Source organism: Streptomyces hamibioticus, assembly GCF_047946815.1.
Classification (GTDB): Bacteria; Actinomycetota; Actinomycetes; order Streptomycetales; family Streptomycetaceae; genus Streptomyces.
The window spans coordinates 514162-569562 of sequence record NZ_JBKKQY010000001.1; the positions used below are offsets into that span (position 1 = coordinate 514162).

Sequence of the window (55401 nt, forward strand, 5' to 3'; positions counted from 1 at the left end):
TGCGTTCGGTGCGCAGCGCCAGGTAGAGCCCCGCCATGATGAGGAACATCACGAAGGAGAAGGGCAGGCCCATGATGATGGTCGCGTCGGTGAGCGCCTGCACTCCGCCCACGATGAGCATGGCGAGGGTGAGCAGTCCCGTCGTCACCGCCCAGAAGATGCGCAGCCACGGTTTCGCGTCGGTCACCGGGCTGGGCAGGTCGGAGCTGAGGTTGCCCATGACCAGCGCCCCGGAGTCGGCGGAGGTGACGTAGAGCAGCAGGCCCACGAACGTCGCCAGTCCGGCGCTGAACAGCGCGCCCGGGTACTGGTCAAGCAGCCCGTAGAAGCCCTGTTCGGGAGAGGTCATCGCGGTCTGCCCGAACGCGGTGTTGCCGTCCCGCACCACGAACAGCGCGCTGTTGCCGAAGACGGCCAGGAACAGGCCGGTGAAGAGGAACGGGATGATGAGCGTCGCCGCGACGAACTGCCGCAGGGTGCGCCCGCGGGAGATCCGGGCCAGGAACAGGCCCACGAACGGTGCCCAGGCGATCCACCACGCCCAGAAGAACAGCGTCCACGCGTCCAGCCACTCGGTCGGCTGGTCGTAGGCGAAGGTGTTCAGCGTCATCGACGGGAAGCTGCTGACGTAGTCCCCGACGTTCTGCACAAGGGAGTTGAGCAGCCGGATCGGTTCACCCACGACCAGGATGAACAGCATCAGCAGGACGGCGAGGAGGACGTTGAGCTGCGACAGCCGGCGGATGCCCCGGTCGACACCGGCGACCGCGGACACCGTCGCCATCACCACGGCCACGCCGATGAGGGCGATCTGCGCCGGCAGTCCCTCCGGCACGTCGAACAGGACCTGCAGGCCGTAGTTCAGCTGCACCACCCCGATGCCGAGCGACACCGAGATGCCGAACACCGTGCCGAGGATGGCCGCGAGGTCGACGGTGTCGCCGATCCGGCCGTGGATCCGCCGGCCGATGATCGGGTACAGCGCGGAACGGATGGCCAGCGGCAGCCGGTAGCGGAAGGCGAAGTACCCGAGCACCATGCCCATCAGCGCGTACATGGCCCAGCCGGTGATGCCGTAGTGGAACAGCGTCCACACCACGGCCTGCCGGGCCGCCTCCACCGTCTCGGGGTCGCCTTCCGGCGGTGCGAGGTAGTGGCTGACCGGCCCGGCCACCGAGAAGAACATCAGGTCGATGCCGATACCGGCCGCGAACAGCATCGCCGCCCAGGCGAACAGCCCGTAGTCGGGCTTGTAGTGCTTCGGCCCGAGTTTGATCGTGCCGTACTTCGACACGCCGATGAACACCACGAAGACCAGATACAGCGTCGCGGCGAGGAAGTAGTACCAGCCGAACCAGGAAGAGATCCTGTCGACGGCCACTCCGATGGCCTCTTCCGCCCCGGACGGCGTGACGATCGCCCAGATGGAGACGGCGAGCACCAGCACCGCCGACCCGACGAACACCACGGGTTTGAGCGTGCCCGTGCCCGGCGCCTCGGCGTCCGCCGCACCTTCCGGTGCCGCCCCGCCGCCTTCGTCTCCGACACTCGACATAGCCGTGTTCCTCCACGTGCGACGCAGCTGACGCGACAGTCTCCTAACAACCCCGCGTCACAGTCCAGCACCGGTGTCACGTGTCCCGTGCATTCGGCGTGCGGCTCTCCGCTGCACGGATCGGCGGTCGCGCCGGCGGGGAACCCGGTGGCGGATCCGAGTGCCGTCGACTGCGGTGCTCAGTCGAGCACGGCCTCCCAGGTGTCCACGGCGTAGTGGACCTTCATGCCGCTGCGCTCGTACAGCCGCGGAGCACCCGTCCCGTTCGCCGTGTCGACGCCGAGCCCCACCGTGTCCCGGCCCCGGGCGGCGAACCCGGCGAAGGCCTGCCGCAGCAGGAGGCCGCCCAGGCCGCGGCCGCGTGCCTCGCGCCGGACGCCGATGCTGTGGATCCAGCCCATGGCCCGGCGGTCGTTCCGGGCCAGCAGGAACCCGGCGTCCCCCAGGTCCTCGGTGGCGGCGATCCACACCAGGGACCAGTCCAGATCCGTGGCGTCGATGTCGTGCAGCCACTGCCGGTAGCCGCGCGGCTGGAAGTCGAAGTGCTCGGCGAAGGCCGACTGGTGCAGCTCGCGCACCCGGACGCGGTCCGCCTCGGTGGTGCAGGACCGGACCCGCACGCCCGCCGGTGCCGTGGGCTCGCGGTCCCGTGCCGGGTCCAGGGGGCGGTGCAGGACGTGGTAGCGGCGTACGGCCTTCCAGCCCCGGCCGGCGAGGAGGGCGGTGTCGGTCGTGGGCCGGGTGTTGAGGTGCAGGTGGACGACGGCTCGGCGGGCTCCGTTGTCGCGTGCCTTGGCCAGGGCCCGGGCCTCCATGTCGGCGAGGAGGCGCAGTCCGGTCTCCTGGTGGTCGGGCAGGACGTAGTGGTCGATGTCGATGCGTTCGCCGCCGGACTCGTCCCACAGCAGTCCGTACGCCACCGGGCGGCCGTCGTCGAAGGCCACCCATGAGTCGCGCCCAAGATCCGTCTCCGGGTGCTTCAGATCGGCCTCGACCGTGTGCTGGTCGGTCTCGGGCTGGCCGATCTCGATCCGGTCGATCTCGTTGAGGAGCGCGGTGATGGCGGGCGCGTCGGCGAGCGTGGCCGGCCGCAGGAGGGCTGGGGGCATGGGGGAAGCGTCGGGGGCGCCGGCGGTTGGCCGCAACGGGTTTTCCGTCCGCGGCCGTCCCGCCGGCGCCCCCGCGGGCGCGCCCGGGCGCCTCAGTCCTGGGCGACCAGGGCCGGTGTCGACGTCGTGAGCACCTCGCCGCGGAAGAAGGCGGGGCTGCGCCGGCGCATCACACTCATGATCACCAGGCCGAGGGCGAGCAGGCCCACGCCGATCACGAAGACCGAGCCGACCCCGAAGACGGAGGAGCCGCTGCCGTAGGCGGGGTCCCACATGTCGACGAGCGTCTTGGCGAAGACGGCCGCGAGCAGCACTCCGCCGACGACCGGGAACACGCCCCTGAACATCAGGTCGCGTCCGGACTTCAGCAGGTCGGAGCGGAAGTACCAGGCGCAGGCGAAGGCGGTCAGCGCGTAGTAGAAGCAGATCATCAGGCCGAGGGCGTAGATCGTGTCGATCAGTACGTGCTCGCTGACCAGGGTCATCACGGTGTAGAAGACACCGGTCGCGATGCCCGCCGTCACCGTGGCCCGCCCGGGGGTGCGGAAGCGCGGGTGGACCTGGGCGTAGGAGGCGGGCAGCGCCTCGTACGTCGACATGGCCAGGACGGTCCGGGCGACGGGGATGAAGGTCGTCTGGAGGCTGGCCGCGGCCGAGGCGACGACGGCGACGAACAGCAGGACGCCGAGCCCCGGGCCCATCACCGGGCCGGCGAGGGCGGCGAAGACGTTGTCGGAGTTCTCGGGGTTGGCGAGGCCGAGGCCCTGCTCACCGGAGCCCACGACCCTCTGCGCGGCGACGCCCGTGGCGAGGTAGGAGCCGATCAGCACGATCATGGCGACGAGCGCGGCACGGCCGGGGGTGCGGTCACTGCCGCTGGTCTCCTCGTTGGCCGTCAGGCAGGCGTCCCAGCCCCAGTACATGAAGATCGACAGTGACAGGCCGGCCGTGAACGCGGCGAACGACTGGACGGCGAACGGATTCAGCCAGGACCAGGAGAAGTCGACGGAGGTCGGGAACTCGGCGCTGCCCGCCTTTCCGAGGGCCATCGTGACGAACGTGGCCAGGACCACCAGCTGCAGCGCCACCAGCGTGTACTGCAGGCCCTTGGTCGCCGTCATGCCGCGGTAGCTGACGACGGTGGCGATCGCGATGAGCGCCAAGGTGGTCAGGATGTGGACCGCCTTGTTGCCGTCGAGCGCCGCCACCGCCTCGCTTCCGGTGAGCTCTCCCGCGAGCAGCCAGAAGTACGAGGTGGCCACGCCGGCCAGGTTCGACAGCACGATGATCGTGGCGATCACCAGGCCCCAGCCGCACATCCAGCCCAGGCGGGGGCCGAACGCCTTGACCGTCCAGGTGAAGGAGGTGCCGCAGTCGGGCATCGCCTTGTTCAGCTCGCGGTAGGCGAAGGCGACGAGCAGCATGGGCAGGAACCCGGCGAGGAACACGGCTGGCAGCTGCAGTCCGACCTCGCCGGCGGTGGCACCGAGCGTCGAGGTCAGGCAGTAGACCGGCGCGACGGTGGAGACACCGATGATCGCGCTGCCCACCAGGCCCACGGAGTTCCCGCTCAGGCCTTTCGCCCGCATACCTTCGGCGGAACCGCCGTCGTGGGTGTCGGTGGCCTGTGGCCGTACGTGGAGCTCAGTCATGAACGAGACGTTAAATCCTGCGGTTTCCGTGGTGGCGGTTCCCTGGGGTAACACCTTCCGACGAGCCAGAGCCCATACTTCAACGGTCAACGAGCGAGCGAGCCTTCGTTCCGAAGGCTCTACCTCGGAAAGCCTCGGGTGTTCCAAAGGGTGAACAAACGGTGTCCGATATTCGGTAATCGCAGCGGTGTCCGGTTTTCGCCGTTTGCAGCTTGCCCAGTGACTTGCGTCACCCCGCGCCGTCGGGCCTCACCGGACGATCCGAGGCCCGAAGGTCAGGGCGAGCGTTCCGGCGGGTTCCAGGGCCACGCGCACGCCCGCGCTGATCCGGTCGAGCGTCGCGCGCAGCCAGGCACGGTCCGCGTCCGGCGCGTGCTCCAGGCGCATCCGGCGGGCGCGCAGGGGCACCATGCGCAGCGCGGCGAGGCGGCCCGTGGCGGCCTCCACCGAGACCAGGTGGGCCAGGCGGAGGTCGTCGCGGTACTCCTCCCACCCGGCGATGCCCTCGTAGTCGTCGATGAAGTCCCCGCAGCCGTAGAGGATCAGCCGGTCGCGGTACACCTCCACGGGGCGGGGGTGGTGCGAGGAGTGGCCGTGGACCACGTCGACACCCCCGTCGACCAGGGCGTGCGCGAAGCGGACCTGGTCACGGGGCACGCGGTAGCCCCAGTTGGAGCCCCAGTGGACGGACACCACCGCGATGTCCCCCGGCCGCGCGGCCTGCCGCACACGCCGGGCCAGGGCCCGGGCGGCGTCGGTCGTCGGCTCGGCGACGTAGGCGAGGCCCGACCGCGCCGTGGTCGCAGCCCAGCCCGGCGGGATGCCGCTGGAGGCCGCACCGACGGCGAACACCAGGACACGGGCGGTGCGGCCGACGGAAACCACGGCCGGCGCGTGCGCCGCCGCGGCGTCGCGCCCGGCACCGGCGGTCCGCAGCCCCGCCCCCGCCAACGCGTCCAGCGTCTCGGCCAGGCCGCGGCGCCCGAAGTCCAGGACGTGGTTGTTGGCCAGCACGCAGACGTCCGGCCGGGCCACCGTCAGGGCGGGCAGGTTGGCCGGGTGCATCCGGTAGTGGACCGCCTTGCCGTGCGCGAACTCGCCGTCGGCGGTGACCGCCGTCTCCAGGTTCAGGATCCGGACGTCCGGGGCGGCCCGCTCCAGTACGTCCAGCGCCTCGCCCCACGGCCACTCGGGGCCGACCGGCGCGGGCACCGGGCCACCGGCCCGCTCCGCCAGTTCCACGTAGGAGCGCGCGTCCCGCACCCACTCCTCCCGCAGCTCCGGGGCGCCGGGATGCGGCAGGATCTGGTCGATGCCGCGTCCGAGCATGACGTCACCGCACAGGAACAGCGTCACGACGTCGGGGTGCCTGCCTCCATGTTCCCGGTGCGCGGCCATCTCTCGGCACCTCCCACGACACGTGCGGACGGACGGGTGACCGGGGCTTCTCCCGGACCGTGTGCCCGCTCCCGGACCGCCCTCTTCTTGAACACGTTCAAATTTTACCGCTACGCTGGGCCCACCGAAGCCGAGGAGGCGCACGATGAAGGTGGTGCTGGCCGGCGGAACCGGACAGGTGGGCACGGTTCTGAACCGTGCGCTGACGGCGGCCGGGCACGAGGTCACCGTGTTGACCAGGCGCCCGAGGGCAGAGCGGGAGACCGGCTGGGACGGGGTCACGCTCGGCCGCTGGGCGGAGGCGGTCGACGGCTGCGACGTGGTGATCAACCTGGCCGGGCGGAGCGTCTCGTGCCGCTACACCGCGGAGAACCTGCGGGCCATGATGGACTCCCGGGTGGACTCGGCGCGGGTGATCGGCGAGGCGATCGCGGCCGCCGCACGGCCACCGCGGCTGTGGCTCCAGATGAGTACCGCGACGATCTACGCCCACCGCTTCGACGCGGCGAACGACGAGGCGACGGGGGTGATCGGCGGCTCGGAGGCCGGGGTTCCGGACTACTGGGCCTACAGCGTGCGGATCGCGAGGAACTGGGAGCGGGCGCAGGCCGAGGCGCGCACCCCGGCGACCCGGAAGGTGGCGCTGCGGTCGGCGATGGTCATGAGTCCCGACCGGGGCGGCGTCTTCGACGTGCTGCTGCGGCTGGCGCGGCTGGGACTGGGCGGGCCGGTCGCCGGTGGCGCGCAGTACGTCTCGTGGATCCACGACGAGGACTTCGTGCGGGCGGTGGAGTTCCTGATCGACCGGGACGACCTCGAAGGGCCGGTGAACCTGGCAGCGCCCGGCCCGCTGCCGCAGCGGGAGTTCATGCGGGTGCTGCGGGCGGCCCGGGGCGTCCCGATGGGGTTGCCGGCGACGCGCTGGATGGCGGAACTGGGGGCCTTCGCGCTGCGCTCGGACACGGAGCTGCTGCTCAAGAGCCGCCGGGTGGTGCCGGGGCGGCTGCGCGCGGCCGGGTTCGCGTTCACGTACCCCGAGTGGGAGGGGGCCGCCGCGGATCTGGTGCGACGGGCCGGGTCCTCGCGCGGGGGCGCTCGTCCGGTCCGCTCCCGGCGGCCGGGGCGCGGTGGGCGGTCAGTGGCCGTGGACGCCCACCTCGTGGAGTGAGTAGCCCCAACCGGTGCCGCGCTCCAGGAACTGGAGGCGGACGTACCGGGCGGCCGTGGCCGGGAAGCGGGCGGTGTCCAGGCCGCCGTCGCCCGCGGTCGTGGACCAGGCGGTGCGCCACCGCTCGCCGTCGGTGGACAGGTCGATGCGGTACGACGTGCCGTACGCGCGTTCCCAGTCGAGGGTGACGCGGCCCACCTGGTGAGTGGCCCCCAGGTCGATGCGCAGCCACTGTCCGTCGCTCCGGTCACTGGCCCAGCGGGTCTTCCGGTCCCCGTCCACGGCGCGGCCCGCCGCGTAGCTGGTGAACGGGTTCCACTCCGTCGAACTGGCCGTGGCTGGCGCCTTCCCGGCCAGGTTCACGGCGGGCCGGTGCCGCTCGGACGCGCCCCAGGTGTCGAGGTAGGACTCGGCGCCCCGGAAGAGGTCGTCCACCACGTCCTGGCCGCCGACGAGCCGGATGTCCTCGATCCAGTCGGGGACGAGACCGTAGTGCGCGGCTCCGTCGGTGTTCAGGTCCCAGGTGCGCTCGCCGGTGGTCTGCCGGTCGAGGACGGAACCGCCGTCGACGCTGCGGAAGGGGTACCTGACGGGGTTGTCGGTGTCCGCGCCGCGGGGCCCGGGCCAGCCGCCGACCCCGTTCATGTCCGTGCCGTAGCCGTAGCCCACGCCGTACTCGTCGCGCAGCGCGTCCGTGCGCTCGGCCTCCGCGCTGAACGCCTGGGAGCCGTGCATGTACTGGGCGATGAAACCGCCGAGCCGGTAGACGCGTTCGGTCCAGTTCAGGTCCATCCAGCTGTGCGAGGACAGCACCCCCGGGTAGGACTCGGCCTCGAGGATGTCGAGCACCCGGCCGGTGGCCTTGACGCTCATGTGGTCGATCTCCAGCATCATCCCGCGTTGCATCATGCCGCGCACGGCGTACTCACCGAGGCCGGTCAGCCCACGGACGTTGCACTGCGCGTCGGCGTCGTACGAGGGGACCCGCACGCCGGCGGGCAGCTTCTTCTCCGCCTCGGGTGCGGCGGCTTGGCCGATGGGGTTGTCGCGCTGCGGACCGGTGCACTTCTCCGTCCTCCAGAAGGTCCCGGTCGACAGGAACTGGCCGACGTTGATCGCCGTGCCGAGCGCCCCGGAGTCGAAGCGGACCCCGCACAGCGCGTTGTCGAACTTGTGGCACAGGAACATGCTGCGCACGCCCAGCGCGTGCAGCTCGTCCAGCCCCTTGTCGATGTCCTCCTTGCCGCACTGCGGGACGTCCAGGATCTGCTTGCAGCCGAACGGCTCCGACGTCTCCACGCCCAGGATCACCGCCAGCTTGCCCTGCTCGATCACGTCGCGGGCCTGCTCGCTGTCGGTGACGATGCGGAACCAGCCCTTGCCGGGGCCGCCGTACATCCTGTCGATGTAGGCCTGGAGGTCGTAGGTCAGCTTCGCCTGGAGACGGATCGAGGTCATCTCGTCGCAGCCGCGGTCCTTGAAGAAGTAGACCGAGCAGATCACGCCGTTGGTGACGAGGTCGTTGACCATCACTCGCTGGCCGCCGCGCCAGGCCCGCTCCACCCAGGCGTAGTAGTTCTGCTGGTGGGTCAGGGAGTCGTGCGCCGGCCAGTCCTCGAAGGTGGGCCAGCCGACCGGATCGTGCCGGCCGTCGCCGCCGTTGGTGATGAAGTCGAAGATCGCCAGCGAGCCGTCGGGGTAGTGCTCCGGACAGTCCTTGAGCGCGTCGGCGATGCCGGCCTCGGAGAACGTCCGGCCGCAGATGAGCCGCCCGCCGAAGGCCTCGTTGGACATCAGGTGGTTGTGCGCGTCGACGAAGCCGCGCACCTCGCCCCGGGAGTCGGTGCCCCGGAACGGCTCGCCGGTGACGTTGATCGCGGAGTCCGGCGCCGGCCGTGCGCCGGGCGTCCACCAGTCGCCGTCCGCCGCGGAACTCGGCGTGGGGACGAGGGCGGTGGCCAGCAGCAGGAGCAGCGAGACGACGGTGACACCGGTGCGTCGGCGGTACGGGCGTCGGGCGTTGGTCACGGGCCACGTCCCTCGGTCGGCGGGATGACACGGTCGACGGGCCGAGCCGCCCGGGCGGGTGGCCGCTCCCCCGGCGGGCAAGGTTGTCATGACCGGTGCAATGCCTGCTGGGGCAGCATCGCCACTCCGGCGGGGCGAGTCAAGAGTCACGGCCGCCGGCGTCACCCCTTCATGACGCCCGCCGCCCCGTGCGCACCGCCCCCGCGCTCGCTGCGACCACCAGGGCGACGGCCAGGCACTGCACCGGCGAGAGTGTCTGGCCGAGCACGAGGAAACCGGCCAGTGCCGCGATCGCCGGGGCCACGCTCATCAGCACCGCGAACGTCGACGCCGGCAGCCGGCGCAGGGCCAGCAGCTCCAGGGTGTAGGGCAGGCCCGAGGAGAGCAGGGCCACCGCGAGGCCGAGCGCCAGCACCCCCGGCTCCAGCAGGGTGCCGCCGGCGGAGGCGATGCCCAGGGGCAGGCTCATCGACGCGGCCACGGCCATCGCCACGGCGAGCCCGTCCAGGCGCGGGAAGCGGGCTCCGGCACGGGAGTTGAAGACGATGTACGCCGCCCACATCGCCCCCGCCCCGAGCGCGTACCCGGCACCCACCGGGTCGAGCGCGCCGAAGCCGCCCCGTCCGAGTCCGAGCAGGAAGACGCCCGCGAGGGCCAGCCCCGCCCAGACCAGGCTCACGGCCCGGCGTGCGACGGCGACGGAGAGCAGGAGCGGACCGAGGACCTCCAGGGTCACCGCCGGGCCCAGCGGGATCCGGTCGATCGCCTGGTAGAAGAGGATGTTCATGCCGCCGAGGGCGAGTCCGAAGCAGGCGGCGACCGCCCAGTCGCCGCGGTCGTGGCCGCGCAGCCGGGGGCGGCAGACCGCCAGCAGCAGTACGGCCGCGAGCGTGATCCGCAGTGCCACCACGCCGAGGGCCCCCGCGCGCGGGAACAGCAGCGCCGCGACCGCGGAGCCGAACTGGACGGAGAGGGCGCCGGCCAGCACCAGCCCGATGCCGCCGAGGCTGCCGGCACCGGTGCCGCCGCCGACCCGGACGCGGCCGCTCGCCGGCAGGCGCCGGGCCGTCGGGGGCCCGGCGTGCGACCGGGACGTCGAGGGAGTCATGCCTGCACGCTACGAAGCCGTGCGGCCCACGTGAAATGCCCGTTGGCGCGCCGTTATGCTTCCCAGGCATGACCATGGAGCTGCGGCATCTGCGGGCCTTCCTCGCCATCGCCGAGGAGGGCACCATCACGCGTGCCGCGGCCCGGCTGCACACCGGCCAGCCCGCCCTGTCCCGGACGCTGCGCCAGTTGGAGGACCATCTCGGCGTACGCCTGGTGGACCGCTCCACGCACCACCTGGAGCTGACCGCGGCGGGCCGGACCTTCCGCGACCGCGCCGAGACCGCGCTGGCCGCCGTGGACGCGGCCCTCGACCCGCGCACGCTGGCCGCTCCGCCGCTGCGGCTCGGACACCCCTGGGCCGCGCTCGGCGACCTGACCGTTCCGCTGCTGCGCCGCTGGGACGAGGCGCATCCCGACGTACCGCTGGAGCTCCGCCGCATCGACGACCGCACGGCCGGGCTCACCCAGGGCAGGGTCGACGTCGCGCTGCTGCGGGGCGCGGTCGCGGCGCCGGAGCTGACCGGCGAGCTGCTGCTGGAGGAGGAACGGGTGGCGGTGGTGCCCGCGGACAGCGACCTCGCCGGACGCGCCTCCCTGCGGCTGGCGGACCTGGCCGCGTGGCCGATCGCCCTGAACACGGTGGCGGGCACCACCACGCTGGAGCTGTGGCCCGCCGAGATCCGTCCCACCGCGACCGTCGAGGTCACCAACACCGACGAGTGGCTGACGGCGATCGCCGTGGGCCGGGCGGTGGGCATCTCGACCTCGGCCACGCCCCGCGTCCACACGCACCCCTCGATCGCCTACCGGCCGCTGGAGGACGCCCCGCCGGTGCCGCTGCTGCTGGTCTGGCGCCGTGGCGTGCCGGCGCACCCGGCGCTGCCGGCGCTGGTCCGGCTGGCCCGCAGCGTGGTGGCGGGAGACTGACGGCCGGACGGACGGGTGGCGTGCCCGCCCGTGCGCGAAATGCCGGCCGGGCTGCAACTGCCGCGCCCCGGGTTCCGTCTTGATCAGGGGAATCGAACGGATGGAGGCAATGGTGGCGGCGGACAGCGGTGTGGCTCCGGCGGCGAAGGCGCGCGTGCCCCGGTGGCTGCCGCGCCGGACGGGGCGGCGGGCCGGGGGCGAGGGCCGGCGCGGCGGACGGGACCGGGCCCGGGGCCGGGTGCTCGCCGCGCTCGCCGTGCTCACGGCCGCGCTGCTGGTGTTCCACGGCGCGGTGCCGAACTCCGTGGGCCGCCTGGGCAGTCTGCTGGAGACCTTTCTTCCCTGGCTCGGGGTGGTCGTCGGGTTGCTGTTCGGCCTGGCCCTGCTGCGCCGTTCCGTCCTGGCGCTGGCCGCCCTGGTGCTGCCGGTGACCGCGTGGGCGTGCCTCTTCGGCGGCCTGCTGCTGCCCGCGGCCGCACCGGACCGGCCGGCCCTGACGGTGGTGCAGCACAACGTCAGTGACGAGAACGCCGATCCGGCGGGCACGGCCCGCGCGCTGGCCGGCGCCGGCCCCGATCTGATCGCGCTCCAGGAACTGGTGCCGTCGGCGCTGCCGGTCTACGACAAGGTCCTCGCCGACCGGTTCCCGCACCGCTCGGTCCGGGGCACGGTCGGTCTGTGGTCCAGGTATCCGCTGAGTGACCCCCGGCCGCTGGACATCAGGCCCGCCGGTGTCGACGAGAGCTGGCGCCGCGCGCTGCGGGCAACGGTCCACACGCCGCACGGTGAGATCGCCGCCTACGTCGCCCACCTGCCGTCGGTCCGCGTGGGGGCGAGCGGTCTGGCGTCCTCCCGGCGCGACGAGAGCGCCGCCCTGCTGGGCGAGGCGGTCGCCGCCGAGGAACTGCGCACGGTGCTCGTGCTGGGCGACCTCAACGGCACCGTCGACGACCGCGGCCTGGCCCCGCTGACCTCGCGCCTGGACGCGGCGGACCGGGGCTTCGCGTTCAGCTTCCCCGCCGGGTTCCCGGTGGCCCGGATCGACCAGGTGCTGGCCCGCTCGGCGACCGTCGGCCGCATCCGCGCCCTGCCCGCCACGGGCAGCGACCATCTCCCCGTGGCCGCCCGCGTCTTCCTGGACTGACACACCCGTGCGCCCGTGCGCCCGCACGCCTCAACGATCGTTGCCGGGCGCTCAACGCCCGTTGAGGAACGGGCTGACGGCCCGTAGGCTGTGCCACCGTAGCCCGTGACCACCTCTCTGGGAGCGCACTCGTGGAACCGCCCCCGCAACTCCCCGACACGTTACGGCGCCTGGAGGCGATCATCGAAGAGCGGGGCCTGAACCGCTCGCGGCTTCTCGACCCGCAGCAACTGGCCACGCGGACGGCCCTGCCCGTGGCCACCGTCCGTACGCTGCTCGCGGGCGGGACCGCGCCGCCCGAGACCGTCAACGACCGGGTCTGCGCCCGCATCAAGGCGGTCGCCGCCGAACACCGGGCCCGTACCGGCCGGCGGATGTCGGACCTCGCGGCGGAGATCCGCACACGCCTCGGAGTCTCCGACTACTGGGCGCGCCAGGTGTGCGACGGCAAGAAGGTGCCCAGCGTCGAGTTCCTCCACGGCCTCGTGGAGTTCTTCGGGGTGGAGGCGGGCGAGGCGTTCTTCACCGCGGACGCCCCCCAGGCCCTCAACCGGGCCCTGCTGCCGCTGCTGCGGGAGCTGCAGGGTGCGGGCACGGGCTCCGCGCAGGTGCCGGCCGCCGGCGCGACGCAGACGCTGGACGAGGTTCTGCAGCGGTTCCGGGGCCTGGACGAGCAGGAGCAACTGCAGGCGCTGATGCGGCAGTTCGGCGTGGACCCCCAGGCGCTGGCGTTCCGTGGCACCGGGCAGCCCTCGGCCGGTCGGCTGGCGGCCCTGCTGATCCTCGCGCTGAAGGACGACGAGTGATCGCCAGAAGAGGACGCAAGGGGTTACCGCCGCCCAGGCAGTTCCTGCCCCGGCTCGTCCGGGAAACGACCCGGCGGGTGACGGTTCCCCTCCCGCCCGAGGGGTTCCTGGGTGCCGTGTGCGAGACGCTCGGTCCGCGGCTGGACCGGCCGATCAGGCTCAAGTTCCTGCGGTTCCCGCCCGGGATGGAGGTCTCCGGGGTCACCTTCGCCACGGACGACGCCTATGTGGTCGTGGTCGAGGACGCCGTGCCCGACGCGCACAAGTTCGTCATCACCGGGCACGAGATCGGGCACTGCTACTACGGCACCCTGGACGTGCACTACCCGTCGGCGCCGCCCGCCGCCGCCCGCCGACTGCTGTCCCGGCCCGACGAGGACATCCCCTGGGACCAGGTCGTCGCCCTCGCCACCCGGTCCTCCGCCGCGAGCGACCCGGCCGCCGAGTGGCAGGCCGAGGAGTGCGGCCTCCGGCTGGCCGCCACGTTCCACAAGGTGGTCGGCCCGCAGGCGGCGCCCGGCCGGCCCACCCAGGACACGCTGACGGGGCGCCTGTCGTCGTCCCTGACCAACCTCGGCGCGCTGTGATGCCCTGGGACATCGCCGGCCATCACGTGGTCTACGCCGTGCCCGCGGCCCTGGGGACGACGGCCCTGGTGATGAAGCTGCCGCTGCTGCGGCGGGCCTGGCACGACCCGATCCTGCGGGCCACGGCACTACTCCTGGTGATCGGCGTGGTCAACTTCCTTTCCCTGCCACCGCCGAGCCTGCACCTGATCAACCGGATCACCGGAGTGCCCAACTTCGCGGCGCCCTGGGCCTATTCACTGCTCACCGCGTACTGCGGCGCCTGTCTGTGGCTGGTGCTCCTGTGGAAGAACCCGCCCTCGGCGACCCGCCGGCGCCAGATCCGCGCCGTCGCCGTCTGCTACGCCGCCGTGATCGTCGGCCTGTGGACGACCTTCCTGCTCGCCGACGCACGCGTCGAGCGACTGCGCGACCTGGACACGTACTACGCCAACACCCCGTGGATGCGCGAGCACATCGTGCTCTACCTCCTCGCGCACCTGGTCTCCGCCGTCGTCACCGCCGGCATCCTGTGGGCGTGGTTCAAGGAGATCGACCAGGTGTGGCTGCGCCGCGCCGTGGTGCTCCTGCAACTCGCCTACGCGCTCGGGTTCCTCTACGACATCGCCAAGCTCACCGCGGTGGCCGCCCGGTGGACCGGCCGGAACTGGGACTGGCTGTCCACCTACGCGGCGCCGCCCTTCGCGTTCGTGGAGGCCGTGCTCGTGGCGGTGGGCTTCATCGCCGGACAGGCCGGCCCCCCGGCGCAGGACCGCCTGTCGGCCTGGCGCACCCACCGCCGGCTGGCACCCCTGTGGGAACTCGTCCGCACCGTCAGCGTCCCGCCCGCGCCCGCGACGGGCCGGGTCAGCGGCATCGCCCTGCAACTGGAGATGCGCCGGGCCGCCATCAACGACGGCCTGCTCGCCCTCGCACCGCACCTGAGCCGCTCCCGGCGCGACCTGGCCTACCGCCGGGCCCGGGCAGCCGGTCATCCCGAGCCGGCCGCGCGTGGCATCGCGGACGCGGTGGACCTCACCGTCGCCGTCGACGCCGTCCGCTCCGGCCGGGCCGCGCCCGCGTCCGCCGGCCATCCACCGCCCACCGGGGCCGCGCCCGGCCGGCTCGGCCCGGACAGTGAACTGGAGTCCATCGCCCACGCGCTGCGCTGCCACGCAGCCGACGTCGAATCGATCCGCCGGCAGGCGGCCGCAACAGAAGGTCTCTCCTTTCATGCCTGACACCACCGGCCGCCGCACGGCGGTCGTCCTCGGCGGCAGCATCGCCGGCCTCTTCGCCGCTGCCGCGCTCACCGAGTTCGCCGACGTCACCATCGTCGAGCGGGACATTCTGCCCTCGGGCCCCGAGCCGCGCCGCGGCGTTCCCCAGGCACGGCACGCCCACGTCGTGTGGACCGGCGGCGTGCGGGCCTTCGACTCGCTGCTGCCCGGGCTGGTCGACGACATCGTCGCCCACGGCGCCCGCCTGCACCGCGTCATGGCCGACATGGTCTCCCGGGCCCCCAACGAGATATGGTTCCGGCGTTTCTCGGGCCCCGAGCACCACGTCCTGGTGTGCTCCCGGGACCTGCTCGACTCCGTGGTCCGCGACCGGGTCCTGGAGGATCCGCGCGTCACGGTGCTGCAGGACACCACCGCGCTCGGCCTGGCCGGTGACGCCCGCCGGGTCACGGGCGTGACCGTCCGGACCGGCGACCGCACCCGCACGGTGAGCGCCGACCTCGTCGTCGACGCGTCCGGGCGGGGTTCCCGCACCCCTCACTGGCTGCGGGAACTCGGTCTGCCCCGGGTCACGGAGCGGGAGATCAACGCGGGCATCACGTACGCCACTCGGCTGTACCGGGCTCCCGGCACCGCCGCGGACATCGACTTCCCGATCGTCAACGTCCAGGCCAATCCGGCCATGGCCCCGGGCCGGGGCGGCATCGTACTCCCCGTCGAAGGGGGCCGCTGGATCGTCACCCTGGCCGGCACCCGCGGCGCGGAGCCCACCAACGACCCGGCGGCCTACACCGACTTCGCGCTCGGCCTGGCCGACCCCGTCATCGGTGAACTGATCAAGGACGCCGAGCCGCTCACCGGCGTCATCACCACCCGCAGCACCGCCAACCAGCGCCGCTACTACGAGAAGATGCCGCACTGGCCCGACGGTTTCGGTGTCCTGGGCGACGCCGTCGCCGGTTACAACCCCGTCTACGGTCACGGCATCACCGTCGCCGCGCAGTGCGCGCTCGCCGTCCGCGACACCCTGCGGGCCACCGAACTGACGGCGCCCGGCACGGCGCGGCGGCTCCAGCGCGCGACGGCGCGTCCCGTCGGCGCGGCGTGGGGTCTCGCCGTCGGGCAGGACGCCTTCTATCCCGGCGCGACGACCACGCCCCCCACCCTTGTCGAACGGTTCCTCGCCCGCTTCGTCGACCGGGCCGTCGCCACCGGCGCCCGCAACCCCCGGGCCATGCAGGCCCTGCTCGACGTGATGAGCCTCGACAAGCCGGCCAGCCGCCTCTTCTCGCCCGACATGCTCGTGCCCATGCTGCTGGGCCCGAAGAGGCCCCATCTGCCGGGCCCTCCGCTCACCGAGACGGAACGCAAGACGGCGATCTCCTGACCGCTGCGTCCTCACCTCTGCGCCCTGACAGCCGTCTGCCGTCAGCGTCTGCCGGCAGTTGTCTCCTGGCGCGATGTCCCAGCAGTTCCTCAGCGGACTTTGGCGGCTTTCTTAAGGCTTCTTGAAGATGACCTTCGAAGCGCTTCTCGGCGTTGGCGCCGTCCTAGGCTCTGGGCAACCCCCCACAGTCCCGGTGGGCGCGATCGCGTCCACCGGGTCTTGACCACCGACCGACAGCCGAGGTGTCGTACGCATGGGTTCCCGCCGAGCCGACCGACCGTCCCGCAGTCACGCACGCCCCAGGAGGGGGCTGCGGGCGCGCAGCACCGCGCTGGTACTCGGTGCCGTCACCGTCACGGCGGGTGTCGGGATCACGGTGGCCGTCGCCGGCGGTGACGGGAAGAGGTCCTCGGACCACGTGGCCGCCGCTACCGCCCATGGGACGACGCCGGATTCCGGGGCCACGGCGGGCGGTGCAGAGACGCCCGCCTCCCCGTCGGCGAGTCCGAGCGCCTCGGCGAGTGACGCCGGCCCGACCGCGAAGCCCGAGACGAAGCCGCGGCGGACGGCGAGCCCGACGAAGAAGGCCGCGCCCGCCTCCGAGCCCTCCGTGACACGGGCACCGAAGAGGGCGAGCGAGCAGCCCGCCGGTGGTGGCGGTGGCTCGGCGGCGGGGTCGGGTTCCGGCTCCGTATCCGGTTCGGGCTCCGGCTCCATATCCGGTTCGGGCTCCGGCCCCGGCTCCGGCACGGCGGGCGGCGGGCCCGAGGCGCGGGTGCTCGCGCTCGTGAACGAGGAGCGGGCCGCGGCCGGCTGCTCGCCGGTCACGGCGAACGCCCGGCTGGCCCGGGCCGCGGACGACTACAGCGACGTGATGGCCGCGAGCGGTGTGATGTCCCACACGGGCCCCGACGGCTCCACCATGACCAGCCGCGTCGAGGCGGCCGGCTACCAGTGGTCGACGCTGGGCGAGAACATAGCCCGCGGGCAGGCCGACGCCGCCTCGGTGATGGAGTCCTGGATGAACAGCCCCGGCCACCGGGCGAACATACTCAACTGCTCCTTCAAGGAGCTGGGCGTCGGCGTCCACTTCGGCGACGGCGGCCCCTGGTGGACCCAGAACTTCGGCACCAGCCGCTGACCCGGCCCGGCGCCCCGGCCGGCGCCCGGTCGAGCGCCCCGGTCACCGCCGTGCCCCGGCCAGGGCGAAGGACACCCGCACCCGGGCGCCGCCCATGGACGCGCGGGTGATCGTCAGTTCGCCGTCGGCGGCGCGGGCGGCCCGGGCCACGATGTCCAGGCCGAGGCCCGTGGAGCCGCCGACGCTGACCCCGCGGGTGAGGGCCGCCTCGGGGTCCGCGACGCCCGGGCCGGCGTCGTCGACCGTGAGCAGCACCTGCCGGTCGGCCCGCTCCACGCGGACGGCGAAGGCGGTGCCCTGCGGGGTGTGCCGGAAGACATTGCCGATCAGCGCGTCCACGACCGCCGCGAGATCGTCCTCGGGGAAGGGGACCGGTGTCGGGCGCGGGCTGAGGTACCGCTCGTACGGCCGGTTCTGCTGGGTCGCGAGCACCGACCAGAAGTCCAGGCGCATGGCGACCACCTCGGCCACGTCGCTCGGCTTCGCCGTGGTCGAGGTCACACCGCCGGGCTGCGTCGCGGCCAGTGGCGTACGGGCCGCGGTGATGATCGAGTCGAGTTCGCTCTCCAGCTGGGCGGCGGCTTCGGTGACCCGCCGGGCGCTCGGGGTCGCGCCCATCCGGTCCGCCTCCAGATAGAGCGCGGTCAGCGGCGTACGCAGCCGGTGGGAGAGGTCGGCGACCAGTTCGCGTTCGACGGCGAGCAGGTCGACGACCCGGTCGGCCATGGTGTTGAACGCCGCCCCGGCCTCCTGCAGCTCGGGCGGTCCGTCCGGCTCCACGCGCACGCCGAGGTCGCCGGAGCCGAGGGCCAGCGAGGCCCGTTTCAGGCTGCGCGAGGAGCGCACGACGCGGGCGCCGAGCCGGTCGGCGACCAGTACCGACCCGCCGACCAGGCCCACCGCCAGCAGAGCCATCACGCCCCAGGACGCGGCCACGCCGCGGCTCAGGTCGGCGGCCGGCACATACGCCTCGACCACGGCGACGCGGTCGCGCGGGAGGACGACGGGCTGGAGGTAGACCCAGCCGTCGGCGGTGTCCATGGCGAGCGTCTCCCGGGCCCGTACCGCCCGGTCCAGGGCGTCCCGGGGCGCGTGCGGGGTGCCGACGAGGCCGCCGTCGGGCAGCCGTACCGCGAGCTGGTCGGTGGACCCCAGTTCGGCGACGGCCTGCTGGACGTCGGCGCGCTCGGTGGTGAGCGCCAGCACGGGCGACAGCGCGGAGGCGCGCTGCTCGGCGACGGTGGTCGCCTGGTCGCGGGCCTGTTCACGGACGAGGAGGGCGAGCGGGACGAGGAACGACAGGGCCACCATCGAGGTGACCGCCAGTGCGATACCGGCGAGAGCCCGTCTCACGGTGATCCGACCAGCTTGATGCCGATTCCGCGCACGGTGTGGAGGTACCGGGGCTGCCGCGCCTTCTCGCCCATTTTCCTGCGGAGTGCGGAGAGGTGGACGTCCACCGTCTGGTCCTCCAGGTAGGACTGCTGCCACACCTCGGCGAGGATGCGGCGCCTGGATATGACCTGGTCGGCGTTGGCGGCGAGATAGGCGAGCAGATCGAACTCGCGACGGGTGAGGGACAGCTCCCGGCCGGCCAGATGCGCGGTGCGGGCGGTCGGGTCGATGCGCAGGTCGGCGACCTGGAGGACCTGCTGCCGCGCGGCCCGCACCTCGGCGGGCGCGGACCGGCGCAGCACGGCCGCGAGCCGCGCGGCGAGCTGGCCGCCGGAGAACGGCTTGACCATGTAGTCGTCGGCGCCGGCGTTGAGCAGCCGGATGATCTCGCTGTCCTCGTCGCGGGCGGTGGCGACCAGCACCGGCACGCGCGAGATGCCCCGGACCATGCGCAGCACGTCCAGCCCGTCGAGGTCGGGCAGGCCGAGGTCGAGCACGACGATGTCCGGCGGGCTCTCGGTGATCTCGCGCAGCGCCTCGAAGCCCTGGTGCGCGGTCCTCACCGCGTAGCCGTGTCCGGTCAGGACATCGATCAGCGCGGCCCGGATCACCGGGTCGTCCTCGACGACAAGTACGGAGGCCATGGGCAGGCACGTTAGCCGGTCCGTCACTATGGTGTCGTGTCCCGCCTGCTGCGCTACCTGATCATCTGGCTGTCGTGCACGACGGCCAGCGTCACGGCCGTCGTCCTCACGATCCACTTCGTCGTGGGTTCGACCCGGCCGACCGCGCCGGTGGCGCAGTCGGCGCCGAGGGAGCTGCCGTCGTCTTCGCGGCCGGCGGCCACCGAGAGCGCCCGCCCCTCCCCCAGCCCGACGCCCACCAGGAAGAAGGCCCCGCCGCCCGGCCCGACGCCGTCCCGTACGTCGCAGCAGCCGCGCGAGACGCCGTCGCCCCCGCCTCCCCGCCCGTCGCCGACGGTCCGGCCGCCGGAGCCGAGCGCGGGCGGGCCGCGGTGCGACGGGGGCGGGTCCGGCGTGTACACGGTGGCGTCCCAGGGCGGCAAGGTGACCGTGCGCTTCGGCAGCGACAGCGTGTGCCTGGTCTCGGCGGTGCCGAACCAGGGGTTCACCGTGGCCACGAGCCAGAAGGTGCCGGAGACCCTGACGGTGACCTTCTCGGCCGCCCGCCACCGCTCCGAGATCACCGCGACGACCGAGCCGCGGGACCAGGCGAGCGTCCGCGAGGTCTCGTTCTGACCCGGGGGCGGCGGCTGGCGGCCCCCGGTGCGTCACGGGGCGGGCCGCGAGGCCCGGACGCCGGCCCTCCACGCCGGTGATGCGCCCGCCCTCGGCCTCGAAGAGGCGCCCGGCCGTCCCGGCGCAGCAGTTGACCTGACCGACGCTGCCCGGCGGACCCGCTCCGCAAGACGATTTCCGCGCGCCCTTTCCGCCTGCCCTCTCCGCCTGCCCCGCGACGCCGCACTCCAGCACGGTCACCTCCTCCCCCTCCGCTTTCTTTGTCTCTCCGAAGGAAGAAGTGTCGAGATCTTGTGCGAAAGGGGTTACGCCACCCGACCAAGCCCACTAACTTCCTTGCCGTGAGCCGGACATGACACCGTGACCGGCCGTTCATGGCGCGACGGCGCGCGCCTGTACTCCCTCGCACTCCCCCGGCAGGAGCGGATCCTGCCGACACCCCACCCCCCGGGAGACACCTGTGCGCACAAGACCGTATCGACGCAGACTCGCTCGATGGCTGGTACCCGTGGTGGTCTGCGCCGTCGGCGTGGTCCTGCCCGCGGCACCCGCGGCGACGGCCGGACCGGACGGACCGGACGGCACCCGCGAGGCCGCCGCGGCCCCGGAGTTCCAGCAGGTCACCCTAGCCAAGGGCGTCGCCGAGACGGGCGAGCCGATGACCCTGGCGGTGCTGCCCGACCGTTCCGTGCTGCACACCTCGCGCGACGGCACGGTCCGCCTCACCGACGCCGCCGGCACCACCAAGGTGGCCGGCAGGCTCGACGTCTACAACCACGACGAGGAGGGCCTCCAGGGCGTCGCGGCGGACCCGGGCTTCTCCGCCAACCGGTACGTGTACCTGTACTACGCGCCCAAGCTGGACACCCCGGCCGGTGACGCCCCGGCGAACGGCACGGCCTCCGACTTCGCCCCGTTCGACGGCGTCAACCGGCTCTCGCGGTTCGTGCTGAGGACCGACGGCACGCTCGACCTCGCCAGCGAGAAGAAGGTCCTCGACGTCCCGGCCTCGCGGGGCACCTGCTGCCACGTCGGCGGCGACATCGACTTCGACGCCCAGGGCAACCTGTACCTGTCCACCGGCGACGACACCAACCCATTCGCCTCGGACGGGTTCACGCCCATCGACGAACGCTCCTCGCGCAACCCCGCCTACGACGCCCAGCGTTCCTCCGGCAACACCAACGACCTGCGCGGCAAGGTGCTGCGCATCAAGGTGAACGCCGACGGCTCCTACTCGATCCCGGACGGCAACCTCTTCCCGCCGGGGACGGCCAGAACCCGGCCCGAGATCTACGCCATGGGCTTCCGCAACCCCTTCCGGATGAGCGTCGACAAGGCCACCGGCACCGTCTACCTGGGCGACTACGGCCCCGACTCGGGCGTCGCCAGTCCCGGCCGCGGCCCTGAGGGCCAGGTCGAGTTCAACCGCATCACCAAGGCCGGCAACTTCGGCTGGCCGTACTGCACCGGCGGCAACGACGCCTACGTGGACTACGACTTCGCCACCGGAACATCGGGCGCGGCCTTCGACTGCTCGGCACCGAAGAACACCTCCCCACGCAACACCGGCCTCACCGACCTCCCGCCGGCCCAGCCCGCCTGGATCCCGTACAACGGCGGCTCGGTCCCGGAGTTCGGCGGCGGCTCGGAGTCGCCGATGGGCGGCCCGGTCTACCGGTACGACGCGGCGTCGGACTCGGAGGTGAAGTTCCCGCAGGAGTTCGACGGGGACTTCTTCGCCGGGGAGTTCGGCCGGCGCTGGATCAAGCGCATCGAGTCCGCCGGCGACGGCACGGTGCAGTCCGTCAACCCCTTCCCCTGGTCCGGCACCCAGGTGATGGACATGGCCTTCGGCCCCGACGGCGCCCTCTACGTCCTGGACTACGGCACCGGCTACTTCAACGGTGACGAGAACTCCGCGCTGTACCGGATCGAGCACGTCACCGGCGGCCGTGCACCCGTGGCGCAGGCCAAGGCGAACGTGACGTCCGGTCAGGCGCCGCTCAGCGTGTCCTTCTCCTCCGCGGGCAGTTCCGACCCGGACGGCGACGGGCTCAGCCACTCCTGGAACTTCGGCGACGGCGGAACGTCGACGGCGGCGAACCCCAGCCACACCTACACCGCCAACGGCCAGTACACGGCGACCCTGAAGGTGACCGACACCACCGGCAGGTCCGCGACCGCGTCGGTACGGATCACCGTGGGCAACACCGCGCCGGCGGTGAGGCTGGACCTTCCGGCCGACGGCAGCATCTACGACTTCGGCGCGGCGATCCCCTACAAGGTCACGGTCACCGACCCGGAGGACGGGACCATCGACTGCTCGAAGGTCAAGGTCAGCTTCATCGTCGGCCATGACAGCCACGGCCACCCGCAGACCTCCACGACCGGCTGCTCAGGCACCCTGCAGACGCTGGCGGACGGCGAGCACGACCCGAACGCCAACATCTTCGGCGTGCTCGACGCCGAGTACACCGACCGGGGCGCGAACGGTCAGCCGGCGCTCACCACGCACGACCAGCACATCACCCAGCCGTCCCACCGCCAGGCCGAGCACCACGGCGACGCGTCGGGCGTCCAGGTCGTCAGCCACGCCCCGGCGCACGGCGGCAAGACCGTCGGCCACATCGACAACGGCGACTGGATCTCGTTCACGCCGTACGCGCTCGGCAACGCCTCCCGGTTCACCGCCCGGGTCTCCTCGGCGGGCTCGGGCGGCACCATCGAGGTGCGCGCCGGATCGGCCACCGGCACGCTGCTGGGCACGGCGACGGTTCCGGTGACCGGCGGCTGGGAGACCTTCCAGGACGTCACCGCGGACCTCGGTGACCGGCCGGGCGGCTCGACCACGCTGTTCCTGGTGTTCAAGGGCGGCGCCGGGTCCCTGTTCGACGTCGACGAGTTCTCCTTCACCACCTCGGGCGCCGGGCCTCGTTCGGGCCGGGTGACCGGCGTGAACGGCAAGTGCCTGGACGTCGACGGCGCCCGCAACACCGACGGCACCAAGGTCCAGCTGTGGACCTGCAACGGCACCGACGCCCAGAAATGGACCCTCCCCGGCGACGGCACCCTGCGCGCCCTCGGCAAGTGCCTCGACATCTCCGGCGGCGCCACCGCCGACGGCACCAAGACCCAGCTGTGGACCTGCAACGGCACCGACGCCCAGAAATGGACACCCCAGCCCGACGGCACCGTCCGCAACCCCCAGTCCGCCAAATGCCTCGACGCATCCGGCGGCACCTGGAACGACGGCACCCCCGTCCACCTCTGGACCTGCCACACCGGCCCCAACCAGAAATGGACCCTGCCCTAGTACCGCTCCACCGAAGAAGGAGGTGACACGCACATGCGCACCCGTATCAGAGCGGCCCTGGCCCTGATCACCGGCGCCCTGCTGGCCACGGCCGGGCACGCGTCGGCGCTGCCCGGGACCGCGGACCGCTCGCCCGCCGCGCACGCACCCGCGGCGCAGCGCGAGGCCCGCGAGACCGCGACGGCGGATCCGGCCTACGAGGTCCTGGTGTTCTCCAAGACGGCCGGCTTCCGGCACTCGTCCATCGACGACGGCATCGCCGCGCTGCGCGCTCTCGGCACGGCGAACAACTTCACGGTGACCGCCACCGAGGACGCGGCCGCCTTCACCGGCGGCAACCTCGCCCAGTACGAGGCCGTGGTGTTCCTGTCCACGACCGGAGACGTGCTGAACGGCGCCCAGCAGACGGCGTTCGAGCAGTACATCCAGGCCGGCGGCGGCTACGTCGGCATCCACGCCGCGGCCGACACCGAGTACGACTGGCCGTTCTACGAGGGGCTCGCCGGTGCCCTGTTCCACTCGCATCCGGCGATCCAGTCCGCCACCGTCAAGGTCGAGGACCGCGCGCACGACGCCACGGCCCATCTGGGCGGCACCTGGCAGCGGACCGACGAGTGGTACAACTACCGCACCAATCCGCGGACCACCGCCCATGTCCTGGCTTCGCTCGACGAGTCCAGCTACAGCGGCGGCTCCATGTCCGGGGACCACCCGATCAGCTGGTGCAAGGACTACCGGGGCGGTCGCGCCTTCTACACGGGCGGCGGCCACACCGACGAGTCCTACACCGAGCCCGCCTTCCGCCGCCATCTGCTGGGCGGCATCCGCTGGGCCGCCGGGATGACCGAGGCCGACTGCCGCCCCGAGACCGGCTACCGGCCGCTGTTCGACGGCTCCGGGACGACCGGCTGGCAGCAGGCGGGCCCGGGCGGCTTCACCCTGGCCGACGGCACGCTCACCTCGGACGGCGGGCTGGGCATGCTCTGGTACGCGGCCGAGGAGTTCACCGGCGACTACTCCCTCAAGGCCGACTGGAAGACGGCCGGCGACGACAACTCGGGCATCTTCGTGGGCTTCCCGGCCTCCGACGACCCGTGGTCGGCCGTGAACAACGGCTACGAGATCCAGATCGACGCCACCGACGAGCCCGAGCGCACCACGGGCGCCGTCTACGGCTTCCGCTCCGCCGACCTCGCCGCCCGGGACGCCGCGCTCAACCCGCCCGGCGAGTGGAACACGTACGAGATCCGGGTCACGGGCGAGCGCCTGGAACTGTTCCTCAACGGCCGCAAGATCAACGACTTCACCAACACCGATCCGGCACGCAGCCTCGCGCAGGGGCACATCGGCATCCAGAACCACGGTGACGGTGACGAGGTGTCCTTCCGCAACATCCGGGTCAAGACGTCGGACCCTGCCCCCGGGCCGCGTTCGGGCCGGGTGACCGGCGTGAACGGCAAGTGCCTGGACGTCGACGGCGCCCGCAACACCGACGGCACCAAGGTCCAGCTGTGGACCTGCAACGGCACCGACGCCCAGAAATGGACCCTCCCCGGCGACGGCACCCTGCGCGCCCTCGGCAAGTGCCTCGACATCTCCGGCGGCGCCACCGCCGACGGCACCAAGACCCAGCTGTGGACCTGCAACGGCACCGACGCCCAGAAATGGACACCCCAGCCCGACGGCACCGTCCGCAACCCCCAGTCCGCCAAATGCCTCGACGCATCCGGCGGCACCTGGAACGACGGCACCCCCGTCCACCTCTGGACCTGCCACACCGGCCCCAACCAGAAATGGACCCTGCCCTAGCGGCGGGAGCAGCGTGCGAGAGGGCCGGGACACGTTCCCGGCCCTTTCCGCACGCCCGACCCGGCGCACCGCGCACAGCCCACAGCCCACAGCCCACAGCCCACAGCCCACCGACACGGTCCGGCCGGCGTGGGACGAAAGCCCGCTTTTCGGCCGGCCGCATGCGGGAACCCGGTCGTTCGTCCCGGTCCGCTAGATCGAACAGGAGGCCGCCGTGACGGACGACCAGCGTGCACAGCAGGACCCGACCGACCAGCACGCCCGCCCCGAATTCCCCGCCCAGGACCAGCCGCACCCGGGCTGGACCGGGCCGATGGACCCGCCGCCCGACCACGGGGAACGCTCCTACCGCGGGTCGGGTCGCCTGGAGGGCCGCAGGACCGTCATCACCGGCGGCGACTCCGGCATCGGGCGGGCCGTTGCCCTGGCCTTCGCCCGCGAGGGTGCCGATGTGCTGTTCACCTACCTCCAGGAGGAGGAGAACGAGGCGCGGGAGACGTCCCGCCTGGTCGAGGACGCGGGCCGCAAAGCGGTGGCCGTCTCCTGCGACATCCGGGAGGAGGCCGAGTGCCGGGCGCTGATCGACCGGGCCGTCGCGGAGTTCGGCGGCATCGACGTCCTGGTGAACAACGCGGCGTACCAGATGGCGCAGCCGGACGGCATCGAGGCGATCCCGACCGAGCAGTTCGACCGGGTCATGCGGACCAACCTCTACGGCATGTTCTGGCTGACCAAGTTCGCCCTGCCGCACATGCCTGAGGGCGGCAGCGTCATCAATTCCACGTCGGTGCAGGCGTACAAGCCGAGTCCGCATCTGCTGGACTACGCGATGACGAAGGGCGCGATCGTCACCTTCACGCAGGGGCTGGCGCAGATGGTCGCGGACCGCGGGATCCGGGTGAACGCGGTCGCTCCGGGACCGGTGTGGACCCCGCTGATCCCCGCGACGCTGCCGGACACGGTGGAGTTCGGCAAGCAGAGCCCGCTGGGCCGCCCGGCCCAGCCCGCGGAACTGGCCCCCGCCTACGTCTACCTCGCCTCCCAGGAGGCGAGCTACATCACGGCGGAGATCCTCAACGCGACCGGCGGGACGCCGCTGCCCTAGCGTCCGCCGGCCGGTCGCAGGCCGCCTCCAGGGGCGGCGCCGACACCCCGCAGTGCAGGTGGCACTCGGGGCCGGCGGCGGGCTCCTCCGCCGGAGCGGCAGCCGGGGTGCGGACCGCCGTCCAGGCGATCAGGGCACCCAGCACCAGCGCCCCCGCGCACATCGGCATGGCCTGCCGGAAGGTGTCCTGGAACTGTTCGGGCGACCGGTACGCCTCCGGGCCCATGCCCGTCAGCAGCGGCAGGGCCGCCACCGCCAGCAGTCCCGCGGCGCGCGCGGCCGCGTTGTTGATGCCGCTGGCCAGACCGGCCCGGCCGGCCTCCACCGAGGCGAGCACCGTGGCGGTCAGCGGGGCGACGAGGGTGACCATGCCGAGGCCGAGCACGGCGACGGCCGGCAGCACGTCCCGCGCGTAGGAGGCGTCCTCGCCCACCCGGGTCATCAGCAGCATCCCCCCGGCGCACAGCAGCGGCCCGACGGTGAGCGGGATGCGCGGCCCGATCCGCCGGCCGAGGGCGCCGGCACGGCCGGAGAGCAGCAGCATCAGGACCGTGGTGGGCAGCAGTGCGGTGCCGGCGCCGAGCGCGGAGTACCCGGCGACGGTCTGGAGCTGGACCGCGGCCAGGAAGAAGAAGCCCCCGAAGGCCGCGTACACGCACAGCGTGACGAGGTTGGTCGCGGTGAACAGCCGGGACCGGAAGACGGCGGGCGGCAGCATCGGGGCGCGCCGCCGCCGTTCGACGAGCACGAAGACGACGCCGGCCGCGAGGCCCGCCACTCCGGCGGCGGGCACGCCGTCGATCAGGGCGTAGGTGACGAGGGCGAGAACCGCCGCGCCGAGGAGGGCGCCCAGTACGTCGAACCGCCCGCTCTGCCGGGTGTCGCGCGACTCGGGCACCTGCCGGAGCGCGACCGGCAGACACAGCAGCGCCAGCGGCACGTTCAGCAGGAAGACCCAGCGCCAGCCGGGCCCGTCCACCAGCCAGCCGCCCACGAAGGGGCCGATCGCGGCACCGACACCGCCGAGCCCGGACCAGACGCCGACCGCCTTCGCGCGGTCGTCCGGATGGAAGGTCGCCTGGATGAGCGCCAGGGACCCCGGGGTGAGCAGCGCTCCGCCGACGCCCTGGAGGGCGCGGGCGGCGATGAGCACCCACGGGTCGGGGGCGATCCCGCACAGCAGCGAGGCGAGCGCGAACCAGACGACCCCGATGACGAAGACCTTCCGGCGGCCGTACCGGTCCCCCAGGGCACCGCCGAGCAGGATCAGCGCGGCCAGGGTGAGCATGTACCCGTTGACGGTCCACTGCAGCGCCGCCAGGTCGGTGCCCAGGTCCCGCCCGATGTGGGGCAGCGCCACGTTCACGACGGTGGAGTCGAGCATGACCATGGTCGAGCCGAGGACGGTCGTCAGCAGCACCCAGCGGCCCACGGCCGTCCCCGTCCGTACGGTCCCGGCAGCGTGCTCCATACGAGGATCCTCCCCGTCGAGCGGCCCCTCTGCCAGCCCGCGACCGGCCACGGCGATCGCTTGACCTTGCCCCAGGGGGAGGCCCGACGGTGTCTTCCGGGACCGCCGGGGCCAACCGGCCGACCGGCCGACAAGCGGACGAGAGGACAAGCGCGCGTGCAGAGGACCTGCGTCATTCTCGACATCGGTGGGGTGCTGGAGATCACGCCCGGGACCGGCTGGGCCCGACGGTGGGAGGAGCGGCTGGAGCTGCCGCCGGGCACCGTGCGTGAGCGGATGGGCGACGTCTGGCGTGCGGGGAGCGTCGGCAGCATCACCGAACGCGAGGTGCACGAGCAGGTGGCGGCGCGCCTGCGTCTCACCGCACCGCAGGTCGAGGCCTTCATGGAGGATCTGTGGGCGGAGTACCTGGGAACGCCGAACGAGGAGCTCATCGCCTGCGTGCGCGGGCTGCGCGGACGGTGCGGGCTGGGCATCCTCAGCAACAGCTTCGTCGGTGCCCGGGAGCGGGAGACGGCGCTGTACCGCTTCGACGAACTCGTGGACCGGATCGTCTACTCGCACGAGATCGGTGTGTGCAAGCCCGACCCCCGGGCCTTCGAGACGGCCTGCGCCGACCTGGAAGTCGCCCCGGAGAGCTGTCTGTTCATCGATGACGTGGCGGCCAACGTCGAGGCCGCCCGGGCGGCGGGCATGCAGGCACACCTGTTCGAGGACAACGCCCAGGCCATCGGGCGCATCGCGGCCCACCTGGACGCGCGTCCCGACATTCCACGACCTCCGTCGCTCACCTGACGGGCGGGTCGGCGGTGACGCGGGCCTGTTCGCCCAGCGGGCCCGGCCGTGCGGTCCCGGTTCAGCGCACCGGCACCGCCAGGTACTGGTACTCCAGGAACTCCTCGATCCCGGCCCGGCCGCCCTCCCGGCCGAGCCCGGACTGCTTGACACCGCCGAACGGCGCCGCCGGGTTGGACACGAGCCCGGTGTTGAGGCCGACCATGCCCACCTCCAGCCGCTCACCGACGCGCAGGGCGCGGTCCAGGCCCTCGGTGAACACATAGCCGACGAGGCCCCAGGGGGTGTCGTTGGCGCGGCGTACCACCTCGTCCTCGTCGTCGAAGGCGAGGATCGCCGCGACCGGGCCGAAGATCTCCGTGTCCATCAGGCGGCTGCCGGGGTCCACGTCGGTGAGCACGGTCGGCGGGTAGAAGCAGCCCGGCCCCTCGGGCGTACGGCCGCCGACGAGCACCCGGGCGCCGCGCTCCACCGCGTCGGCGACCAGTTCCTCGACCTTGGACCGGCCGGCGGCGTCGATCAGCGGGCCGACGTCGACGCCGTCCCGGGTGCCGGGTCCCACGACCAGCGCGCCCATCCGGGCGGCGAGCCGTTCGGCGAACTCCCCGGCCACCGGCCGGTGGACGAGGAAGCGGTTGGCGGCGGTGCACGCCTCCCCCATGTTCCGCATCTTGGCGACCACGGCCCCGTCCACGGCCACGTCCAGGTCGGCGTCGTCGAAGACGATGAAGGGCGCGTTGCCGCCGAGTTCCATGGAGGTGCGGACGACGGTGCCGGCGCACTGGGCGAGCAGCAGCCGCCCGACGGCCGTGGACCCGGTGAAGGACAGCTTGCGGATCCTGCCGCCGCGCAGCAGCGGTTCGCACACCTCGCCCGCGCGGGAGGTGGTGACGACGTTCAGCACGCCGTCGGGCAGCCCGGCCTCCTGGAGGATCGCGGCGAGCGCCAGGCTGGACAGCGGGGTCTGCGGGGCCGGTTTGAGCACCATGGTGCAGCCGGCCGCGACCGCCGGGCCGATCTTGCGGGCGCCCATGGCCAGCGGGAAGTTCCAGGGGGTGATCAGCAGGCACGGCCCGACCGGGCGGCGGCCGAGCAGCATGCGGGTGCGCCCGTCGGGCAGGGTGCCGTAGCCGCCGTCGACGCGCACCGCCTCCTCGGAGAACCAGCGCAGGAACTCGGCCGCGTACGCCACCTCTCCCCTGGCCTCGGCCAGCGGTTTGCCCATCTCCGCGGTCATCAGGCGGGCGAGGTCGTCGGTGCGGGCGAGCACCGTCTCGTGGGCGCGGCGCAGGATGTCGCTGCGCTCCCGGGGTGCCGTGCGCGCCCAGCGCGCCTGCGCCTCGACGGCCGCGTCCTCCGCCGCGCGGGCGTCCTTGGGGCCGGCGTCGGCGACCCGGCACAGGATCTCGCCGGTCGCCGGGTCGTCGACGGGCATGGTGGCCCCGTCCGCGGCGTCCACCCAGGCACCGCCCACGCACAGGCGCTTGGGTACGCCGGTCAGGAAGTCCGTCATCGCCCCTCCGTCCCCGCCGTGCCGGCCTCGACCGCCCGCGCCCACGCCGTCAGCCCTTCGTCCACCGCCGTCTCGTCGATCACCAGGGCCGGGATCATCCGTACCACCTGGTTCCAGGCACCGCACAGCAGCAGCAGGAGGCCCTCGTCGACGGCGGCGCGCTGGACCCGGGCCGCGGTCTCCGGGTCGGGGCCGCCGTCCGCGGTCACGAACTCGGTGCCGAGCATGAGCCCGAGGCCCCGTACGTCGCCGATGGCCGCGGTCCGTTCGGCCACCGCCTCCAGGCCGTGCCGCAGCCGGGCGCCCATCGCCTCGGCGTTCTCCACCAGTTTCTCGTCGCGCACGACGTCGAGGGTGGCGCAGGCCGCGGCGCAGGCGACGGCGTTGGCGCCGTAGGTGCCGCCCTGCGACCCCGGCCACACCTTGCGCATCAGCTCCTCGGGGGCGGCGATGCCCGACAGCGGGAAGCCGCTGGCCAGGCCTTTGGCGGTGACGAGGATGTCGGGGGTGACGCCGAAGTGGTCGTGGCCCCAGAAGCGGCCGGTGCGGCCCACGCCGGTCTGCACCTCGTCGAGGATCAGCAGGAAGCCGTTCCGGTCCGCGCGCTCGCGCAGCCCTTGGAGGAACCCGGCGGTGGCGGGCACGTATCCGCCCTCGCCGAGGACCGGCTCGACGACGACCGCGGCCGTGTCGGCGGGCGAGGAGATCGTCTGGAGCGTGTAGTCGAGTTCCCGGAGGGCGAAGCGGGTGGCGGTCTCCTCGTCCCAGCCGTAGCGGAAGGCGGTCGGGAACGGCGTGACCACCACGCCGCTCATCAGCGGCGAGAAGCCGGAGCGGAAGCGGGTGCCGGAGGTGGTCATGGAGGCCGCGGCCACCGTGCGGCCGTGGAAACCGCCGTGGCAGACCAGGACGTTGGGGCGTCCGGTGGCCTGCCGGGCCAGGCGCAGCGCGGCCTCCACCGCCTCGCTGCCGGAGTTGGTGAAGAACAGGCTGTCCAGTCCGGCCGGCAGTACCTCGCCGAGTTTGCCGACGAGCCGGCGCAGCGGCTGGTGCATCACCGTCGTGTACTGGCCGTGGATCAGCGTGCCCGCCTGTTCCTGCGCCGCCGCCACGACCCTGGGGTGGCAGTGCCCGGTGCTGGTGACGCCGATGCCGGCGGTGAAGTCGAGGTAGCGGCGGCCGTCCTCGCCGTACAGGTGGACGCCCTCGCCCCGGACCGCCACCACCGGGGTGGCCTGACGGAGGTGCGGCGACAGTGCGGTCATATCGTCTCCCGGCCGTAGCTCGTGCTCTGGTGCCTCGAGCGTCCCGGCCGCTTCCGGCCCGGGGCAAGGGGTGAACTGTCCGTTCCGCGGGCCGGGTTCGGACGATCTGTCCAGCCGGGCCGCTTGTCACCGTGGCCGGGCGGGCAGTCAGGCACCGTGAGCGAGAACCACCGAACCACCGGGTCCGGCGGCGGGGACGGCGAGGCCGCGTACGACACCGGCCCGGGCGCCCCCGGGTCTGCCCTGACCGTGGCCGACGTGCTGTCCCTGCCGGTCGTGGCCGCGGGCCGGCCGCGGGTCGTCACCGGCGCCGCGGGACTGGACCGGCCGGTCCGCTGGGTGCACATCACCGAACTGACCGACCCCGCCTCGTTCCTCAAGGGCGGCGAGCTGGTCCTCACCACCGGCATGCCGCTGCCGGAGGAGGCGGCGGATGTGCGCCGGTACGTGGGGGAGCTCGCCGAGGTGGGTGCGGCCGCCCTCGTCCTGGAGCTGGTCCGGCGCTACCACCGGCCGCCCGACGCCCTGGTGCGGGCCTGCCGGGCGCGCGGCCTGCCGCTGATCGGCCTGACGAAGGACGTCAATTTCCTGGAGGTCACCCAGGTCGTGCACGCCCTCGTCCTGGGCAGCCAGGCGGAGGCGATGCGCCGCACGCAGCGGGTCCACGAGGCCTTCACGGCGCTGACGCTGCGCGGGGCGGGCGCCGAGGAGGTGGTGCGTGCCGCGGCGGAGATGAGCGGGCGCACGGTCGTGCTGGAGAACCTGGTGCACCAGGCGCTGATCTGCGGGCCGTCCGGCAGCACCCTGGAGACGGCCGTCGGCGGCTGGGAGCGGCGCTCCCGCGCGGCCCCGTCCGGGGACCGCCCGGGAGTGTGCGGCCCCGAGGGCTGGCTCGTGGCGCCGGTGGAGTACCAGGGCGAGCGGTGGGGCCGCGTGGTGATGCTGCCCGCCGCGCCGGTGTCCGACGGAGCCCGGGCGTACGGCGCCGAGGACGCCGTCGTGCTGGAGCGCACGGCGATGGCCCTGACCATCGCCCGCCTCATCCGGCCCGCTCCCTGGGAACGGACGGCGCACCGCGGCGCCCTGCGCGATCTCGCCGAGCAGCGGCACCGCTCCGCCGGGGACGCCCGGGCCCGCTGCGCCGGGCTCGGGCTGCCCACCGACGGCTGCCGCTATCTCGCCGTCCTCGCCCGGACCGGCCCGGCTGGTGGCGCCGCCGAGCCGGAAGGCCGCCTGGCCGCCGAACTGGAATCGGCGGGGGTGCCGGCTCTCGTCGGCGAACTCGCGCCCGGCCGGCTCGCCGTCCTGCTGGCGCTGCGCCCCGAGCGGGACCGGCACGCCGTCGCGGAACGCCTCGCCCGCGCCCTGCGCACACTCGATCCCGAGGCGGTGGTGAGCGTCGGCGCGGAGGTCGCGGACCTGGCCCACGCCACGCGCTCGTTCCGCGAAGCCGCACGCGTGGCCGAGGCGACCCCGCCGGGACAGCCCCCGCCCGCGGGCCGGACCTACCACGAGCCGTCCGACATCGGACTGCGCCGTCTGCTCTACGCGCTGCGCGAGGACACCCGGGTGCAGGAGTACACGGAACGGCAGCTCGGCCGGCTCGTCGACCACGACGCCCGGCACGGCACCGACCTGGTGACGACCTTGCGCCACTACCTGGAGGCGGCCGGCAACAAGACGACGACCGCGCGGCTGGGCAATCTCTCCCGGGAGACGGTCTACCAGCGGCTGCGCACCATCGAGCGGCTCCTCGACCGCGACCTCGCATCGGGCACGCAGCGCACGGAGCTGCACGTGGCACTCGCGGCGCTGGAGGTCCTGCGCGCCCGGTGACGGACCGGGTGCGGCCGTCCTTCTCCGGCCACGAACGGCCGAAGGTGCCGCAGCGGTGCGGGCGTGGAGCCGGTAGACCGGAGGGAGGCAGGGCCGCGCCGTGGGGCTGCGGCCCGGTGGCCGGGGCGCCCGCCCCGGCGCGGAACGCGCACACCAGTACCCGGCACGGGACGGAGGCGGTTCGATGGCCGGCACCACGGGAGGGACCAGGGCCGGTGCGGCACCGGCCGACCTGCGGCTACCGGGGATCGTGCTCGGCGTGGGCCTGGGCGGGTTCCTCGACGGCATCGCGCTGCACCAGCTCCTGCAGTGGCACCACATGCTCACGAGCACCAACCAGGACCGCATCGGAGTCAAGTACTACGATCCGGACACCGTCTCCGGTCTGCAGATGAACACCGTGTGGGACGGCATCTTCCACACGGTGTGCTGGCTGGCCGTCCTGACCGGCCTGGCGATCCTGTACGCCCGGGTCACCCACGACCGGCGGCGGGTGTGGGCCTCCCGGGTGCTGTGGGGCTGGGTGCTCGCGGGCTGGGGGCTGTTCAACCTCGTGGAAGGCGTCCTGGACCACCACGTCCTGGGCATCCACCACGTCTACGCCGGGGACGGCCAGGTCTGGTGGGACATCGGCTTCCTGGCCCTGGGCGCCCTGCTGCTGGCCGGCGGCTGGCTGCTCCAGCGCGGCGGGCGGCCCCTCGGCCCGGCGGCCGCCGAGGCGGGTGCCCCACGGCCCGGCCGGGACGTGTGATGGGCCATGACGGCCATGTCCCCCACCCCGGGCGGCACGGCGCGGGCGGCGGCCTGCTGGACACGCTCGGCCCCGCGGTCGGCCTCGCGGTCGTCCTCCTGGTGTGCGCCGGCGGCTACCTGCACCTCGTCCACCGGGCCCGCCGCCGCAACCCGGCCCAGGGCTGGAGCGGTTGGCGGACCGCCGGATTTCTGACCGGCCTGGTCCTGCTCGCGGTGGCGCTGCTGCCGCCCGTCGCGCCCTTCGCCCACGCCGACTTCCGGGGCCACATGGTCCAGCACCTGCTCATCGGCATGTACGCCCCGCTCGCCCTGGTGCTCGGCGCGCCCGTGACGCTGCTGCTGCGCGTCCTGCCCGCCGCCCGCGCCAGGGTGCTGACCGGCGCCCTGCACAGCCGTCCGGCCCGGGTCCTGTGCCACCCCGCCGTCGCCCTGCTGCTGTCCAACGGCAGCCTCGCGGTGCTGTACTTCACCCCGCTGTACGGGACGCTGACGGCTCGCCCGGCCGGTCACTGGGTGCTGCACGTCCACTTCCTGCTGGCGGGCTGCCTGTTCGCCCACGTCATCGCCGGACCCGACCCCTCCCCCGCCCGGCCCGGCGTCCGTACCCGCCTGGTGGTTCTGGGCTGCGCCATCGCCGTGCACGCCGTCGTCTCCCAGCTGATGTACGGCGGCTTCCGGGTCGACATCCCCGCACCCGTCACCGAGGTACAGGGCGGCGCGGAGATCATGTACTACGGCGGTGACATCGCCGAACTGCTGCTGGCCGGCGCCCTCGTCGCCACGTGGCGGCCCGAGCGGCGGCACCGCCCCGCTCCCGGGGGCCGGCCGGCCCTGAAAAGCGGCTGACAGAAGGGAACGGCAGCGGTACGCTCACCGGCGATGACGACTCACTCTGCTGACAGATTGGGGGTCCCGTCCGCGCAAGGTGAGTGCTGATGGCCACTCACATCGCGAACGGGGACACCCGGGATTCCTTCTGGCCGCGCGTGCGGGAATACGCCGTGCCGCCCTCCATGATCGAGACCGCGACCGCCCGTCGCCGCGCCGGGGACTGGGCGGGTGCGTGCGCCGCCGCGGGCATCGACGTCGACCTCGACCTGCGCGGCGTGGCGCGAGCCCACGGCCGCGACCTCGCGGCCCGCGTCCGGGCCGACCTCCGTCGACTGGCGCCCGACCTGCTGCGCTGGCACATGCCGAGAATCGCCCCGGACGGTCTGCTGCGTCCGGGCCTGACCGTCGCCCTGGCCCGGTACGGCACCGGACCACGCAAGCGGGGCGGCCCGCCGTTCCTCGTCGTGCGTACGGCACCGGCCTGGGCGGACGCCGGCCAGCGGATGAGCCTCGCCCTGTGGGGCGGGTCCCGCTCCACGGGCGGGGCGTTCCGCCACCCGCATCCCCGGCCCAGCCGCCGGTTCCGGCTCGACCTGCACCGTCACCTGTGGGACGCGACCCGCGCCCATGAGCTGCGGACCCGGTCCGGGGCCGCCGGCCGACCACCCGCCGGCGGCTCCGCGGCGGGCCCCGGACTGCCGGGGGCGCTGCCGCCCGGCCACCGCTGTGCCGTCGACCGCTGGGCGGCGGAGGCGGGGATCGTGCTGCGCGCCGAGGGGCGGTCCGCCGGCCCCGTCGTCGTACGGCTCGGCTCCCGGCACCGGCTGCTCCTGCATCTGGATCTGCTCGCGGGCGGCGGCGGGGACGGGGACGGCGAGACGCCTCCGGCCCTGCGGATCACCGCGGCGGGCGACGGCGGCTCCGGCTCCGGGGCTCCGGTGCTGCCCGATGCGGCCACCTGGACCTTGCCGGACCTGGAACTGCTGCGCGCCGGGTCGATCGAGCCGGACCGGCTGCACCCGCTGGTCGCCTCCGCACTCGTACCTGGTCACAGGCCGGCCGCTCGGTCCGCGCCGGCGGACCGGGCGGGAGAAGCGCGTCTCGTGGAGTGCCGGGGCGCCCGGCACCGCATCGGCCTGGTCGACGGCGTCCTGACCGCGCTGGACCACGACCCGGCCGAGGTCCGGCGGGAGGAACTGCTCGCCGCGCTGACCGGCACCCCGCTCCCCTGTCTCCAGGCGATCGACCGGGCGCACCGTCGCCCCGACTGTCTCGCCGGGGTCCGCGAACGCCTCGACCACGGTGACCACGCCGGTGCGCTGGCCGTCGTCGAGGAACTGCTGGACCCCGACGCGGTGCTGCGCGGCGGCGCGCTGCGGGACGAGCTGGAGGCGGCGGCCCAGCGGCGGATCGTCCACGGGCTGTACCGGGCGGGGCTGGCGGAGCCCGGCCCCGCCCGGGTCCGTCCCGCCGACCGCAGCCGTCCCCGCGACCACCGTCCGCGCCCGCGCCACGCCACCCTCCGCTGATCTCCGCCGATCTTGCCGGTTTCCTCTGGCCTCCGCCGATCTCCGCCGATCTCCGCTGGTCTCCGCCGATCTCCGAAACCTGCGTCCCGCCGTCCACTCACTCGACACATCCACAGGTGATCACACATGCCCTCATGCATCCCGTCCGCCGCTTCCGCCGCCCCGTCCGGTGCCTCACAGCTCGACGTCGCCGGTGAGTTGCTGATCTGCCCGCCCGCCGGCCACTGCCCGGTCCGGCGCACGCCACCCCCGCCCCGGCGGACGCCCACCACCCCGTGGACGCCGGCCCGGCTCCGGCGCGCGGTGCCGTGGCTCTCGGGCAGGCGGGCCCCGGTCCCGCCTGCCCCGCGGTGAGCCGGGCGGCCGGCCACGCCCTCGGCGACGAGCGGCGCCGGCTCGGCGGTCACTCCGTCGGGGTGCCGATTCTGAGGCGGTTGCCGTCGGGATCGCGCAGCTCCGTCTCACGGGCCCAGGGCGCCTCCTCGACGGGCACCCCGAACTCGGCGGCCACCGCGTCGACGTCGGCCACCCGCAGGTAGACCAGCGTGTCCGGGCGGGCGTCTCCGGTGTGCTCCGACATGAACAGCCGTACCCGGCCGCGCGCCACCTCGACGAAGGCCGGCAGGCCGGGCTCGAAGCGGTGTTCCCACTGGACGGCGAACCCCAGACGCGCATACCAGCGGGCGGCCGCCGCCGCGTCGGCCACCCGCAGGATCGGGATGACTTCCTCGTTCATCGTCGACATGCCGTCATGCTGCCAGGTGCCACCGACACGGAGCGGTCCACGGCGACGGGCCGCTCAGGGCGACGGGCCGCCGTCGCCGGTGCGCCGGCCGGGCGGCGCCTCGCCCGCCGTCAGGTGCCCCAGCACCTCGACCAGCTCCTGACAGGCCCGTTCCACCGAGCGTCGGGTGTTGAGCTGCTCGGTGATCACGGCCGACAGCAGCAGCGCGGTCAGGGCCATGGTCCCGTTGAAGGCCTGGAGCTTGATCATCACCTCCACATCGGTCAGCCGGTCGAAGCCGCCGAAGCCTTCCGTGGCCGCGACGGTGGTCATCACGGAGGCGGCCAGTGCGGTCAGCAGACTGCCCGCGAGCTGGAACCGCAGGGCGGCCCAGATCAGCAGCGGATAAACCAGGAACAGCACGCTCACGGTGCTGAGCGCGGCCAGGGGGATCACCACGCAGGCCACGACGGCCATCCCCGCGGCCTCCGCCCATTTCCAGCGCGAGCCCCGCGGAGGCCAGCGCGCGCGGTACAGCAGGAGCAGCAGCGGGGTGACGATCACGACGCCCATCGCGTCGCCCACCCACCACGCCAGCCAGACCGGCCAGAAGCTGTCCCAGGTGAGCTTCTGCGTCCCGAGGAGCAGCCCGGCACCGATGCTCGCGCTGATCAGCATGCTGGCCAGGGCCCCGATGAACACCAGTGCGACACCGTCCCGCAGGCGGCTGAGGTCGGTGCGGAACCCCACCCGGCGCAGCAGGAGGTAGGCGCAGACGGGGCCGGCGGTGTTCCCGAACAGGGTGCCCAGGACACTCGGCCGCAGCGGGGCCAGGTACATGACCACGAACAGCACGCCGAGGGCGATCCCCGGCACGGCGCGCAGGCCGAAGATGAACAGAAAGGCGACCGCCACGCCGGCGGGCGGCCACAGGGGCGTGACCACCGCGCCCTCCACGACGAGCCCGCGCAGCAGGCCCAGCCGCCCGGCCGCGTAGTAGCACGCCGCGACGACCAGCGTCTCCAGGGCGAGGACGACCGGTCGGGGCCAAGCACGGATACCCACCACGCAGTCATCAGACACCGACGCGCCCGCGTCTGCGAGGCGGGAGAGCCGGGTGGCCGCCCTACGGCTGAAACTTCCGCCTGTCGTGACCGACCACCAGGACCGCCGCGTCGTCCTCGTGCCCGACGTGCTCGGCGTTCTTGATCACGGCGGCGGCCAGCGAGGCGGCGTCCATACCGGCGACGGCGGCGATGCCCGCAAGGCGTACGACCTGGTCGAGGCCCTCGTCCAGGCTCAGTATCGGTCCCTCCACCACGCCGTCGGTGAGCAGGACGAAGACCCCGCCCGTGGTGAGCCGGTACCGGGTGACCGGGTACTCCATCCCCTCCTGGACCCCGAGCGGCGGGCCTCCCTCGTCCTCGGAGACGCCCGACTTCCCGTCCGCCGTGGCCCACACGCACGGGACGTGCCCGGCCCGGGCGCTCTCCAGTACCCCGGTGGTCGGGTCGAGCCGCATGAACGTGCAGGTGGCGAAGAGGTCGGTGCCGAGTGTGAGCAGCAGGTCGTTGGTGCGCGCGAGGAGGTCGCCCGGCTCGCTGGTGACCGAGGCGAGCGCCCGCAGCCCGACCCGTACCTGCCCCATGAACGCGGCGGCCTCCGTGGTGTGTCCCTGCACGTCGCCGACGGACAGCCCGATACGGCCGTCGGGCAGCGCGAAGGCGTCGTACCAGTCGCCCCCCACATTGAGCCCGGAGTAGGCGGGCGAGTACCGCACGGCCAGGTGGATGCCGGGGACGACGGGCATGTCCCGGGGCAGCATGCCGCGCTGCAGGGCGAGGGCCAGCTCGACCTGCGACCGCTGCAGTTCCGCCAGCTCGCGCGCCTTGGCGGTCAGCAGTCCGAGTCTGGCCAGCAGCTCGTCGCCGTCGTCCGGTGAGCGCTTGCGGAACATGGATCACTCCGGAATGCCGAGAGCCCGCTCGGGGCACTTATTCCTACATTGCCCCGTTTGTCGCGCAGCGGCGACAGTCGCCGGGTCGCGGTGTGGCACCCGGTCGGCGGCGGCCACCGGCCATGATCACCGGCTGGCCGTTCGGTGTCCGCCGAATCGATCCACGCCTAGCGTTCACGGCATGACGACCGGCACCCACCGAGTGATCCAGCCCAGCGTCCTGTACTTCGGCACGCCCGTGGTCCTGCTGACCACCGTGAACGAGAACGGCACCGCCAACCTCGCCCCCGCCTCGTCGGCGTGGGCGCTGGGACGGCACGTCGTCCTCGGCCTGGGCAGCGACAGCCAGACCGTGCGCAACCTGTCGGCCCGGCCGGAGGTGGTCGTCGACGTCGCGTCGCCGGAGCTGTGGGAGCAGGTGGAGCGGCTCGCCCCGCTCACGGGAGCCGATCCGGTACCGGAGAGGAAGCGGCCGATGTTCCGCTACGAGGGTGACAAGTTCGCGGCCGCGGGGCTCACACCGGCGGATTCCGGTCTCGTACGGCCGCCCCGGGTCGCGGAATGCGCCCTCCAGCTGGAGGCGAGGGTGAGCGCGCTGACACCGGGTGGCGCGGGTGAGTTCTTCAGCGTCGAGTGCGAGGTGCTGCGGGTCCACGCCGACGAACGCATCGTCGTACCCGGCACGCACCACATCGACCCGGCCGCGTGGAGCCCGCTCATCTACAACTTCCGCCACTACCACGGTCTGGCTCCCGAACTCGGCCGCAGCTTCCGTTCGCAGACGGCCGGGCGTACACCGGCGGCCCGCTGACCCGTCCTGCGGGGCGGGTGGGCCGCCTCGCAGGACAGCGGGACACCCGGTCAGCTGGTGGCGCAGAGGGTGCCGTCGAGCCGGAACTCCGCCGGGGCGGTGTTCCCGGTGCCCCGGTCGGCGAGGAAGCCGACGGTGACCGTGGAGCCGGCGGGGATCGTGGAGGTGTACGAGGCCGGGGCGAGGCTGACCGCGGCGCCGTTCTGGGTGGGCGTCGCGCCCCACATGCCGGTGACGGTCTGGCCGTCGGCGAAGGAGAAGCCGAGCCTCCAGTCGGCGAGGGCGGCGGTGCCGGTGTTGCGGAGGGTGATCTCGCCCTGGAAGCCGCCCGGCCATTCGTTGACGACGCGGTACCCGACGGAGCAGGAGACGCCCGGAGTGCCGCCGCCGTTCCCCGTGGTGACGGTCACGGTGGCCGAGCGCGCCGAACGGTTCCCCGCCGCGTCACGGGCGTAGACGGCGAAGGTGTAACGGGTGTCGGCGGTGAGGCCGGACAGGGTGACGCCGGTGCCGGTGGTGGCGGCGAGCGTCGTCTCCGAGTCGCCGTCGACGCGGACGACGTCGTAGCCGGTGACGCCGGTGTCGTCGGTGGCGGCGGCCCAGCGGAGGGTGACCGAGGTGGCCGTCACGGCCGAGGCGGCCGGGGTGCCGGGAGCGGTCGGCGCCCGGGTGTCGCCGGGGGCGGTGCCGCCGTAGACGGTGGCTTCCTCGGCGGTACGGGCGATGCCGTCGGCCCCGTTGAAGATGCGCTCGCCCCAGGAGCTGAGCCGGCCGGGGTCGAAGTCGACGGCCAGGTCGAGGACGGGGTCGGTGTTGCCGCTCCAGGACCAGGCCAGGTATCCGAGCCCGAGCTGTTCGGCGGCGGCCATCATGGTGTCCTCGTCCGGGTCGCCCCACTGGTCGGGGGGACCGCCGAACTCGCCGATGACGAGGGGCAGACCGGCGGTGACGTAGGCGTTGAGGTAGTCGGTGATCTTCTGGGCGGTGTCGTAGACGCTGTACATGTGGATGGAGAAGATCAGGTTGCCGGTGGGGTCGGCGTCACGGACGGTCCGCGCCTCTGCCCGCATGACGCCCTGCCAGTCCTGGCCCCAGTTGGGGGCGTCCACCATGAGGGTGTGCCGGAACCCGGCGGCGCGCAGCTTCTTCACGGCCGCGATCGTGGGCGCGGTCCAGCCCGCGGGGTCGGTGTTCCCCCAGGGTTCGTTGCCGATGTTGACGATGACGTAGTCCTCTTCGCCGGCGAGGACGTCCTTGAGCCCGATCCAGTAGTCGGCGGCCTGGTCGAGCGTTCCGGCCGCGGCCTCCTCGCCGTAGCCGGTGGTGTCGTGCACCTCCAGGACGCAGATGAGCCGGTTGCCCTTGCAGTCGTCGACGACTGCGGCCACGTCCTCAGGCGTGTTCTCCGTCCAGCGATGGCCGTTGGACAGGACGACGCGGACGGTGTTGGCGCCCAGCGCCTTGATGTCGGCCAGCGACTGGGTCTCGCCCGGGTACCAGGTGTGGGCGTGGTTGACGCCCCGCATGACGAAGTCGTTGCCGTTGCCCTCCACCAGGCGGCCGTCGCTGATGTGCAGGCCGGTGGCGGGGTCGGCCGGGCGGGCCTGGGCGGTGGCCGGGGCGAGGGCGCCGAGGAGGACGAGACCGAGGAAGGCGGCCAGTCCGGCCAGCGATCCCGTTCGGATGCGGTGCCGAGAGGTGCGCGTCGGGGTTCTCATTGCGGCTCCAGAGTGTGGGGCGGGGGCCGGGTGACTCCTGGAAGGGAACGGTGGGAGCGCTCCCATGAAACGCACCTCCATGAAACTCATTGCGCCACGTACACGTCAAGACAGCCGTCGCCCGTGGTCCTCTCCGCCACAGCGCCTGCCCGGAACGCATGGCGCGCGAGGGACGTGCGAGGACCGGCGCCGACGGCCGTCGCGCGGGCCCTCCGCAAGGAGTCGGACGCCGGTGCCGTCGGGTTCCCGTGCCGACGGGTGGAACCGGGGCACCGAAGGCGCCGGCAGGAGCATCGGGGCGCAGGCGCGGGCTCCGTGCCCCCGCCGGCCCGGGCTCGCGCGGCGGCGTCGCGCGTCGCGCCCCTCGCCGCCGGGTATCCCCTGGGCAGCCCGGCGACCGCCGGTTTCCGCACCCCGGACACCGACGCGCGCCATCCGCACCCATGGAGAGGTGGAACGCCATGTCCGAGACCCATGGCCTGGAGCCGGTGGCGACGTTCTGCGGGAACTGCGACTGCGGCTGCCCGCAGTTGTTCGTCGACCGGGACGCCCCGGCGGACCGACGGATCGTGCTCACCGACGACTTCGGCCGGCGGGTGCAGATGAGCGCCGACCAGTTCGCCTCGCTCGTCGCCGACGCCAAGGCCGGCAAGCTGGACGGCATCGCCCCGGCCTGACCCGGTCCCGGAAGAGAACTCCGGGCCCCGTCCGCACTCTTGCCCCTGCGTCTTCTGCGCTCTCTTTGCCGTCGGGGAACCCCTGCGCCCCCGGGCGCGTTCACCTGGCGGGCCGTGCGCGAGCGCGGCGCGGACCAGGACCGACAGGCAGCACCAGAAGCCGAGGTGGCACCAGTGGCGATGTGGGACCGGATCAAGGACCAGGCCAAGAACTTGCAGCAGCCCCAGGGCGCTCGGGGCGCGGGCGGGCACGGGCAGTCCGGGGGCGGCCGCGGGCCGGGCTCGGGCTCGTCCTCCGGCGGGTCCAAGGCCCAGCTGATCGGCCTGTTCAAGTCCCAGCTCGCGTCCGTCAAGACCGAGCTCAAGAGCGGCGCCTACCGCGACGCCAGCATGGCGATGTGCGCCCTGGTGGCCGCGGCCGACGGGCAGGTGGAGCCCGCGGAGCGGCAGCGGGTGGAAGAGCTGATCGTCTCCAACGAGGTCCTGCAGAACTTCCCGGCGGACCAGCTCCGCCAGCGGTTCAACCAGCACGTGGACCGGCTCCTCGCCAACTTCGAGCTGGGGAGGTCCGAGGCGCTCCAGGTCATCGCCAAGGCCGCCAAGAAGCCCCAGGAGGCCCGCGCGGTCGTCCAGACCGGCATCGTCGTCGCCGGCGCCGACGGCTCCTTCGAACCGTCCGAGCAGCAGGTGATCCGCGAGGCCTGCACCGCTCTCGGCGTGCCGCCCACGGAGTTCGGCATCTGAGCGACCCCCCGCCCGCCGCCCGCCCCGACACCCACCCCGCCGGGGCGGTGCTCGGGTCCGCCCTGAGAGGATCACCCGGACCGTGCACGGGTGAAGGTGGGGGACATGGCCGTTGTGGTGCTGCTCGTCGTTCTGGCGCTCGTCGTCGGCGGGTGCGTCTGCGTGGTGTGGGCCGAGCGCGGCGGGCCCCGCTGGGTCCGCGTGGTGGCGGCCGTGACGGTCGGCGCGGGAGAGCTGGTGCGTGCCGGGAAGAACCGGCGCGGGACGGCCAACTCCACCACCGGGGACGACGGTTAGGCGCGGGCCCCGCTCCGGCGCCCGGCGGGTGCCGGCCGTCCGGGCCCTATCCCGGCGAGACGTGACCGTCCGGCTGCGGGCGGGCGGCGCGTGCGGCGTTGTTGTAGGCGCGTCTCAGATGCTTGGCCACCGGGCACGGGACCCCGTCCGCACCGCACTGCCGGCAGCTCTGCCGGTGTGTCTCGTACTCCTCGCGCGCCTGGTGAAGGCGTGCCAGAGGATCGAAGGGTTCGTGCAAGGGGTGCATGCGGACTCCCTGATTGATCGAATGGGTCGGCCCCAGTTGGTTGCCTGAGGCGCACGCATTAGATCGTGATCTTGTTACTGGGAGTACGGCAAGCTCGACCGGATCACATACCGGCTGGTCACACCGGAGACGGGCGACGGCCCGGTTCGGCGAGCAGCGGAACCAGGCCGTCGATGGAGCGCGGGACGTCAGTGGCCGGATTCGAGCTCGAAACCGGCACCGCTGTGCCGCTCGAAGTCTGCGGCATAGGTGATGCCGTTCTTGCCGCCGACGTTCATGAACTTCTGGCCGGCCTTGTGGTCGAAGGAGCCGCTCTCGACCTCGACGGGCTTCGGACCGTCCGCGGCACTCGCGGTACCTGCCCCCATCACCGCAGCCGCCACCGACAGAAGCCCGGCCGCCAGGAACGTGCGCATACGCATGCAAACCTCTGGGTTCGCCATGAGTTGGACGCCGTGATGCCTTCCCTTGTTGCCCCGGCGGCCCGGCGTTCCCTGAGGCCTCCTCAGCCGCCCTTGCCGGCGTGGCCCGCACCGCCGGTATCGTCGGCGACGCCCGCATCGCCGCCCTCCCCCGCATCGCCGCTCTCGCCCTCGTCGTCGGCGACGCCGGACGGCCGGAAGCAGGCGATGACGGTCTTGCCGTCCGGGCACGGCCGCGCCTCCCAGCTGTCGGCGAGGGCGTCGACCAGCAGCATGCCGCGCCCGCCGAGCCCCTCGGTACCCGGCTTGCGGGGTGCCGGCAGCTCCCTCGAGCCGTCGTGCACCGCGACGTGCAGGCAGCGGTTGTCCCAGCTCATCACCAGTTGCGCGGTGCTGTGCGCGTGAATGTGGGCGTTGGTGGTCAGCTCCGAGACGGTCAGCAGCACGGCGTCCACGGTGGCCGGGTCGCTGGTCGTCCAGCCCAGGGTCTCCAGATGCCGCCGCGCCCAGTCCCGCGCGGCCTTCACTCCGCTGCTCACCGGCAAGGAGCGTGCCCACCCCACTGCCCGTACCGACGATTCGCCCATCGCGGGTGCCTCCCAGGTCCGCTGCCTGCTCTGCCACGACTGCCCGCGACGGGCGTCCTTACGCGGCCCGAGCCGGGCCGGGACTCACGGAGTGCGGATGTCCGCCGGCCGGGCCGGGCGCCCCAGGCGGACGGGAACGCCCGGGAAGTACAGCACGCTCACCGGTTTCCCGCGGGGCGCGGGCAGCCCCGCGGCCGCCACCGGGTCTCCTCCCACGCCGGCAGTTCGGCACGGTGGAGTGGCCAACGGGGGTGCTGGTTGGGCAGGTACGCCGCCCCGCCGAAGAAGGCGTTGTGCATGCCCCAGCGGGCGATGACGAAGGATTCCAGATCCGTCGGTGCCTCGATGCGTTCGCCGGCTCGTACGGTGATGCGGCTGTATGCGCCGCGCGGGCCCGGCCAGCGGCGCGAACCGGTGCAGGTGACGGTGTCGCCGACGGCACGGACCGGCATGCGGGACCACAGGTACGGCAGCCGGAAACCGGCACGGCCCATCACCACCGGGATCAGCCGGACGGCGTCCGTCGACCGGAACACGACACCGCGCCGGCCGTGCGCGTCGACCGAGTACAGCCGCACGTTCGTCTCCGGGAACGAGCCCGGATACGGCACTCCGGGCACCCCGGCCGGCCGACCCGGTGCATGCGGAAGGCGACGAGCCCGATGTAGGTGAACCCGTCGTGCGTGTCGGGCGAGGTGCCGCGCGGCATCAGCCCCGCCAGCGCCTCGGGGGTCACGGCCCAGTGGTTGAAGCAGAGGTCGAGCCACCGCCGGGTCAGGAGCGGCACCCGGACGGCGTCGGGCGCGTCGGGGGTAACGGAGGCGGGCCTGTCCACCGGTCCAGGACGGCAGAGCCCACCCGGCCGCCGGCGCCCGCCTCAGCGCAGGGCGGAGGCGGTGACGGCGGGCGTGTCCTCGTTGCGCAGCCAGATGGTGCGCTGCGGGAAGGGGATGCCGATGCCCGCCGCGTCCAGGGCCTCCTTGACCCGGCGCCGCAGCTCCCTGGTGACGCCCCACTGCTGGAGCGGCGCCGTCCTGACCGCCAGGCGCACCAGGACGCCGTCCGCGTCCAGGGACTGCACGCCCCAGACGGAGGGGGCCTCCAGCAGGACATCGGCGAAGTCCGGGTCCTGGCGCATGGCCTTGCCGGTCTCCTCCGGCACCGGCAGACGTCGTCGAGGTTGGCGTCGTAGGCCACGGACACGTCCAGCACGGCACGCGCCCACTCCTGGCTGTCGTTGCGGACCCGGAGGATCTCGCCGTTGCGGATGTGCCACAGACCGCCGTTGAGATCGCGGGCCTGGGTGAGGCGCAGACCGACGTGCTCCACCTCTCCGACCGCCTCGCCGAGGTCGACGCAGTCGCCGACGCCGTACTGGTCCTCGATCATGATGAGCATGCCGGAGAGGTAGTCGGCGACCAGGCTCTGGGCGCCGAAGCCGATCGCGAGACCGACCACGCCGGCGCTGGCGATCAGCGGCCCCAGGGCGATGCCGATCTGGTCGAGCACCGTGGCGACACCGACCGTGAACAGCACGACGGACACGATGCTGCTCAGGACGGAGCCGATCGTCCGCGCCCGCTGCTCGCGCCGCTCCCGGGCGCGGGACCGGTCGCGGTGCAGCACCACCGGGCCGCGGCCCGGCCGGCGGCCGGTCTCCCCTCCGCCCCCGGCGGGCTCCAGGATGCGCTTGACCACGCGGGTGACGGCCCGGCCGGCCGGCATCCGGATCAACGCGACGACGATCACGATGAGGGCGATGCGCAACGGGACCCCGGTCAGCTCGGCGGTGTGGTCACGCGCCCGGTCCGGCATCGTGAGCGCCAGCTCCACGGCTGGCTCCGTCATCGGGCGGTCGGGTACGTACACCATGGACGGTCGTGCCTCCGTTCCTCGGCAGGGGTGTCAGGACTCCGGGCGTCCCTGCCCCGGACCCGGCCGGCCATGACGGCCCCGTTCTCCGCGCGACCGCGCGAGCGGCGCGGTGCCCTGCCGTCACCGTCCCTCGTTCGTGTGGCGGCCCCGGAGTCCGTCACCTGCTCGGGTGAGAGCGGCCCGGGCGCGTACCGGCGCGTCGACAGGGTTCCGCGGTGACTTCCACTTCATCCGAAACGTCCGCTGTGACCACCGCCGGTCCGGGCACGCTCTCCGTCCTGTCCTGGAGTCGTGAGACCCCCGAGGGCGACATCCCCTACCTTCTCGTCTGTCCGCTGGGCGACGGCCCGGGCGGCCCGGAAGCCGCGTCGGCCGCCGTCGAGCAGCTGCTGCGCAAGGCCGGTCTGTCGCCGGAGGACGGGTTGGTCAACGCCGCCGCCCGGCCCCGGCTGCCGATCAGCCTGCTCATCGTGCCCAACGCGGCCGTCCTCACCATGCTCCAGGCCAACAGCCAGTTCGTGCCGTCGCCGGCCTGGCCGGCCGCCGTCGAGAAGCGCGGGGTCGCCTACCTCATCCTCGCCACGCGCGTGTGGCCGAAGGACGCCGAGCTGGGCGATCCCCAGGCGCCGGCGGCGTTCGTCAACGACGAGGAGACGCTCTCGTCCGCGGCCCACGTCCTGCTGCCCGCCCGGAAGCTGCGCACCTGAGGCAGGTCGCCGCCGCCCGGCCGAGCGGTTCCCCCTGCGCACGGGAATCGCTCAGTCGTGCCGCATCCACACGTTCGGCTCCCGGTAGACGCCCTGGTCGGCGATCCGGTCGACACGGAGGGTGCTCAGGCCGTCGGGGATGACGTAGTCGCCCGACTCGGGCAGGGCCATTCCGGTCCAGCGCTCCCACTCGGCCACCGTCCCGGTCATGGTCTGCGACGCGGGAGCCGGCGCCAGAAGGGTGGCACCGAGCCGCTGGTGGGTCCGGATCCAGGGGTCCAGGGCCAGCCCGTCGTCTCGTCGCCATCGCATGAAGGTCTCGATCGGGGTCAGCGGGTATCGGGCCTTCAGCGTCGGGCGGACCGGCGCGACGACCCGGGACAGCCCGGCTTCCCGTGCCGTGGCCCGCAGGGCCTTGAGGACCTCCCCCGCCAGGCCGCGGCCTTTGTGGGACGGGGTGACGATCGCCCCGCAGATCACCAGGGTGTCGGCGGCCACCTGCCGCTCGCGGCCCTCCACGGCCCGGGCCAGGGCGTCGGTGTACCCGGTCGGGAGGGTGTCGGTGCGCCCGTCCCAGCGGACGGGCACGCCCCACCCTCCGGCGACCGGCACCTCGTGCTCGTCCACCAGCATGAGGTCGAAGGCCGCGAACCAGTCCCGGACTCGGCCCAGGTACCGCTTCGCCGCCCGGTCGGCCAGGACAAACTCCGGGAACCCCTCGCTGAACAGTTCCTTCAGGTGCTCGTCGGGCCAGGTGCGCGCGTCGCTTCGTACGGTTCTCAGGGGAACGCCGCTCTCTTCGGAAGGGGGCATGGGTGAGCCGCTCACCGGCCGTGACACCGGAAGAGCGCTTCGAGATAGCTCTCCAGGCGTGCGGCGATCACCGGCGCGGTCAGGTCGGTGCGGCCCAGCTCCCGCCAGGGCACGGCGACCTTCTCGGCGTCGGGTGCGAAGGCCAGGGCGTCCAGGAGCCGCCAGTACAGATGGTCGTCCGGCGTCGCGGCGAGCCGTCCGCCGGCGGCGGTGTAACGGTCCGCGAACCGCAGGCCGGCGTCGGGGCCGTGCAGCAGCGCGAGCGCGGTGGAACAGTGGGCGACGTCCAGGTCGGCCGGTCCCCAGGAGGTCTCCACCCAGTCGACGACGCCGGTGATCCGCAGGTCGTCGCCGTGCCCGGTGAAGAGGACGTTGCCGGGGTGGAAGTCCCGGTGCAGGAAGCACCCGGCGTACTCGGGCGGGTCCCGCCGGATGACGTCCACGGCGCGCGCCCACAGCCCGGGCCGGTCCGTGGCCCGCGGAACGCGTACGCGCTCGGGCGAGGTCCACGCCTGGTACGGACGGGGGCGGGACCGTTCCGTGACCCGCACCCGGTGGATCCGTACCAGATGGCGGGCCAGCAACTCGGCGCGCCGCTCGGCCTCCTCCTCGTCGAGGCGCACGCCACCGGGCAGCAGGGACATCAGCAGGGAGGGATGGTCGCCGTGCTCGCCCGTCGGGTCGACGGCCAGGCAGCGGGCCGCCGGGACGTCGGTGCTCCGCAGCAGCGACAGGACCTGTGCCTCGCGCGTGAGGAGACCCTCGGCGTGCTGCCGGAAGAAGGGCTCGACGAAGGAGCGCAGGACCAGCCGGCGGCCGGCGCCGGGCCCCGACACACGCAGCAGGCGCATCTCGGAGGTCCACCCGCCGCGCAGCCGCTCGGCGCCCTCGACCCACTCGCCCTCACCGAGGTGCTTCTCGACCCAGGCGCGGGTGGCCGACCAGTCGTCCCGGCTTGCCGCGTCCGTCACTGGTGGGCCTCCCGCAGGCCGACGGCGTCGTGCTGCCAGAACGTCTCCGAGTAGACCAACGTCCCCGTCATCCACGGCTCGTACGCGGGCAGGGGGAGCGCCTGGAAGGCGGCGTCGGGGATTCTCAGGGACGGCTTGCGGAAACCGGACTCCGCGCCGGGCGCGAACCCGAAGCGGCGGTAGTAGCCGGGATCCCCTTCCAGGAAGACCAGGGGGACCGCGCGTTCGGCGAGGATCTCCACTCCGCGCCGGACCAGGGCCGAGCCCACGCCCCGGCGCTGGTGGGCGGGCGACACCCCGAGCGGGCTGAGCACCTGCACGTCGACCAGGCGCCGGGGAGCGTCGAGCAGGCTCCGGGTGAACATGACGTGCCCGACCACCTGCCCGGCCTCCTCGGCGACCAGCGACAGCCCGCCACTCGGGGTGAGGGCGGCGCGCAGCGCGTCCGTCAACTCGGCCACGACCGCGCCGTGGTCACCGAACGCCTCCTGGTGGAGAGCACGGACGGCCGCTCTGTCACCGGGCAGTTCCTCGCGAAGATCCATGGGCCCGAGCGTAGGCGCCGGTCACCCGCGCGGACCAGCCAATTAAAGCCCGCGGGCACCCGTGCCGCCGCGGTGCCGACCACCTGCCAGGCCCGGCTCCGTTCCGGCACGGGCTCACGCCGCGGCGGCCCCGCGGACCCGGGCAACTCCGAATGGGCGCCTGTGAGATGCGGGGCGGCACGGCACCGGGTCGGATGGGGCCATGCGCTCAGCCATAGCCGGGGCCTTCGGCCGCTCACGCGTGCTCGCCACGAGCCTTGTGCTCGCCGCCCCCACTCTCCTGCTTCCCCTGCACGCCGCCACCGCCTCCACGGCCGACGAGGGCCCGGTCCGCGGTTCCGCCCGAATGGGCATGGGCGTTCTGGCCCACGAGGGCGAGCACGGACCGCCGCTCACGACCAGGGCCGCCCAGACCGAGGGCGTGGACGTCTCCAGCCACCAGGGCAACGTCGCCTGGCCGTCCCTGTGGAGCAGCGGGGTCAAGTGGGCCTACGTCAAGGCCACCGAGGGGACCTACTACAAGAACCCCTACTACACGCAGCAGTACAACGGCTCGTACGACGTCGGCATGATCCGCGGCGCGTACCACTTCGCGACGCCCGACACCGCGAGCGGCGCCGCCCAGGCCGGCTACTTCGTCGACCACGGAGGAGGCTGGTCGAAGGACGGCAGGACCCTGCCGGGTGTCCTGGACATCGAGTGGAACCCGTACGGGGCGGCCTGCTACGGCAAGTCGCAGAGCCAGATGGTGTCCTGGATCCGCGACTTTTTGAACACCTACAGGGACCGCACCGGACGCCACCCGGTGATCTACACCTCCACCAACTGGTGGAAGCAGTGCACCGGCAACTACACGGGCTTCGCGGCGAACAACCCGCTGTGGGTCGCCCGGTACGCCTCGACCGTGGGCGAGCTGCCCGCCGGCTGGTCCGCGTACACGATGTGGCAGTACACCTCGTCGGGGCCGATCGTCGGCGACCACAACAGGTTCAACGGGGCCCTCGACCGGGTCCGCGCGCTCGCCAACGGCTGACCCGGGCGGGGCGTGCGCCGGCCGGAGGCGGGCGTCGAGGTCGCCGCGGTCGGGCTCCGGCGCGCCGTGGAGCGCCGCGAGGCGCGGGTCGTCGAAGCACTCGCCGGCCATGCGGCCGACGCTCTGCGCCGGGGCACCGGCACAGCCACTCGGTTCCGCCCCCCGGCCGGGCCGCCGGGGCGGGCGGGCGGTGTGCCCCACCGGGCTCCGTCAGGCGGAGGGGTGACGGGAGCGGTCCGCGTTGCCGGGCCCTCGGGTGGCGGCGGCGCGCAGCCTGCGTCCGCGGCGGGTGAGTCCCCACGGTTTGAGGACGGAGACGACCGTCATGAAGACGTGGGCGGACAGCGAGACGACCGGTCCGAACAGGACGTCGCCGGCGTCGGGCAGCGGCGCGCCCGCGGCGACGGCCGCGACCGCGGCGTTCGCTCCGGTGCGCAGGGCGAAGGCCGTGGCGGTGGTGGCCAGGGTGAGCCAGAACTTGGTCCAAACCCAGCGGTGCCGGGCCAGTCCCCACGGGGTGCCGAGGGACAGCAGCAGGCCGCTGAGGAGGGTGAGCACGGCGACCGGGAGCAGGAGCCGGTCGGCGAAGAGCTTCATGGCACGGAGGGAGGCCTCCACGGTCACCGCGGTACCGGTGGTGGTGGCGGTGGTCCCGAGGGCGAGCAGGCCGAGGCTGAGCCCCAGCCAGCTCGCGGAGGCGGCCACATGGACGACGAGACAGGCCCGGCGTGCGGGTCGGCTGAGTTTCACGTGCACCACACTGCCGGGCGGGCGCCGCCGGGGCCGTCTCACGCGGGGAGTCAACCCGGGTACTCGGCTCGGCGTACGTCACGGCCGTCGAGCGGCCGGGGCCGTGGGTGCTGCCCGGTGGGGGCGGGCCGTGCCTGCGGGCGGGCGGCCGGCAGTGGAACGGGATCAGGCCCGTCCCCCGCCCGTGCAGGCGCGGGCGAAGTCGACGGTGCGGGTGAAGCAGTCGGCGACGCCCTCGTCCGGCAGGCCGGTCCACAGGTGGTTCCCGCCCGGCACCAGGCGCAGTTCGGGCCGGTGTCCGGCCGCGCGCAGCGCCTCGGCGAGCCGGACGGCCTGCAGGGCGGGCACCAGCACGTCGTCGGTGCCGTGCAGGATGAGGAACGGTGGCGCCTCGGGGCCGGCCAGGGCGGCCGGTGAGGCGTCGCGCGCGGCGTCGGGCCGGTGGGCCGGGGGCCCGCCGATCAGGCGTGCCTCGAAGGAGTCCGCGTCGGTCAGGTCGTACCGGGCGGGCATGTCGTCGGCGAGCCCCAGCAGGTCGGTGGGGGCGTACCAGGTGACGCAGCCGGCGACGCCCGGGCGGGTCAGGGCGGTGAGGGCGGCGAGGTGGCCGCCCGCGGACTCGCCCCACAGTACGGTGCGTCCGGTGTCGATGCCGAGGTCGTCGGCGCGGGCGCGCAGCCAGGCGAGCACGGCGGCGAGGTCGTCGGTCTGGGCGGGGTGGTGGGCCTCGCCGCTGAGCCGGTAGTCGGGGCAGACGACGGCGAAGCCGGCCAGCGCGAGCCGGGCGAAGGGGCCCGGCCGCCAGTGCCGGAAGCGGGGGCCGAGGTCGTCGCGCAGTCCGGTGTGCCAGCCGCCGCCGTGGACGAAGACGACGACCGGCGGGGGCCCGTCGGTGACCGCCGGGAGCCACACGTCGGCCGTCAGCGGCCGGCTGCCCTCCGGTACGGCGTAGACGGCCCCGCGCAGCAGCCGCACGCCGGGGGCGGGACGGGCCGGGAAGGGCAGGGGCAGCACGGCCGGGTCGGCGGGGGCCAGCAGGTGCGCCGGGAAGGGGGCGGGGCGGTGGTCGGTCATGGCCGCGGCTCCGTGGTGGGACGGCCTGTGGTGGGACGACCCGTGGTCGGGCGGGCCGTGCGGGGCAGGATGCGGTGGGCGTTGGCGGTGGTCAGGGTGCGCCAGTCGGTGCCGCCGGGGGCCGGTGCGGCGTCGAGGCTCGCGACGTGGGCCGCCACTCCGGCGGCCGGTGTCCAGCAGTGGTCGCTGCCGTACAGCAGCCGGTCGGGGCCGGCCAGGGACAGCAGGGCGGGGAGCTGGCGGGGCAGGGCCGGGCCGGCGAGGTCGTAGTGGAGGCGGCCCAGTTGCTCGACGGCGCCGGGGGCGGCGCTCCCGCCGGAGCCCTGCGGCATGAACATCCGCATGAACCCGTCGATACGGTCGGCCAGGACGGGCAGGGCGCCGCCGCAGTGCGGCACGATCACCGTCAGGTCGCGGTACCGGTCCAGGGTGCCGGCCAGCAGCAGATCGGTGACGGTGCGGGCGGTGTCGAAGACGAACTCCACCATCGGGCGGGGCCGGCCGAGCGCGGACCGCTCCCAGCAGACCGGGGAGGTGGGGTGCAGGAAGACGACCGCGCCGCGCCGGTCGAGTTCGGCCCAGACCGGCTCCAGGTCCGGGTCGCCCAGGTAGATGCCATGGGTGTTCGTCTCCAGGACCACGCCGTCGGCGCCCAGCGTGTCGAGGGCGTACGCCATCTCCCGCAGGGCGCCGTCGACGTCCGGGAGCGGGAGGGAGGCGAACAGGCCGAAGCGGTCGGGGTGGTCGCGTACGGTGCCGGCGCCCGCCTCGTTGACCTCGCGGGCCAGCCGGCGGGCAGCGGTGTCGTCGCCGAAGTGGACGCCCGGGGAGGAGACCGACAGCATCGCGGTGGCGATGGAGCAGCGGTCCATCAGCTCCAGGTGTGCGGCGGCCGACCAGGTGGGCCAGGCGGGCACTCCGTCGGGGAACTCGTGCCCGGCCGCGCGGGCCTGCCGGACGTAGGAGTCGGTGAGGAAGTGGGCGTGGACGTCGACGAATCCGGGTGCGTCGGTGGGCACGGCGGGAGACCTTCCGGGGTGGTGGGCGGGGCGTCGGCGGCGGGGCCGCGGGCCAGGCGGCGGCGTACGCGGTCGGCGGCGCGTTCGCCGAGCACGATGCCCGCGAGGCCGGTCAGCCCGACGAGCGGAGGGGCGGGCGAGGGGACGTGCAGGGCCCAGTACAGGCCGCCCATGAGCAGGCCGGCGGCGAAGGAGAGGCCGGTGCGGCGAACGGCGGCGCGGGGCTCCGTCACAGGGCCGCCTCCAGGGCCGCCTGGCCGACGAGCATCCCCAGCAGCCCGGCGAGCGCGACCGGGGGCGGCGCGGGCGACTTGACCCGCACCGCCGCGTAGGCCGCGCCGACCAGGACGCCGGCGATGAGGGCCTTGAGGTACGGCATGCCGGTTCAGCTCCCGGTGCGCCACTGGTGGTCGGGCCGGAAGGTGACGTCGTACCGCTGCGGCACGGTGCCGAACCTCTCCTGCCGGGGGATGTACGGCTGCCGGGGCAGGCCGAGGTCCTCGGCGGGCGTTCCGAGGGTCTCGAAGAACCGCTCGAAGGTGCCGCCCGGCCCGGCGGCGACGCCGACGACGCGGCTGTGGTGGCGCTCGATGCGGTAGGCGTGCACGCAGTTCTTCGGAACGAACCCGAAGTCGCCCTCCGTGAGCAGCTTCTCGTGCTGCTCGCCCTCCAGGTCCTCGACGAAGAGGCGCACCACCCCGTCGGTGATGTAGAAGACCTCGTAGGTGCCGGCGTGGGAGTGGGCGGGGATGGTGTCGCCCTTGGGGCCCTCGACCGTGAAGAAGTTGAAGGTGTTCTCGGTCTGCTCACCGCCGGCGTAGACGGTGATCAGGTCGGTGAAGAGGTGGGCGCGGTCGCCCATGCCCTTCTCGACGAAGTACGGCCGTCCGGGCTCGGGCGGCAGGCACGAGCGTTCGCGGTAGCGGGTGGCGAATTCGGCGGTCATGGGCGTCCTTCCTGAGATGCGGCACCGTCAACCTAGGTCCGCCCGCCGGGGCGGCCGGACGTACACTCGGGCACGCGATGAAGAGAAACGGACAGATCGCGGCCCGGGGCACGACGGCGGGCATCCCGGCCGTGACGTACCGTCCGTCGCCGGGCAGGCCGCCGGGGCTCGAGGTGCTCGACCTGCCGGGGCTCGCCGCGCGTGCCCGTGAGCGCGAGCTGCCGCTCACCGTCCCGGCGCGGCCCGCGTTCCACCTGATCGTCGCGGTGCGCAGCGGGCGTCTGGAGTGCGCCGTGGACTTCACCACCCAGACCCTCACGGCGGGCGACTGGCTGTGGGTGTGGCCCGGGCAGGTGCTGCAGTTCCCCGCCGGGCCGGGAGACGGCGACGGCACCGTGCTGGTGTTCCCGTCGGGCTTCCCCGGCGCCGCGACCGACGCCCTCATCAGACCCGGCGAGCACAACCCGCATCGGCTCGTCAGGCCGGACGAGCGGCGGCAGGCCGCCCTGCTCCGGCTCCTGGACGCCCTGGTCGACGAGCATGCCGCGCTGGCCGACCTGCCCCTGGAGGCGTACGTCGAGACACTGCGGAACCTGCTCTCGGTGATCCTCGTCCGGCTGGTCCACCTGGCCGACCCGCGGCACCGGTCCCGTCCCGGCACCGAGCCCTTCGACCGGTTCCGCGAGGCCGTCGAGGAAGGCTTCCACCGCACCCACCGGGTGGAGGACTACGCCGCCCGGCTCGGGTACAGCCCGCGCACCCTCACCCGGGCCACCCGGGCGGCGCTGGGTTGCGGTGCCAAACGGTTCATCGACGACCGGGTGCTGCTGGAGGCCAAGCGGCTGCTCATCCACACCTCGCTGCCGCCGGCCGTCGTCGCCGAGCGGGTGGGGTTCGCGTATCCGACGGTCTTCAGCGCGTTCTTCCGCCGGCGCACCGGTATGACCCCGACGGAGTTCCGCTCACTGACCTGAGGCCCGGCGGCCCCGGTTCCTCCGTACCATCTCTCCTCACAGCGACTACGCAGTCGCGAACCGCCCCGCGAAGGAGAGTCATCCCATGCCCGAGAGCACGGCGCGCTCCACCGAACTGTCGTCGCAGTACGCCGCACAGGTGACCGGCGACCTCGAACGCAACACCAAGGAACAGGAAAGGATCGCCGAGGAGATCGCCGATCTGCAGCGGCAACTGGCCGAGTTGCAGCACGACCACGCGCTGCTGGTGGCCATGCAGCAGGCGCTCGGCGCGGCCCCCGCCGTCGCCGACGGTGCCGTGGTCCCCGCGCCGCGCACGCGGGCGGCCGAGGAGTCGCGGCAGGGGAAGCGGACGCGGGCCGGCAAGCCGGGCACGAGGAAGCCGGCCGTGGAGACGCCGG

At 73.4% G+C, this 55401-nt stretch carries 53 protein-coding genes and 3 pseudogenes (2 of these 56 cut by a window edge); 25 read left to right on the forward strand and 31 right to left on the reverse strand.

Features of this window, described 5'->3' with window-relative positions; genetic code table 11:
• The 4 genes from betT to ACLGIH_RS02300 form a co-directional block, all read right to left on the reverse strand.
• Positions 1 to 1555, reverse strand: the 5' portion of a protein-coding gene (betT, locus tag ACLGIH_RS02285; RefSeq protein WP_416523506.1) for a choline BCCT transporter BetT. It extends 566 nt beyond the left edge of the window; only the first 1555 of its 2121 coding nucleotides appear in the window; it begins with the start codon at positions 1553 to 1555; the stop codon falls past the left edge of the window.
• Between the two features lie 179 nt (positions 1556 to 1734).
• Positions 1735 to 2664, reverse strand: coding sequence for a GNAT family N-acetyltransferase (locus ACLGIH_RS02290; protein ID WP_416523507.1), 930 nt, complete (start codon positions 2662 to 2664; stop codon positions 1735 to 1737).
• A 92-nt stretch (positions 2665 to 2756) separates the two neighbouring features.
• A complete protein-coding gene (locus tag ACLGIH_RS02295; protein ID WP_416523508.1) occupies positions 2757 to 4316 on the reverse strand; it encodes an APC family permease in 1560 nt (519 codons plus the stop codon).
• A 249-nt stretch (positions 4317 to 4565) separates the two neighbouring features.
• A complete protein-coding gene (locus ACLGIH_RS02300) occupies positions 4566 to 5714 on the reverse strand; it encodes a CapA family protein (protein WP_416523509.1) in 1149 nt (382 codons plus the stop codon).
• A gap of 145 nt (positions 5715 to 5859) precedes the next feature.
• On the opposite strand from ACLGIH_RS02300, the gene ACLGIH_RS02305 reads away from it, so the two are divergent.
• The gene (locus ACLGIH_RS02305) at positions 5860 to 6882 is read left to right on the forward strand and encodes a TIGR01777 family oxidoreductase (protein ID WP_416523510.1); all 1023 of its coding nucleotides are present in this window, start codon (positions 5860 to 5862) and stop codon (positions 6880 to 6882) included.
• On the opposite strand, the gene ACLGIH_RS02310 is transcribed toward ACLGIH_RS02305, so the two are convergent.
• The gene (locus ACLGIH_RS02310) at positions 6850 to 8910 is read right to left on the reverse strand and encodes a discoidin domain-containing protein (protein ID WP_416523511.1); all 2061 of its coding nucleotides are present in this window, start codon (positions 8908 to 8910) and stop codon (positions 6850 to 6852) included. The genes ACLGIH_RS02305 and ACLGIH_RS02310 overlap by 33 nt on opposite strands.
• Before the next feature lie 169 nt (positions 8911 to 9079).
• Positions 9080 to 10018: an EamA family transporter gene (locus ACLGIH_RS02315; RefSeq protein WP_416523512.1), complete on the reverse strand. Its 939-nt coding sequence runs from the start codon at positions 10016 to 10018 to the stop codon at positions 9080 to 9082.
• Positions 10019 to 10086: 68 nt separating this feature from the next.
• Here ACLGIH_RS02315 and ACLGIH_RS02320 point away from each other — a divergent pair, with 68 nt between their 5' ends.
• From ACLGIH_RS02320 to ACLGIH_RS02345, 6 genes are all read left to right on the forward strand, one after another.
• Entirely contained in the window at positions 10087 to 10947 is an 861-nt protein-coding gene (locus tag ACLGIH_RS02320) for a LysR family transcriptional regulator (RefSeq protein ID WP_416523513.1), read from the forward strand.
• 100 nt (positions 10948 to 11047) lie between these two features.
• Positions 11048 to 12091: an endonuclease/exonuclease/phosphatase family protein gene (locus tag ACLGIH_RS02325; RefSeq protein WP_416523514.1), complete on the forward strand. Its 1044-nt coding sequence runs from the start codon at positions 11048 to 11050 to the stop codon at positions 12089 to 12091.
• Between the two features lie 131 nt (positions 12092 to 12222).
• Entirely contained in the window at positions 12223 to 12897 is a 675-nt protein-coding gene (locus ACLGIH_RS02330; RefSeq protein WP_416523515.1) for a hypothetical protein, read from the forward strand.
• A gap of 77 nt (positions 12898 to 12974) precedes the next feature.
• On the forward strand, positions 12975 to 13484 hold the full coding sequence (locus tag ACLGIH_RS02335; protein WP_416523516.1) for a hypothetical protein: 510 nt from the start codon (positions 12975 to 12977) through the stop codon (positions 13482 to 13484).
• Complete coding sequence (locus ACLGIH_RS02340; protein WP_416523517.1) at positions 13484 to 14704, forward strand: MAB_1171c family putative transporter; 1221 nt, start codon at positions 13484 to 13486, stop codon at positions 14702 to 14704. Before ACLGIH_RS02335 ends, ACLGIH_RS02340 begins: the two co-directional genes overlap by 1 nt.
• Complete coding sequence (locus tag ACLGIH_RS02345; protein ID WP_416523518.1) at positions 14697 to 16091, forward strand: FAD-dependent oxidoreductase; 1395 nt, start codon at positions 14697 to 14699, stop codon at positions 16089 to 16091. Before ACLGIH_RS02340 ends, ACLGIH_RS02345 begins: the two co-directional genes overlap by 8 nt.
• Before the next feature lie 288 nt (positions 16092 to 16379).
• On the opposite strand, the gene ACLGIH_RS02350 is transcribed toward ACLGIH_RS02345, so the two are convergent.
• The gene (locus ACLGIH_RS02350; RefSeq protein WP_416523519.1) at positions 16380 to 16808 is read right to left on the reverse strand and encodes a hypothetical protein; all 429 of its coding nucleotides are present in this window, start codon (positions 16806 to 16808) and stop codon (positions 16380 to 16382) included.
• Positions 16809 to 16866: 58 nt separating this feature from the next.
• Between ACLGIH_RS02350 and ACLGIH_RS02355 the strand changes: the two genes are divergently transcribed.
• Entirely contained in the window at positions 16867 to 17232 is a 366-nt protein-coding gene (locus ACLGIH_RS02355) for a CAP domain-containing protein (protein WP_416523520.1), read from the forward strand.
• Between the two features lie 42 nt (positions 17233 to 17274).
• Here ACLGIH_RS02355 and ACLGIH_RS02360 read toward each other — a convergent pair whose 3' ends face one another.
• From ACLGIH_RS02360 to ACLGIH_RS02370, 3 genes are read right to left on the reverse strand one after another with little or no spacing between them, the layout of a single operon-like run.
• Positions 17275 to 18585, reverse strand: a complete 1311-nt coding sequence (locus tag ACLGIH_RS02360) for a sensor histidine kinase (protein ID WP_416523521.1) — start codon at positions 18583 to 18585, stop codon at positions 17275 to 17277.
• Complete coding sequence (locus ACLGIH_RS02365; RefSeq protein ID WP_416523522.1) at positions 18582 to 19271, reverse strand: response regulator transcription factor; 690 nt, start codon at positions 19269 to 19271, stop codon at positions 18582 to 18584. The genes ACLGIH_RS02360 and ACLGIH_RS02365 overlap by 4 nt, the downstream gene beginning before the upstream one ends.
• A 53-nt stretch (positions 19272 to 19324) precedes the next feature.
• The gene (locus ACLGIH_RS02370; RefSeq protein ID WP_416523523.1) at positions 19325 to 19768 is read right to left on the reverse strand and encodes a hypothetical protein; all 444 of its coding nucleotides are present in this window, start codon (positions 19766 to 19768) and stop codon (positions 19325 to 19327) included.
• On the opposite strand from ACLGIH_RS02370, the gene ACLGIH_RS02375 reads away from it, so the two are divergent.
• From ACLGIH_RS02375 to ACLGIH_RS02390, 4 genes are all read left to right on the forward strand, one after another.
• Positions 19761 to 19886, forward strand: coding sequence for a hypothetical protein (locus ACLGIH_RS02375; RefSeq protein WP_416523524.1), 126 nt, complete (start codon positions 19761 to 19763; stop codon positions 19884 to 19886). The genes ACLGIH_RS02370 and ACLGIH_RS02375 overlap by 8 nt on opposite strands.
• A 460-nt stretch (positions 19887 to 20346) precedes the next feature.
• Positions 20347 to 23202 carry a PQQ-dependent sugar dehydrogenase gene (locus tag ACLGIH_RS02380; RefSeq protein WP_416523525.1) on the forward strand — a complete coding sequence of 952 codons (2856 nt, stop codon included), beginning with the start codon at positions 20347 to 20349 and terminating at the stop codon, positions 23200 to 23202.
• 33 nt (positions 23203 to 23235) lie between these two features.
• Positions 23236 to 25011, forward strand: coding sequence for a ThuA domain-containing protein (locus ACLGIH_RS02385; RefSeq protein ID WP_416523526.1), 1776 nt, complete (start codon positions 23236 to 23238; stop codon positions 25009 to 25011).
• Between the two features lie 214 nt (positions 25012 to 25225).
• Positions 25226 to 26116 (forward strand): SDR family oxidoreductase, encoded by an 891-nt coding sequence (locus ACLGIH_RS02390; RefSeq protein ID WP_416523527.1) that lies wholly within the window; start codon positions 25226 to 25228, stop codon positions 26114 to 26116.
• Here the strand turns inward: ACLGIH_RS02390 and ACLGIH_RS02395 are convergent.
• On the reverse strand, positions 26085 to 27587 hold the full coding sequence (locus ACLGIH_RS02395; protein ID WP_416523528.1) for an MFS transporter: 1503 nt from the start codon (positions 27585 to 27587) through the stop codon (positions 26085 to 26087). The two genes, ACLGIH_RS02390 and ACLGIH_RS02395, sit on opposite strands and share 32 nt — an antisense overlap.
• Before the next feature lie 156 nt (positions 27588 to 27743).
• Here ACLGIH_RS02395 and ACLGIH_RS02400 point away from each other — a divergent pair, with 156 nt between their 5' ends.
• Positions 27744 to 28382, forward strand: coding sequence for an HAD family hydrolase (locus ACLGIH_RS02400; RefSeq protein WP_416523529.1), 639 nt, complete (start codon positions 27744 to 27746; stop codon positions 28380 to 28382).
• Positions 28383 to 28443: 61 nt separating this feature from the next.
• Here the strand turns inward: ACLGIH_RS02400 and ACLGIH_RS02405 are convergent, their stop codons facing one another.
• Complete coding sequence (locus tag ACLGIH_RS02405; RefSeq protein WP_416523530.1) at positions 28444 to 29895, reverse strand: NAD-dependent succinate-semialdehyde dehydrogenase; 1452 nt, start codon at positions 29893 to 29895, stop codon at positions 28444 to 28446.
• Positions 29892 to 31160, reverse strand: a complete 1269-nt coding sequence (locus ACLGIH_RS02410; RefSeq protein WP_416523531.1) for an aspartate aminotransferase family protein — start codon at positions 31158 to 31160, stop codon at positions 29892 to 29894. The genes ACLGIH_RS02405 and ACLGIH_RS02410 overlap by 4 nt, the downstream gene beginning before the upstream one ends.
• 156 nt (positions 31161 to 31316) lie before the next feature.
• On the opposite strand from ACLGIH_RS02410, the gene ACLGIH_RS02415 reads away from it, so the two are divergent.
• The 4 genes from ACLGIH_RS02415 to ACLGIH_RS02430 all read left to right on the forward strand — a co-directional run bounded on the left by ACLGIH_RS02415 (position 31317) and on the right by ACLGIH_RS02430 (position 36109).
• Positions 31317 to 32996 carry a PucR family transcriptional regulator gene (locus ACLGIH_RS02415; RefSeq protein ID WP_416523532.1) on the forward strand — a complete coding sequence of 560 codons (1680 nt, stop codon included), beginning with the start codon at positions 31317 to 31319 and terminating at the stop codon, positions 32994 to 32996.
• Between the two features lie 184 nt (positions 32997 to 33180).
• Positions 33181 to 33747, forward strand: a complete 567-nt coding sequence (locus ACLGIH_RS02420; protein ID WP_416523533.1) for a DUF2243 domain-containing protein — start codon at positions 33181 to 33183, stop codon at positions 33745 to 33747.
• Complete coding sequence (locus ACLGIH_RS02425; RefSeq protein WP_416523534.1) at positions 33747 to 34595, forward strand: cytochrome c oxidase assembly protein; 849 nt, start codon at positions 33747 to 33749, stop codon at positions 34593 to 34595. The genes ACLGIH_RS02420 and ACLGIH_RS02425 overlap by 1 nt, the downstream gene beginning before the upstream one ends.
• 89 nt (positions 34596 to 34684) lie before the next feature.
• On the forward strand, positions 34685 to 36109 hold the full coding sequence (locus ACLGIH_RS02430; protein ID WP_416523535.1) for a hypothetical protein: 1425 nt from the start codon (positions 34685 to 34687) through the stop codon (positions 36107 to 36109).
• 403 nt (positions 36110 to 36512) lie between these two features.
• Here ACLGIH_RS02430 and ACLGIH_RS02435 read toward each other — a convergent pair whose 3' ends face one another.
• The 3 genes from ACLGIH_RS02435 to ACLGIH_RS02445 all read right to left on the reverse strand — a co-directional run bounded on the left by ACLGIH_RS02435 (position 36513) and on the right by ACLGIH_RS02445 (position 38790).
• Positions 36513 to 36845, reverse strand: coding sequence for a glyoxalase superfamily protein (locus tag ACLGIH_RS02435; protein ID WP_416529265.1), 333 nt, complete (start codon positions 36843 to 36845; stop codon positions 36513 to 36515).
• A 63-nt stretch (positions 36846 to 36908) separates the two neighbouring features.
• Positions 36909 to 37901 carry an MASE1 domain-containing protein gene (locus ACLGIH_RS02440; RefSeq protein WP_416523536.1) on the reverse strand — a complete coding sequence of 331 codons (993 nt, stop codon included), beginning with the start codon at positions 37899 to 37901 and terminating at the stop codon, positions 36909 to 36911.
• 58 nt (positions 37902 to 37959) lie between these two features.
• Entirely contained in the window at positions 37960 to 38790 is an 831-nt protein-coding gene (locus ACLGIH_RS02445) for a PP2C family protein-serine/threonine phosphatase (protein ID WP_416523537.1), read from the reverse strand.
• Between the two features lie 181 nt (positions 38791 to 38971).
• On the opposite strand from ACLGIH_RS02445, the gene ACLGIH_RS02450 reads away from it, so the two are divergent.
• A complete protein-coding gene (locus tag ACLGIH_RS02450) occupies positions 38972 to 39601 on the forward strand; it encodes a flavin reductase family protein (RefSeq protein ID WP_416523538.1) in 630 nt (209 codons plus the stop codon).
• Between the two features lie 50 nt (positions 39602 to 39651).
• On the opposite strand, the gene ACLGIH_RS02455 is transcribed toward ACLGIH_RS02450, so the two are convergent.
• Positions 39652 to 41319 (reverse strand): cellulase family glycosylhydrolase, encoded by a 1668-nt coding sequence (locus ACLGIH_RS02455; RefSeq protein ID WP_416523539.1) that lies wholly within the window; start codon positions 41317 to 41319, stop codon positions 39652 to 39654.
• A 461-nt stretch (positions 41320 to 41780) separates the two neighbouring features.
• On the opposite strand from ACLGIH_RS02455, the gene ACLGIH_RS02460 reads away from it, so the two are divergent.
• From ACLGIH_RS02460 to ACLGIH_RS02470, 3 genes are all read left to right on the forward strand, one after another.
• Positions 41781 to 41996 carry a hypothetical protein gene (locus tag ACLGIH_RS02460; RefSeq protein WP_416523540.1) on the forward strand — a complete coding sequence of 72 codons (216 nt, stop codon included), beginning with the start codon at positions 41781 to 41783 and terminating at the stop codon, positions 41994 to 41996.
• Between the two features lie 174 nt (positions 41997 to 42170).
• Positions 42171 to 42740, forward strand: coding sequence for a tellurite resistance TerB family protein (locus ACLGIH_RS02465; RefSeq protein ID WP_416523541.1), 570 nt, complete (start codon positions 42171 to 42173; stop codon positions 42738 to 42740).
• A gap of 105 nt (positions 42741 to 42845) precedes the next feature.
• Positions 42846 to 43037, forward strand: a complete 192-nt coding sequence (locus ACLGIH_RS02470) for a hypothetical protein (RefSeq protein WP_416523542.1) — start codon at positions 42846 to 42848, stop codon at positions 43035 to 43037.
• A gap of 435 nt (positions 43038 to 43472) precedes the next feature.
• On the opposite strand, the gene ACLGIH_RS02475 is transcribed toward ACLGIH_RS02470, so the two are convergent.
• The 5 genes and pseudogenes from ACLGIH_RS02475 to ACLGIH_RS02495 all read right to left on the reverse strand — a co-directional run.
• Entirely contained in the window at positions 43473 to 43700 is a 228-nt protein-coding gene (locus ACLGIH_RS02475) for a hypothetical protein (protein WP_416523543.1), read from the reverse strand.
• A gap of 89 nt (positions 43701 to 43789) precedes the next feature.
• Positions 43790 to 44293, reverse strand: coding sequence for an ATP-binding protein (locus tag ACLGIH_RS02480; RefSeq protein WP_416523544.1), 504 nt, complete (start codon positions 44291 to 44293; stop codon positions 43790 to 43792).
• Between the two features lie 158 nt (positions 44294 to 44451).
• Positions 44452 to 45128 (reverse strand): annotated as a pseudogene (locus ACLGIH_RS02485) (YqjF family protein).
• Positions 45129 to 45170: 42 nt separating this feature from the next.
• Positions 45171 to 45455, reverse strand: a complete 285-nt coding sequence (locus ACLGIH_RS02490) for a hypothetical protein (protein WP_416523545.1) — start codon at positions 45453 to 45455, stop codon at positions 45171 to 45173.
• Positions 45456 to 45589: 134 nt separating this feature from the next.
• Positions 45590 to 46165, reverse strand: a pseudogene (locus ACLGIH_RS02495) (mechanosensitive ion channel family protein); the annotation flags it as partial.
• A gap of 248 nt (positions 46166 to 46413) precedes the next feature.
• Between ACLGIH_RS02495 and ACLGIH_RS02500 the strand changes: the two are divergent.
• Positions 46414 to 46875: a DUF5949 family protein gene (locus tag ACLGIH_RS02500; RefSeq protein ID WP_416523546.1), complete on the forward strand. Its 462-nt coding sequence runs from the start codon at positions 46414 to 46416 to the stop codon at positions 46873 to 46875.
• Between the two features lie 51 nt (positions 46876 to 46926).
• On the opposite strand, the gene ACLGIH_RS02505 is transcribed toward ACLGIH_RS02500, so the two are convergent.
• The 3 genes from ACLGIH_RS02505 to ACLGIH_RS02515 are packed head-to-tail and all read right to left on the reverse strand — an operon-like array spanning position 46927 to position 49204.
• Entirely contained in the window at positions 46927 to 47688 is a 762-nt protein-coding gene (locus tag ACLGIH_RS02505) for a GNAT family N-acetyltransferase (protein ID WP_416523547.1), read from the reverse strand.
• Positions 47689 to 47699: 11 nt separating this feature from the next.
• The gene (locus ACLGIH_RS02510; protein WP_416523548.1) at positions 47700 to 48659 is read right to left on the reverse strand and encodes a phosphotransferase family protein; all 960 of its coding nucleotides are present in this window, start codon (positions 48657 to 48659) and stop codon (positions 47700 to 47702) included.
• Entirely contained in the window at positions 48656 to 49204 is a 549-nt protein-coding gene (locus tag ACLGIH_RS02515; RefSeq protein WP_416523549.1) for a GNAT family N-acetyltransferase, read from the reverse strand. The genes ACLGIH_RS02510 and ACLGIH_RS02515 overlap by 4 nt, the downstream gene beginning before the upstream one ends.
• Before the next feature lie 202 nt (positions 49205 to 49406).
• Here ACLGIH_RS02515 and ACLGIH_RS02520 point away from each other — a divergent pair, with 202 nt between their 5' ends.
• Positions 49407 to 50237 carry a lysozyme gene (locus ACLGIH_RS02520; RefSeq protein WP_416523550.1) on the forward strand — a complete coding sequence of 277 codons (831 nt, stop codon included), beginning with the start codon at positions 49407 to 49409 and terminating at the stop codon, positions 50235 to 50237.
• A 210-nt stretch (positions 50238 to 50447) separates the two neighbouring features.
• Here the strand turns inward: ACLGIH_RS02520 and ACLGIH_RS02525 are convergent, their stop codons facing one another.
• The 6 genes and pseudogenes from ACLGIH_RS02525 to ACLGIH_RS02550 all read right to left on the reverse strand — a co-directional run bounded on the left by ACLGIH_RS02525 (position 50448) and on the right by ACLGIH_RS02550 (position 54026).
• Entirely contained in the window at positions 50448 to 50987 is a 540-nt protein-coding gene (locus ACLGIH_RS02525) for a DUF2269 domain-containing protein (protein WP_416523551.1), read from the reverse strand.
• Between the two features lie 165 nt (positions 50988 to 51152).
• Positions 51153 to 52061, reverse strand: a complete 909-nt coding sequence (locus tag ACLGIH_RS02530; protein WP_416523552.1) for an alpha/beta fold hydrolase — start codon at positions 52059 to 52061, stop codon at positions 51153 to 51155.
• Entirely contained in the window at positions 52058 to 53080 is a 1023-nt protein-coding gene (locus tag ACLGIH_RS02535) for an amidohydrolase family protein (RefSeq protein WP_416523553.1), read from the reverse strand. Before ACLGIH_RS02535 ends, ACLGIH_RS02530 begins: the two co-directional genes overlap by 4 nt.
• A gap of 53 nt (positions 53081 to 53133) precedes the next feature.
• A pseudogene (locus ACLGIH_RS02540) lies at positions 53134 to 53313 on the reverse strand (DUF1427 family protein); the annotation flags it as partial.
• Positions 53310 to 53459, reverse strand: a complete 150-nt coding sequence (locus tag ACLGIH_RS02545) for a DUF1427 family protein (protein WP_416523554.1) — start codon at positions 53457 to 53459, stop codon at positions 53310 to 53312. The pseudogene ACLGIH_RS02540 and the gene ACLGIH_RS02545, both read right to left, overlap by 4 nt.
• Positions 53460 to 53465: 6 nt before the next feature.
• The gene (locus ACLGIH_RS02550; RefSeq protein ID WP_416523555.1) at positions 53466 to 54026 is read right to left on the reverse strand and encodes a quercetin 2,3-dioxygenase; all 561 of its coding nucleotides are present in this window, start codon (positions 54024 to 54026) and stop codon (positions 53466 to 53468) included.
• Positions 54027 to 54103: 77 nt separating this feature from the next.
• On the opposite strand from ACLGIH_RS02550, the gene ACLGIH_RS02555 reads away from it, so the two are divergent.
• Both ACLGIH_RS02555 and ACLGIH_RS02560 read left to right on the forward strand, forming a co-directional pair.
• A complete protein-coding gene (locus ACLGIH_RS02555) occupies positions 54104 to 55000 on the forward strand; it encodes a helix-turn-helix transcriptional regulator (RefSeq protein ID WP_416523556.1) in 897 nt (298 codons plus the stop codon).
• 85 nt (positions 55001 to 55085) lie between these two features.
• A protein-coding gene (locus tag ACLGIH_RS02560) for a hypothetical protein (RefSeq protein ID WP_416523557.1) crosses the window boundary here: on the forward strand, positions 55086 to 55401 show its start. 464 nt of this gene lie beyond the right edge of the window; the window shows 316 of its 780 coding nt (coding positions 1–316); its start codon is at positions 55086 to 55088; its stop codon lies off the right edge, out of view.

Bases quoted from the DNA above. Each gene is read 5' to 3' on its own strand.
- ACLGIH_RS02290 (WP_416523507.1), bottom strand. From the start codon at position 2,664: ATGCCCCCAGCCCTCCTGCGGCCGGCCACGCTCGCCGACGCGCCCGCC.
- ACLGIH_RS02295 (WP_416523508.1), bottom strand. From the start codon at position 4,316: ATGACTGAGCTCCACGTACGGCCACAGGCCACCGACACCCACGACGGC.
- ACLGIH_RS02300 (WP_416523509.1), bottom strand. From the start codon at position 5,714: ATGGCCGCGCACCGGGAACATGGAGGCAGGCACCCCGACGTCGTGACG.
- ACLGIH_RS02305 (WP_416523510.1), top strand. From the start codon at position 5,860: ATGAAGGTGGTGCTGGCCGGCGGAACCGGACAGGTGGGCACGGTTCTG.
- ACLGIH_RS02315 (WP_416523512.1), bottom strand. From the start codon at position 10,018: ATGACTCCCTCGACGTCCCGGTCGCACGCCGGGCCCCCGACGGCCCGG.
- ACLGIH_RS02320 (WP_416523513.1), top strand. From the start codon at position 10,087: ATGACCATGGAGCTGCGGCATCTGCGGGCCTTCCTCGCCATCGCCGAG.
- ACLGIH_RS02325 (WP_416523514.1), top strand. From the start codon at position 11,048: ATGGAGGCAATGGTGGCGGCGGACAGCGGTGTGGCTCCGGCGGCGAAG.
- ACLGIH_RS02340 (WP_416523517.1), top strand. From the start codon at position 13,484: ATGCCCTGGGACATCGCCGGCCATCACGTGGTCTACGCCGTGCCCGCG.
- ACLGIH_RS02345 (WP_416523518.1), top strand. From the start codon at position 14,697: ATGCCTGACACCACCGGCCGCCGCACGGCGGTCGTCCTCGGCGGCAGC.
- ACLGIH_RS02350 (WP_416523519.1), bottom strand. From the start codon at position 16,808: ATGGAGCCGGAGCCCGAACCGGATACGGAGCCGGAACCCGACCCCGCC.
- ACLGIH_RS02365 (WP_416523522.1), bottom strand. From the start codon at position 19,271: ATGGCCTCCGTACTTGTCGTCGAGGACGACCCGGTGATCCGGGCCGCG.
- ACLGIH_RS02385 (WP_416523526.1), top strand. From the start codon at position 23,236: ATGCGCACCCGTATCAGAGCGGCCCTGGCCCTGATCACCGGCGCCCTG.
- ACLGIH_RS02395 (WP_416523528.1), bottom strand. From the start codon at position 27,587: ATGGAGCACGCTGCCGGGACCGTACGGACGGGGACGGCCGTGGGCCGC.
- ACLGIH_RS02405 (WP_416523530.1), bottom strand. From the start codon at position 29,895: ATGACGGACTTCCTGACCGGCGTACCCAAGCGCCTGTGCGTGGGCGGT.
- ACLGIH_RS02410 (WP_416523531.1), bottom strand. From the start codon at position 31,160: ATGACCGCACTGTCGCCGCACCTCCGTCAGGCCACCCCGGTGGTGGCG.
- ACLGIH_RS02420 (WP_416523533.1), top strand. From the start codon at position 33,181: ATGGCCGGCACCACGGGAGGGACCAGGGCCGGTGCGGCACCGGCCGAC.
- ACLGIH_RS02425 (WP_416523534.1), top strand. From the start codon at position 33,747: ATGGGCCATGACGGCCATGTCCCCCACCCCGGGCGGCACGGCGCGGGC.
- ACLGIH_RS02430 (WP_416523535.1), top strand. From the start codon at position 34,685: ATGGCCACTCACATCGCGAACGGGGACACCCGGGATTCCTTCTGGCCG.
- ACLGIH_RS02435 (WP_416529265.1), bottom strand. From the start codon at position 36,845: ATGAACGAGGAAGTCATCCCGATCCTGCGGGTGGCCGACGCGGCGGCG.
- ACLGIH_RS02445 (WP_416523537.1), bottom strand. From the start codon at position 38,790: ATGTTCCGCAAGCGCTCACCGGACGACGGCGACGAGCTGCTGGCCAGA.
- ACLGIH_RS02450 (WP_416523538.1), top strand. From the start codon at position 38,972: ATGACGACCGGCACCCACCGAGTGATCCAGCCCAGCGTCCTGTACTTC.
- ACLGIH_RS02455 (WP_416523539.1), bottom strand. From the start codon at position 41,319: ATGAGAACCCCGACGCGCACCTCTCGGCACCGCATCCGAACGGGATCG.
- ACLGIH_RS02460 (WP_416523540.1), top strand. From the start codon at position 41,781: ATGTCCGAGACCCATGGCCTGGAGCCGGTGGCGACGTTCTGCGGGAAC.
- ACLGIH_RS02470 (WP_416523542.1), top strand. From the start codon at position 42,846: ATGGCCGTTGTGGTGCTGCTCGTCGTTCTGGCGCTCGTCGTCGGCGGG.
- ACLGIH_RS02475 (WP_416523543.1), bottom strand. From the start codon at position 43,700: ATGCGCACGTTCCTGGCGGCCGGGCTTCTGTCGGTGGCGGCTGCGGTG.
- ACLGIH_RS02480 (WP_416523544.1), bottom strand. From the start codon at position 44,293: ATGGGCGAATCGTCGGTACGGGCAGTGGGGTGGGCACGCTCCTTGCCG.
- ACLGIH_RS02505 (WP_416523547.1), bottom strand. From the start codon at position 47,688: ATGCCCCCTTCCGAAGAGAGCGGCGTTCCCCTGAGAACCGTACGAAGC.
- ACLGIH_RS02515 (WP_416523549.1), bottom strand. From the start codon at position 49,204: ATGGATCTTCGCGAGGAACTGCCCGGTGACAGAGCGGCCGTCCGTGCT.
- ACLGIH_RS02520 (WP_416523550.1), top strand. From the start codon at position 49,407: ATGCGCTCAGCCATAGCCGGGGCCTTCGGCCGCTCACGCGTGCTCGCC.
- ACLGIH_RS02530 (WP_416523552.1), bottom strand. From the start codon at position 52,061: ATGACCGACCACCGCCCCGCCCCCTTCCCGGCGCACCTGCTGGCCCCC.
- ACLGIH_RS02545 (WP_416523554.1), bottom strand. From the start codon at position 53,459: ATGCCGTACCTCAAGGCCCTCATCGCCGGCGTCCTGGTCGGCGCGGCC.
- ACLGIH_RS02550 (WP_416523555.1), bottom strand. From the start codon at position 54,026: ATGACCGCCGAATTCGCCACCCGCTACCGCGAACGCTCGTGCCTGCCG.
- ACLGIH_RS02555 (WP_416523556.1), top strand. From the start codon at position 54,104: ATGAAGAGAAACGGACAGATCGCGGCCCGGGGCACGACGGCGGGCATC.